This is a genomic window from Microbacterium sp. MPKO10 (assembly GCF_026107415.2).
Classification (GTDB): domain Bacteria; phylum Actinomycetota; class Actinomycetes; order Actinomycetales; family Microbacteriaceae; genus Paramicrobacterium.
The window spans coordinates 402,528-458,322 of sequence record NZ_JAPCHX010000001.1; the positions used below are offsets into that span (position 1 = coordinate 402,528).

Consider the following 55,795-nt stretch of genomic DNA (forward strand, 5'->3'; position numbering starts at 1 on the left):
CGAGCGAACTCGATCGGTGAGCGAAAGTCGACGACGAGCTCGTTCTCGCCGTCGATGAGCAGCGACGCGATGTCGAAGCGGTAGCTGCGGTGCTGGTTCTGCGTGCGCGCGACCTCCGTGCCGTTGAGGGTGATGGTCGCGGCGGTGTCGAGCCCATCGGCGACGAGGTCATGGCGGGAGTCGCCGGTGTCGGTCCAGGTGAATCGCGCCCGGTATTGCCAGTCGCAATAGCCGATCCACTCCTGTACTTTTTCGTTGTCGCCGTCGTACGGGTCGCCGATCAGGCCTGCGTTCTGCAGGTCGAGCTGAACGGCGCCGGGGACGGACGCCGGCACGTCGCGGCCGGAGACGGCGGCGTCGATCGGGCCCGCTGTCGCTCGCAGGGTCCACTGAGCCGTGAGATTCTCACCGCCCGACACCGTCGCGGGTCGGGAGTCAAGGGTTCTGAATGTCATGCTGCGAATCTCCATTTTCGGTCGTGCTGGTTCACATCTCGACGGGGCGCCATTTTGTTCAGAGCTCACCGGAAGCGGCGTCTCACATAATGCTGATCTCCAGCACCCGCGCTGTCGACTCCGCTGTCGGAGCGGTCACATGAAGCATCCCGTCGCGTGCATCCCACTCCCAGCTCCATCCACCGGGCTTGGCAGGAAAGAACGCGCTGACGCGAAGCGATCTGCCCACAGCGTCCGGCAGAGGAATCGCCACCCGTCCGGGAGCTTCCCAGCGGCGCCAGAGGCTCAGGTATCGGTGGTTCGCTTTATGCAGGGCAAGCGCGACCCAGCCGGCGTCCCATCGCGGAAGCCCGAGCGGCCACGCCGGCTCACGCTCCGTGATGTCCTCAAGAACCCGCTTATGCGCCGTCACGGCCTCGCTCACCGCGGCGCGTTCGACGTCGCTCATGCGATTCAGATACCCGGAGAGGTACATGCGACCAAGGATGCCGTTGACCAGTGCAAACGTACGCGCCTCGTCGCTCATACCGGCCTGCGGGTACGCCCAGTTTCCCGCCTGCTCAGGGAGAACGGATGCCGGGGCGGCGGCTGAGATCGACGCGTACATCACCGGATCCTGCTGATCCGACGTCGACTGCAGGTGCAGCCGCGAGAGCATCGCGTAGTCCATTCTCATCGCGCCCGACGCGCAGTTCTCGATGAGCAGGTCAGGATGGCGTGCCTGCACGTCATCAAGCCAGTCGAGAAGCGCCCGAGAATGCTCGAGAAGACCCTGACCAGGAGACGTTCCGCCCTGATCGGTGCCGGGCCCGGTCATGGTGTTCTCGTCCATTTTGATGAACCCGATGCCGAAGTCGGTAACGAGCCGGTCGACAACAGAATCGACGTGTGCCCGCGCTGCGGGATGGCGAAGATCGAGCAGGTGGCGCCCGTGCTCAGCAATACGGACGCCCGCCCGTGAGAAGAATGCGTCGTCCGGCAGGGTGCGCGCGAGCGGAGATCTGATTCCGATCACCTCGGGTTCAAGCCAGAGTCCTGGCACCATTCCGCGCGATCTGATGTGCTCCGTGACCTCGGCGAGACCGCCAGGGAAGCGCGCGTGCGACGGTTCCCACTCGCCGACGCCATCCCACCAGCTGCCGTCCGCATACCAGCCCGCATCAATGCAGAAATAGTCGGCTCCAGCGTGTGCCGCGGCATCGACGAGGGGAGTGAGCGCCTCGGTGGAGGGATTACCCATGAGGGTGTTCATGTAGTCGTTGAAGATGACAGGGAGGGTCGCGTCGATGTCTCGTTGCCGTCGAAGGCATCGTCGCTGATCAGTCATCGCCCGCAGAGCGTCGTGGACAGTCCCCTCGGCAACGGCCACTGATGCCGGCACGGTGTGAAACGTCTCGCCGGGGAAGAGAGCTGTGCTCCACTGATGCTCTTGGTCGGTGGGCCCGGAGAGCAGCAGATAGGCGCCGAAGCGATTCTCGCCGAGTTCGGCGAGCCACGGACCGTTGTGTTCGACCTGCCAGGCAAGTGCGTGTCGTCCGGCGCTCGAGGCGAGGGCACCGGTCGGGGCCTTCTCGCCACTGGACCAGGACCCTCGGTTCGCGAACACCGCACGACTGCGCGGGGGCTGATGCTGCACATCGCGATCGATCCGGGCAAGTCCCGCGTCGCGCAGTGACTCGACGCACCATCGGCTTTCGGCAACCCAGTCGTTGTCGGCGTGCGCTACGACGAACGCGTCAACGTCTGCCGACACGACGTGGCCGTCGACGAGCTCACCGGCATCGGCAAGGAACGATCCCGTTGCGAAACTCGAAACGAAGTCGAGAACGATCGTCTGGGCCGTGCCCCGGTCTCGTGTGACTTCCGTCCAGGTGCGGAATGCGGCTGCCCCGTCGTGTGCCTCGAAGATGCTCGAGATGTGCAGACCGCGCTCTCGATCGACCTGTTGAATCCGGAGTCGATGCACACCAGCATCCATCGACTCGTCATGCGTTTTGTAGCGAAGACTCGTGCCGACGATCGTATCGACATGGCGAAAGCTGCCGGGGAACCGGCCATGGCCGAACGCTGTCAGCTCGACGAGCGGCTGTTCGCGGGCTGCCGCGTCGTCAATGGCGGCCGCGTGGTGTGCGAACGCCGAACTCGCCTCGGCGTGGCCTGCTCCCCGCGGAAGCGCACCGATCGATAACACAGAGACCGGGCCGTCCTGTGGCGCAGAGAAGGCGATCGCCATGGACGGCGTCGTCCAGGTGAAGTCAGTCATGAGTGCCAATCGGTGTCGATGAAATGCGCGTGGTGCGCGTGTTGTTCCTGCTGCCACGCAAGACTCAGGCGGGAACGCGGGCCTCGGATTCTTCCCATTCGCCCGTGAAGTGGTTGAAGCACACGGTGTTGTCCAGTGTCGAGCGGTCCGGCGCGGCCTCGGAGCTGACGACCTTCCCCAGCTTCTCGGGGTCAGGTGCAGCAAGCGCAAGCAGTCGCGTGTAATCGTGATGGGGATCGAGAATCACGTCATCGGATGGCCCGCGCTCGACGACACGTCCCTTGTAGAGCACGAGAATCTCATCTGAGAAGTGTCGTGCCGTTGCGAGATCGTGGGTGATGTAGAGCACGGCGAGGTTGTCTTCGCGCTGCAGGCGGCCCAAGAGGTTCAAGACGCCCAGCCGGATCGACACGTCGAGCATCGACACCGGTTCGTCAGCAATCACCACTCCGGCGCCGGGCGCGAGCGCTCGGGCGATGGCAACACGCTGCCGCTGCCCGCCCGAGAGTTCATGCGGGCGCCGCTGGGCGAACTCCTCGGGAGGTTCCAGATTCACGCGATCGAGCATCTCAAGGACCCGAGACGCCGTTGCAGCCGACCCTTTCGTGACACGGTGAATCGACAGCGGCCGCGCAATGTGATGCTCAATCGAGTGGAACGGGTTGAGTGAAGCGAACGGGTCCTGGAACACCATCTGCACGTGACGGCGATACAAGCGGTTGGGGACGGTCGCGCCGTCATCGAGTGTCGCGGCGATGGTTCCGCTCGTCGGCGAATCCAGCCGCGCAAGGATGCGTGCAATCGTTGACTTGCCCGAACCTGATTCTCCTACGAGAGCGATGGTGCGCCCGGGGAGCAGATCGAATGAGACGTTGTCAACAGCGCGGAACTTTCTGCGCACGATCCCCTTGCGCACGCTGAAGTCTTTCACCAGGTTTTCGACATGGATGCTGGTCATGATCAAAGCTCCTCTTCCGGGTCGTCGATCCCTGTTCTGATGAAGGCTCCACGTGAGCCGCTCAGGCTCGGGAACGAGCCGAGAAGCTTGCGCGTGTACGGATGCTGCGCGTGTCTGTAAAGCGTGTCTGCGCGTTCGAGTTCGACAATCTCTCCTTGCAGCATGACGGCGATCCGGTCGCTCACTTCAAGGAGAAGCGGCAGGTCGTGGGTGATGAAGATCACAGCGAAGCCGAGTTCGTCGCGAAGCCGGAGGATCTCGCGAAGGATGTCCCGCTGCACGACAACGTCGAGAGCGGTTGTCGGTTCGTCCATGATCATGACCTGCGGCTCGAGGATCATGGCCATGGCGATCATGACGCGCTGCCGCATTCCTCCTGAGAACTCATGCGGATAGGCGTTGAGCCGTTCAGGATCGACGCCAACGCGCGCGAGAGCGTCAGCCGCCCGTTGCCTACGCTCACCGCGAGAGAGGCCAGGGCGATGGGTGGTGAGGACGTCCTCCAACTGCGCCCGAATGGAGATGACCGGGTTGAGCGCGTTCATCGCGCCCTGGAACACCATCGACAGCTTCGACCAGCGGAACGAGCGCATGTCTTCATCGCCGAGCTCCAGAAGATCGATGTCTCCCGCGTCCCTATCGGCGAAGATGACGCTTCCCGTCGAGATTCGCGCAGGTGGCCGATGCAGACGGTTGATCGCGTAGGCGAGCGTTGTCTTGCCGCATCCTGATTCTCCGGCAAGGCCGAGGACTTCGCCCTCGCCGAGATCGAAGCTCGCGTGCTTGACCGCTTCGACGGGCTGGTCGACTTCGTAGACGACGGAGATATCGCGCACGGACAGCACGGTGCGGCGGTCGGTCTCCACGTGGATGTTCGCCAGGGTGTCGGTCATCGGTCGTCCTTCCCCGCACGAAGTCGGCGAGCTACGGCGCGTGCACGTTTTCTGTGGAGGCGCACATTTTTCAGCTTCGGATTGATGATCTCGTCAATGGAGAAGTTGACGAGTGAGAGTCCCATGCCGAAAAGCGCGATGATGAGGCCGGGCGGGACAAACCACCACCAGGCACCGAGAGGAAGCGCAAATCCATTTTGCGCATAGAACAGCATCGTTCCGAGTGTTGACGAGTTCGAGGCGCCGAGGCCGAGGAACGACAGCCCCGCTTCCCCGAGGATCGCCGCGATCACAGCGAATACGAACTGGGACGCGAGGACGGGCAGCAGATTCGGCAGAATCTCGACGGCGATCACACGCCAGGCTCGCTCGCCGGCGACTCGGGATGCTGCAACATAATCGCGACTTCTGATTGACAGCGTCTGGGCGCGCAGCACACGAGCCGCACCGGCCCAGCTGGTGATCGCAAGCACAACGGCGATCGTCCAGAGACCGCGCGCCGCGGGAGGCACAAAACCCGAAATGACGATCACGAGGGGAAGGCCAGGAATCACGAGGAACACGTTGGAGATGAGCGAGAACGTCTCGTCGGCGAATCCGCCGATGTAGGTTCCGAGAATTCCGAAGAGTGCCGAGAAGATGGTGGCGAGCACGCCGACGATCAGGCCGATCTCGAGCGATCCGCGCGTGGCATAGGCCAGTTGTGCGAAGACATCCTGGCCTGTTTGAGTCGTTCCGAGGATGTGCTCGCTCGAGGGCCCGCGCAAACCGATGTCGCGAATCGTCGTCGGGTCCATCACGAAAAGCGGTCCGAGTACGCCGAACAGCGTGATGCCGACGATCAGCACCAGCCCGACGACGAGCCACGGCGTCAGCGTCGGAAGCATCATGCGCAGCGCCGAGCGCCGCGGCGGTTTCGCACTGCCGATGGCAAGCGCCATCTGCTTGGTCGAATCTGCCTTCTCGCGGACGGTGGATTGTCTGAGATTCGTCATCGTGATCAGCTCCGAGCTCGAGTTCGAGGATCGATGACCCCATAGAACAGGTCGACGATCAGGTTCGCGCCGAGAACGGCAAGGGTGATATAGAGGAAGATCCCCTGCATGAGCGCGTAGTCGTTGTTCGTCACGGCGCTGAGAAGTTTGGACCCGATTCCGGGGTAGGAGAATACCTGCTCGGTGACAATGGACCCGGACACGACGAATCCGAGGGAGATCGCGAACCCGGCGACCGAGGGAAGCACCGCGTTCCGCGCGGCGTAGGTTCTGAGGATGCGCCCGCTGCGCAGCCCCTTCGCCTGCGCGGTGAGAATGTAATCCTCAGAGAGTGTCGACACCATCATGTTTCGCATGCCGAGCAGCCAACCGCCGAGTGAGGCGATGACGATCGTGAGAGCCGGCAAGAACCCGTACCTGATGGATGAGCCGATGAACTCAGCATTCCAGCCGGGAGTCAGCACCACATCGTATCCACCTTGGGACGGCAGAATATGCATCGTCGTCGCGAAGAAGTACACGAAGATCAGCGCGAGCCAGAAGTACGGCACGGCGGCGAGCAGCGTGGTGGCAGGAACGAGCGAATCGAGCCAGGTGCCCGGCTTCCATCCGGCGAACGCGCCGAGTCCGACACCGATCATCGTCGCAATGACTGTAGAGATCCCGACGAGCATAATGGTCCACGGGAGCGACTGCCCGATCACCTCCGTCACCGGAGCCGGAAAGTAGGTGACTGATGTTCCGAGGTCTCCTCGCAGCACGTTGCCCAAATACTGAATGTATTGCACGATCACGGGCTGCGAGGAGTCCCCGCCAAGGAGAAGCTCTAGCGCATGACGCGTTGACGCGTTGACTGTCCCACCACGCTGCTGCAATTTTGCGAGCAGGATATCGATCGGGTTTCCGGGCATGAGACGAGGAATGATGAAGTTCAGCGTCAGTGCCGCCCAGAGAGCGACCGCATAGAAGCCGAGCTTGCGCAGGTAATAGTTCATACTGCTGCCCTCCGCGCCATTCTGAGCTCCTCCTTGGCCGCCATCACTCAGCCGTCGGTTTCAGCGCTTTGAATACCTCGGCGTTGTCGGGCGACTGCCAGACGGCAGGGAAGGCATACAGGTTGTCGAGTGTCGGCCAGCCGGTGAACTTCTCGACATTGAATTCACTCGTAGTACCACCCGTCATAATCGGGATGTACGGCATGTCCTCGACGATCTTTTTCTGGATAATGTCGAACTGCTCCTGTCGCGCGTCAACATCGTCCGGGTTCGTGCTCTTGAGGATCGCGAGCGCGTCGTCCACAGCCTTGTCGCTATACCGGCTGATATTGACGGGAGCAGCCTTGCCGACTTCTGCGGTGTTGGTTGTCGAGAAGTAGTTGTTATAGAGGTAGTAGGGATCGTTTGCTGGCCCTTGGCCGAGCGAGTCGATGACCAGCTCGAATTTGCCCTTCGACTTTTTGTTTGTCCACTCGTTCCATGACGATTGTGACGCGATTAGCTCAATTCCGACGTCCTCCAGCTGCTGGGTCATCGTGTCAATGGCGGTGATGTAGTCCGTCCATCCGGTGACGACCTCGACGGTGAGGCTCAGCTTGACGCCGTCTTTCGCGTAGATTCCATCAGAACCCTTGGTGTAACCGGCATCCTCGAGAATCGTCGCCACTTTGTCGGTGTCAGGCGTGTCCGGAGCGATCTGCTCCTTGATCGAGTCAGAGATGAGGTCGCCCTGCGCCTCCGGCAAGGCGAAGGTCGGCGATACATCACTGGCGGTGCCTTGGAAGGCCAGCGAGTTGAGCTGGTCACGGTCGATCGCGTAGTAGATCGCCTTGCGGACGGCAGGGTCGGTCTGCGGACCGGTGCAGCCAAGGTCGGTGTTCGAGCAGGTCAACAGTGCCATCTGATTCATCGGGACGGTGATGGCGTCGTAGCCGGGGTAGGTCTTCGAGATGTTTTCGATGTCCGGGACGGGGCCTGTCTGCCAATCGATGGAGCCTGCGGCAAGTGCGTCGGCACCTGCGGTGTTGCCAGAGAGTGAGAGGTAGCGGACCGTCTTTACCTTTGGCTCGCCATCCCAGTAGTCCGGGTTCGCCGTCAGGGTGAATGCCTGTGGTTTGAAGTTCCCGAGGGTGTATGCACCGGTACCGACCGGGTCCCCCACCACGTCAGTCGTCGGATCGATGTCTTTCCAGATGTGCTCGGGGACGATCGGGGCCTTTCCCAGGATATTTGGCCCGTCGACGAACGCGGGGTGTTCGAATGTGAAGGTCACGTGCGTGTCATCGACTTTCTCAACGACTCCGTCAAATCCGATGCCGTTGATCGCCGGCACGTCCGTCAGCATCGTGAACGTGTAGACGACGTCATCAGCGCTGAATGCTTCACCGTCGGACCAGGTGACGCCATCACGCAGGGTGACGTCGAGTTCCGTTCCGTCATCGTTCCACGAGTACTCCGTCCCGAGGAGCGGCTTGTACGGGTCGGAGTTGACCTGAGTCACGAAGAAGAGCGACTCGAAGATTGTCCCGACCCCACCGATATTCGTCGGTGAATACGGGTTGAAGTTGATCTGGTAGTCGCCCGCCTGCCCGGTGTACGCGACCAGAGTTGCACCACTCGATCCGCCGTCGGCGGAGCTGGATGACGAGCACCCTGTGAGGGCAAGAAGAGCAACGGATAGGGAGGCAACGGCAACGCCGGCCTTCTTCCGCCACGGTGATTTCAGGGACATCATTGGACCTTTCATCGAGAGACCGTCACGGTGCAGTGACGGCGGGTTGTGGATTGCGACTCAACGAGGAATCGCAATCGTCATGTACTTTCTTAGAAGACTTTATTATGTCTGTCAAGTAACTTTTTGACCACGGTGGTGAACCTCGCTGCTGAGGTTGCACCGCCTTGTATGCTCGAGGAAACTCCCGCTCATTCGGCAGAATTGAACGGCAATCAGCCAGAACGAGCGGATGCGGTTGCGATGGGCGCCTCCATGTCGTCGCCGTGCAGCATGACGATCACGTCTGGTGAAGCACCTGTTCCTCCTCCAGCGTCCATTCGCGTGAAGATTCGCGAATCACGGCGACCGAGCCGGGTGGCAAGGAGAATGCGTCAGTCTCGGGCCCGATAGTCGTTCCTGAGATCAGCTCGTCGCCGGCCCCTGAAACAGTCACGGGGGCGGTGCCGTGATGGAGGAGGAACAGATAGTCTCCGCGAGCGCCACGTCTGCGCACGGCTTCAACGCCGAGCGCCGATGCACCCGGAAGCACCTCAGCGATACCCAGCTCGTCACAAAGAGCCGCGTAGAACGCGTCACGTGACTGCTGGGTGAGCCGCGTTGACAGATACGTCGCGGTTCCCGCGCCGACGGTGTTGCGGGTCACCGCGGGCATGCCGGCCAGGGTACCGGCGCTGTACTCGGCGACAGGTACCGCCCCCTCGGAGTGCACACGTTCCGACCACAGCTCACCCTGGAGCGCACCGCTGAGTTCCACAGTTTCACCGTCGTGGAGCGGGCGGATCTCTTCCACGCGCACCCCAAGGAGTTCGCGAAGCCTCCCCGGGTAGCCACCAGTGATGACACTCTGGTTCAGATCGGCAACCCCCGAGAAGAATTGCACGACGAGCTGACCGCCCGATGTGACGTACGCGGACGCCCAGGCGGCAGCATCCTCACTCATCGCGAACATGCTCGGGACGATCACCAGCCGGTAACGACTCACATCATCTCCAGCCCGCACGAAGTCGACGGAGACCCCGCTCCTCCAGAACGCCCGGTGGGTTGCTCGTACTTCTTCCGAGTACGACAGGGCATCATTGGGCAAGTGCGGGGTCTCGGTCGACCACCATCCCTCGGCGTCCCACACGATCGCAACGTCAGACTCGATAAGCCGCCCGTCGACGGGCGGCTCGGCCACCTCGCTGATCGCCTCAAGGATGCCGCCGAGCTCAATGACGGCGTCGAACGCACGCGAGGAACCTCCGGCGTGCGGGACGAGAGCGCCGTGCCAGAACTCGGACCCTCCGGCCGAGGCGCGCCACTGAAAGAACAGCGAGCTCTGCGAGCCGCGAGCGATGTATCCCAGGGAATTGCGGATCATGCGGTCCGGCTCCTTGAGGATTGTCCGATCACCCATACGAATCCCCGTCGCGTTCTGCTCCATGAGAAGCCATGGTCCGTGCGCCCACGATCGCGTGAGATCGGCTCCATACGCGACATGCGTCTCGCCGTCCGGTCCATCGGTGTCGAGATAGTGGTCAATCGACACGGCGTCCTGCGCCGCGCTCCATGACCACTGCTCGAGATGATTCCAGGTCGGCAGCATGAAGTTCGTCGTCACGGGGGCGTGGGAACCGGATGCTTCGATCTCGGCCTTCTGCTCGCTGAACGCGGCGAGCATTTCGTCGGAATTGAACCGTTTGAAATCGACAGCCTGCGCGGGGTTGTGGAGGTATTGAGTTGCTCGAGGGGGAAGGACGTCCTCCCAGTCACTGTATCTTTGCGACCAGAATGCCGTGGTCCAGGCCGTATTGAGATCGTCGAGAGTGCCGTACTTGGCTCGAAGCCAGCGGCGGAAGGCAACGGCAGCGTGTGGGCCGTAGTCGATCGTTCCGTACTCATTGTGCACGTGCCAGCCCCGAAGGCCGGGATGATGCCCGTAGCGCTCGGCGAGGAAGCGCGCGATGGAACGAGACGCTGCGCGGTACGCCGGTGCGCTGATAGCATAGGTGTCTCGCGAACCGTGACTGAGCTGCGTGCCATCGGAGCGGACGGGCAGAGCATCCGGGTGCACCCGGGTGAACCACGGCGGAGGGGACGCTGTCGGAGTCGCGAGAAAGAACCCGATGCCCGCGTCGTGCAGCTGATCGATGATCTCGTCGAGCCAACCGGCTTCGTACTCGCCTTCGCGAGGCTCAAGCATCGCCCACGAGAAGATGCCGATGCTCACTGTGTTGATGCGGGCGCTGCGCATCAGTTCAATGTCTTCTGCCCAGACCTCGCGAGGCCACTGTTCGGGATTGTAATCGCCGCCATAGAGGAGACGGCCCGGATTGTATTGCTGGTCTGCCATGGTCTGCTTTCTGCTCGTGGTGGTGCGCGTCTGCGTTGCTCGCTGCCCGTTATCGCTCATCCGCCCCCAGTTGATGGGCGCGAGGGGGCAGCGCTCGCTCGAGTTCGGGCCAGACATCGTCGTCCACGCTCAGCGATGCCCACTCGATGAGCCGCGCAATGTGCGACGCCGTTGACGCACCGACGATGGTCGCGGAGATTCGGGGATCCCGAAGGCTGAGTCCAAGAGCGAGTGCGCCGACGGGGGCACCGTGCGCACGTGCGATATCGCGGATGCGGAGGACGGCACTGCGCTGCACCTCATTGACCTCGCGGTAGTGGTAGCTGCCAACCGGGCCTTCGTCGGCAGTCAGAGCGCCTCCGCCGAAGGGCGCGGCGTTGAAGACGCCGATGTGGCGCTCTGCGCACGCGTCAAGGAGTGCCTCCGCCGATCGATCGAGAAGCGTGTACCTGTTGTGGGTGACGACCAACTCGAATTCGCCCGTCTCGATGAAACGCTGAAGCAGCCCGACGGGACCCCCGGCGACGCCGATGTGCTTGATCACGCCTGCATCCCGAAGGGCCACGAGAGCGCGAACGGGCCCCGAACGCCCCATCGCGTCATCGAAGGTGATGCGCTCGGGATCGTGGAGGTGAACGACCGGCAGAACATCGAGCCCGAGCCTCTCGCGTGATTCGTCAACAGATGCGCGCACGCGATCACCGGTAAAATCGGTGCTCGCTGCGAGGGGGTCCGCCTTCGTGAAGACCTGGATGCCCTGGTTCCTTCGCTCAGCGAGGACCGTGCCCACGTAGCGTTCAGCGAGCCCGTAGCCGTTGCTCGTGTCCCAGTCTCGCAGTCCGGCATCAGCCGCAGCGCGCAGAGCAGTTCTCGCCATGTGCGCATCGCCGCCCTGGCCAATCCCCGACGTTCCGAAAACCAGCGGACCACAGTCAAGCCCCGTCGCTCCGAGCGTCCGCCGTTCTGCGATGTCTGTCATCCCTTCAGCCCGCCGCTCACGAGATCGAGTCGCCAGTATCGCTGAAGCACGAGCATCATGATGATCAGCGGAATGATCGAGACGGCCGCACCGATGATCGCGAGGCTGTACAGCGACGGAGTGCCCGATCCTTTGGACAGCAACGTGTACAGCCCCACGGTCAGCGGGTATTTCGATTCGTCGGAGAGCATGATGAACGGGAGCAGGAAGTTGTTCCAGATTCCGACGAACTGCAAAAGGAAGATCGTAACCATTCCCGGAACCATCATGGGAAGAGCAACCGACGTGAAGATGCGCACGTCTCCCGCCCCGTCAATGCGTGCGGCCTCCATCGTCTCGGATGGAATTGCTGACGAGGCGTAGACGCGGGCGAGGAAGATTCCGAACGGTGAGATCAGGCACGGCAGCAGCACAGACCAGTATGATCCCGCGAGACCGATCTTGGACATCAGCAGGTATTGAGGGATTGCGAGAGTGATGCCGGGCAGAAGAACTCCGGCCAGGATCGCGTAGAACCAGACCTGGCGACCAGGAAACTGGAACTTTGCGAGTGCGTAGCCGGCCATTGTCGAGATCAGCGTCGACAGCACAGCTCCAAATCCGGCGAAGATGAGGCTGTTCCACGCCCATAGACCGAAGAGCCCGCCTCCGTACGAGAACAGGTCGGAGATGTTCTGCAGCAGCCCCGTTCCCGGCAGGAAGGTGAGTGTGGTGAACAGCTCCGAGTTCGACTTTGTCGAGGCGACGAGAACCCAGAGCACAGGCACGAGGCAGTAGACAGCACCGAGGAGCAAAACGGCCGACCCGACGAGCGGGCGCCGTGCCGCGCGTCTGCGCTGTTCGTGCCGCCCAGAATCGCGCACAATGCGCACTGATGACGACGTCTCGGTGGCCGCGGTCATTGTCCTTCTCCAAACGCTTGCTTCTGGGTGATGCGGAGCAGCACGATCGAGACGACGAGCGTTCCCAGTGCGAGAACCACGGACGAGGCCGCGGCGAGCGAGAGGTCGTCGCGTGCGAAGGCATCCCGGTAGATCTTCATGAGCGGAACCCACGTCTGCGAGATCTCGTTGGTCATCGGCCGAAGGGTCATCGGCTCTCCATATACCTGCAGGGTGCCGATCAGCGAGAACAGTCCGGTCAGGACCAGCGCGGGAGCGACGAGTGGGATCTTGATGCGCAAGGCGATGTCCCACTCACTCGCGCCGTCGATGCGGGCAGCCTCGTGCATTTCATTCGGGATGCCGCGGAGCGACGTGTAGATGATGATCATGTTGAACCCGACACCGCCCCAGATCGCGATGTTCGCCACAGCGGGGAAGAGCGCTCCTCCCGTCAGGACCTCGACGTCGGGGATGCCCAGATTGTTCAGCACCCAGTTCAAAGGACTCGTCGACGGGAGATAGAGGAACCCCCAGAGCAGAGAAGCGATGACTCCGGGAACCGCGTAGGGAATGAAGATCGCAACCCGCGAGAATCGCGCGGCTCGCACTCTCGGGAGATCGAGCAGCAACGCGAACAACAGAGCGAGACCGAGTGTCACCGGGACCGCGATCACTCCGTAGATCGCGAGACGCCCGAACCCCGCGAGAAACTCGGAATCGGTGAATGTCGCGATGTAGTTCTCGAAACCGGCCCAGGTTTCCTCCCGCACCCCGAACGGTCCCCCACCGGTGACTTTCATCGCGCGGAAGCTCAAATACAGCGCATAGAGGATCGGGATCGCAAGGAACACGACAAAGAGAACTCCGGCCGGTGTCAGGAATGCGTAAGGAACGGCCCATCGGCGGGCGGGTTTCGATCGCCTCAAGCGAGGCGTTTGCGTACGGACGTCAACGGTCATTGCTTTTCTCCACGCAGACGGTGATCAATGCAGACAGGGCTCGGATGCTGGTGCGCACACCAACGGCCAGGCCACTACTCGGCTGTGACCGTGAAGCCTTCGGACTCCATGTCATCGACGACGACCTTCTCTGTCTTCGTCAAAGCATCCCGGAGCGGCGTGCCATCGGTGACCGCCGCTGACATCGCGTCCTGGAATGCCGTGGACGCAACGTTCACGTTCGGACCCCAGCTGATCTCGGGGATCGTGTTTGCTGCGATCTCGGCCGCGATCTTCCAGTAGTCGTCCTGCTGCGGCATAAACGTCGGCGGGTCGCTCTCGAGGGTGAGTTCCTGACCCTGAAGCGATGCCGGGTACTGTCCCTCTCGAATCTGAATTTTCAGAGCTTCGTCGGCCGTTGCCATCCACGAGGCGAACTCAGCTGCCGCCTCGACGTGCTTTGATGACGACGTCACCACGGCCGCCGAACCGCCCTGGAACGCGACAGCGGATTCACCCTCGGTCCACTGCGGGAGCGGGGCCATAGCCCAATCGCCGGCCATGTCACCGGCGACGCCGTTGAGCACGCCTGCAGCCCAAAGCCCGGCCGGCCACGAAAGGACCTTGCCGTCATTGAGCTCGGCGTTCCATTCCGGTGTGAGAAGCGGCTCGGCGAGAACGAGGTCTCGATCGATGAGATCTTGCCAGTAGTCAGCGACGGCCACCGACTTCTCGTCGTCGAAGTTGACGGTCCACTCGTCTCCGTCGACGGACCACCACTCTGCTCCAGCCTGCTGAGCGAACCCGGCAAAGCCGCCGAACTCAGCCGGAGCGAACGTTGTGATGTAGGTGTCGGGGTCAGCGTCGTGGACCTTCTGCGCAGCATCAGCGAACTCGGCCCACGTCGTCGGCACGTCGATCCCGAGCTCATCGAACCGAGCCTTGTTGTAGGTGAGTGCCTGGGGCCCGGCATCCTGCGGCACACCGTAGCTTGTGCCGTCAAACGTGGCCTGACTCCATACGCCCGGGGCGAAGTCGTCGGAGAGGTCGGAGATCTGATCGCTGATGTCAATTGCGACGCCCGCAACGATCATTGCGGGCAACGTGTTGTACTCGACGAGCGCAACGTCGGGAGCGTTTCCTGCGCGCGTCGCCGTGACCAATTTGGCCGAGGAGTCCGAGCCGCCCCCGGCATCCGTGTGCTTGACCTGGATATCAGGATGGGACGCGTTCCAGGCGTCGACGAGGGGCTTCTGCGATGTTCCCCAGGCCCAGTATTCAATGGTGACTGGGCCATCTGAGGCACCGTCACCTGATGCCGCGGAACACCCGGAGAGGGCGAGCGCGGCAGCGGCGAGTACGGCGGGGGCCATGAACTGAGAGGTGCGCATGGAGCATCTCCTTCGATGCGTTGTCTTTGGAAGGCGACCGGATGCAGTTGAAGCCGCCCGTCGCGTTTCTACGTATGTGCAGTCCGAGTGAGCTCTCCATCCCGCTTGTGACGGAACGTTGAACACCCTCTCTTGGGAGAGAAGACCTCGGTGCCGACAATAGTTACACAGTGAAACTATCTCCGTCAAGGGTTCTGCGTCGAAACGTTTGCACAAATCGCCGAAACCGTGACCCACGCCGCCCAGCGACGCCCTGCGAAATTGTGCGATTGACGCGACTTGGCGAGGGTGCGGGTGCTTCGCTGATCATGACAGCGTTAGTATCAGGCTGAAACAGTGCTGTGGCAGCAGTGGTGCTGCCCACCACATGACGACAGGAGATGTGATGCCCCCACGTCGACCACTCCTCGCTCGGGCTGAGCGCACAGTGCTCCGCGAGGTGCTCGTTCATGGCTCTCTGCCACGCGCCGAACTTGCTCGGCGTCTTGGGCTGTCGAGGGCGACACTGACACGCGCGACGCGCGCACTGGTCAACGGCCATCTACTGACGGAGGCAGCGCCTGAACGGCGCTCGACGACCGGCCGACCGTCGGAGATGCTTCAGTTAGAAACCGACACCTACCGATTTCTCGGGTTCAAACTCACCGGCGATCGACTGTACGCAGTGGTCACAGACCTCAGCGCCCGCGTGCTCTTCTCTGCAGACGAGCCACTCGCCACCGCGGAGGTCTCAGACGTCGTCGCACAGATCGCCGCGATGACGCGCCGCGTTGAGAATCGGCATCCGGGCATCACCGCGATCGGTGTCTGCCTCGCGGGCGACATCGTCTTTGACGGCGACGATCCCGTCGTCATGCAGTCGGCCTTCCTCGGTTGGGATGGGGTGCGTCTCGGATCCCTCGTGCACGAGGCCACGGGGTACACATGCGCGGTGCAGAACGACGTTCTCGCGCTCACGACAGCGGAGCACTGGTTCGGCGCCGGCGCCGGCCTGTCATCGATGGCGCTCATCACCGTCGGAACAGGAATCGGCTGCGGTCTCGTCATACACAATGCCACCGTCACCGGCGCTCATGGCCGCGCCGGACGACTGAGCCACGTTATCGTCGACTCCGGAGGCCCCATTTGCGGCAAGGGCCACCGCGGGTGTGCGTCGAGCTACCTCGTCAACGAGGCAATCGTCGGTGCCGTCGGCGGGCACTCGCTCGACTACGAGCAGGTCGTCGCCATGGCCCGCTCCGATGACCGCGCAGCACGTCGCGCTTTCGACGACGCCGGAAAGGCACTGGGCGCGCTGATCGCTTTTGTCGTAAATGCGATCGACCCCGAGAAAGTCATCCTGTCGGGAGATGGACTCGCCGTCTACGAGTTCGCCGCACGAGAGGTACATGACGCTCTGAACCGGAACCTCGAGGCCGAGCAGGAGGTTGACCTCGACGTGCAGCCGTTCGACTTCTCGGAATGGGCACGCGCTGGAGCAGTACTCGCCATCACCGAGCTCTTCTCACCTGCGGGCGCCGCGCACGCGCGACGTGCTGCAGCGCCCGCAGATACCCCGACCGCTACAGCCCCGTGATGTGAGCGAGAGCGGCGTGCTCAACATGCAGAGGCGGAACCTGGATTCCGACCAGACCGAGCGCTCGCCCCGTGAGCTCGAGGCCCCCGTCTCGCTGCCAGGCGGGTGTCGACGCGGTAATCGTGCGCGGAGCATCGGGGCCGACCGCGGCCACGCGATACCGGCGCTCCGGATCCAGGCCGGGGATGCGGATAACACTCGGCGGCCACGCTGCAGGTCGGGCGCACATGGCGATCTCGATCAACGCCTCTGAGGCGTCCTCCGCCCTGATTCCGGATACGACAACGGCGTCATCCGGCGCGTCCGGGCGCACAACCGTCCCTGTGTGAATGAGAGACCGGAACCGCTTGTGCAGTGCAATCCACTCTCGCAGTTCCGCACGCTCGGCATCCGTCGCCTGTGCGATGTTCCATTCGACACCGAGATGCCCGATGAGCGCGGTGGTGGCGCGAAACGACAGATCGTGCGTGCGAGACGTTGTATGTGAGCGCGGCCCGGCAATGTGGTTGCCCACGAGCTCGGGAGGCAGCAGTTGGGCAGTCCAGCGCAGAATCTGCTGGCGCTCAAGAGGATCGATGCAGTCGCTTGCCCAGACCCGGTCCGTGAACTCAAGGACCCCCAGGTCGACCCGCGCGCCGCCTGACGAACACGATTCGATCTCGAGACCCGGATGCCGTCTCTTCAGTTCCTCGAGAAGCCGGTAGACCGCTGCCGTCTGCTCGTGTGTGCCAGCGGCTCCTGCTCGTGCGGTCGATCCTGGCTCGATCAGATCGCGATTGTGGTCCCATTTGATGTAGTCGATCTTGTATTCGGAGACGAGGCTGGAGATCCGTGCGAGGAGGTACTCATACGCCTCGGGAATTGCGACGTTGAGAACCTGCTGGCTGCGCGCTTCGAGCGGCATCCGCCCCCCTGTCTGCATGATCCATTCCGGATGCTGTCGGGCGAGGTCGGAGTCAGGGTTGACCATCTCCGGCTCGAACCAGAGGCCGAATTCCATGCCACGCTCGCGAACGCGCTCCACCAGCGGACTGAGGCCGTCGGGCCAGACACCCTCATCGACGTACCAGTCGCCGAGGCCGGCGTCATCGCTGCGACGGTGGCGGAACCAGCCGTCATCGAGCACGTAACGTTCAACACCCACTTCTGCGGCACGGTCTGCGAGCTCGAGCAACGTGTCGAGGCGATGATTGAAATACACGGCCTCCCAGACGTTCAGCGTCACGGGTCTGTCAGCTGTCGGATGCTGCGGACGCGAGCGCAGGTACGCATGAAAGCGAGCCGCCTGCTCATCCAGACCGACGCCGTACGACCCGTAGACCCACGGCGTCGAATAGCTCTCTGCCGCTGACAACGCGACCTCGCCTGGCAGCAGAAGCTCGCCTCCACCGAGCAGAGTGTGCCCGTTGTTGTGGCGCTCGACATAGGAAAGATGATTACCGCTCCACCCCACGTGGAGACCCCATACCTCGCCCGACTGGAATCCGAACGAACGCTCACCGGCCACAAGCACTGTCGCGGCATCAGCGCCCGTCCGTCCTCGACGCGACTCTCTCAGATGCGTTCCCGCGACAATGTCTCGACGCTGCGGAACCCGCTCCTTCGCCCACCGTCCTGTCTGATCGAGAATCTCGTGGGCGACAGGGGGAACAGGCAACGTGACGGCAAGCCGGTCAACCGTGTACCCCGAATCTGCCGTGTTGCTGACTTCGGCACGGGCACGCAGCAGCCCCGATTCCGTGAGCTCGACGATCACGGTGAGCTCAAGACCCGCTGTCGCGTCGGATCCGCGGCTCGTTAGCGTCTTCTCGTGCACTTCGTGCCTCACATCGACAAATTTGGGCGACCAGGCCGAGCCGTCGACACGGTGCCCCTGAAGGCCCGGTGCACCCAACCAGCCCGTACTTGCCTCGGGAACGATTCCGACTCGCCGGGGGCTGTCGACCGAGTTGTCGAGCCGGGGCTCCGTCGCCGCGAGCACCTCGTGCAGCGCGTCGTCGTCGAGTTCTCCGAGGTCGGCTCCCCAGTACACGATCGACGGCATTGCGCCGCTGTCGGCTGTGATGATGACACTCACGCCTCCCGCTCGCAGGTGCCGCGCGACATCGGCGTCGTGACGGGGACCTCCATCGACGGCGGAGAGTGTGTGAGATGACAGCTCTGTCATGTGGTGCCTTTCGCGCGGGTTTCGATGATCCGACTATGTTACACACTGAAACTAACTTTTTGACCAGACCCACGCTCAGCCCACCGCGTCACCAGTCGCGAGGTAGACTCAACTCCAAGGGCATCGTCGAAAGGCTCTCGACACTTACTTCAGTAGCTTTATAAAGCGCGGTAAGTTACCATGGATGCTGTGCCAGCACCCTCTCGCCGCCGCGGGTCGTCCCGCGGGAAAATCCTCGACCTCATCAGGTCAACCGGCCCCGTCAGCCGCGTCGAACTTGCGGAGATGACCGGGCTGACGCAGGCGACGGTTTCGACGTGCGTTCGCGATCTTCTGCACGATGGTCTGGTCTCTGAGACCGGCCGTGGCGCTTCCACCGGTGGCAAGCCACGCACCTCCCTCGAGATCAACCCAGCATCGCGTCTCGGCATCGGTCTGCACATCGGTCGGGATTACACGACGTACATCGTCGCCGACCTCGCCGGGACAGTGATCGGGCGCCTCCGCGTGCCCGGAGTTGGCGACTCCGAGCCTGAGCCCGCGATTGAGCGCATGGCCGCTGATATCGAGCAGTTGCTCAGCGGCCTGGACGTCGACCGAGATGCCGTCGTGGGCATCGGCGTTGCGACGCCCGGACCCATTGACCGTAACGCGGGAGCCATCATGGGCGCGCCCGCGCTCGCGGCGTGGACCGGGTTCCCCACAGCAGAAACGCTCTCCGAGGCAACGGGATTCACCTGCACGTTCGACAACGATGCGACCGCTGCCGCGATCGGCGAGTTCTGGCTTGGCGCCACCGGCGACTACAACACATACGCTTCCGTCTATATGGGGGCGGGCATCGGTGTGGGCATCGTGATCGACGGCACGATTTACCACGGACAGCAGGCGAACGTCGGCGAGCTCGGTCACGTCACGGTCGATGCGATGGGGCCGACATGCACGTGCGGAAATGTCGGTTGCGTCGAGCTCTACGCCGGGCCCCAGGCGGTGGTCGATGCCGCGCTGGATGCTGTCAGCCGGGGAGACCTCGAGATGGCGTTCACCGGTCAAGTCACGACGGACTTCGCGCGTCTCGCTGACCTCGCTGCTCGCGGTGACGCGACAGCATCCGCGATCTTTGCCCGTTCCGCCGAGTACCTCGCCGCCGCCGTCGTGTCGATGGTGAATCTCATCGACGTGCAACTCATTGTCCTCGCCGGAAGCGCCTTCCAGACCCTCGGCAGCCTCTATGCGCGCACGATTGCCGAGCGACTCGACGAGCGCGCCTTCGCTCGCGCGGTACAGCGCGTTGACGTGCGCATGTCCGTCAACGGCACCGATGCGGCCGCTCTCGGCGCCGCGACGCTCGTGCTGCAGGATCGTCTCTCACCTCGTTCCCTTGCATCCATCACTCTTGCCTGACACGAAAGCACACATGACTCACATCACTCGACTCAGTCTCGACGGCGGCCAATCAGGTGTCCGTTTGCGCGGGATCACCGATGGGGGGCGCGAGCTGACAGCATCCGCGCCCGGCGTACTCACCGACAGACCGGTGCTCGACCAGATGGCAGACGAGGTGCGCGCGTTCGCCGACACGCACGACGCCACGTGCGCCGAGGTTGCTGTCGGCGTCTCAGGGCTGACGCCCGCAGCGACGACGCCCGAGAAGTTTCTCAGCGCTCTCCGGCATTTGGGCGTGCGTCGCGTCGCCGTCGCGCACGACTCGGTCAGCGGCTACCTCGCCGCCAATGACACCGAGCCCGGCGTCATGCTCGCGGTCGGAACGGGCGTCGTCGTGCTCGCGGTCACGGAGGTCGGCGTCGCGAAGGTCGACGGCTGGGGCAACCTCATCGGCGACGCCGGCAGCGGGTACTGGGTGGGGCGCGCCGGGCTCGCCGCCGTGATGCGCGCATTCGACGGGAGGGGCGCAGCAACGGCGCTGGCCGAACAGGCGGAGCGGGCGTTCGGGCCACTCGACGAGCTCTACATGGTGCTGCAATCCGACCCGCGCCGCGTCTCGCGCATCGCGTCCTTCTGCCGGACCACCGTCGACGCCGCACGCGCCGGCGATGGGGTCGCGACACACATTGTGCGCGAGGCTGCAGCCGAACTGGCACACTCCGCACGGTCGGCACTCGTTCGCGCGGGCTGGTCAGAAGGCGGGAAGACGCGCGTCAGCGCCGTGGGATCACTGCCGACCAAATCAGAATTCTTCCGCACGCACCTTGAAGAGGCTCTGCGAGAAAAGGGGCTCGGCGGTGCCGTGCAGCCGCCACTGCACACGGAGCCGATCGACGGCGTCGCCGCACTGCTCGACGTCGCTGACCAGCATCCGCTCGAATCGCATATCGCACGGGCATCGATCTGAGGGCACGGCGCCGGTAAGCTCATTTCAGCAACCCAAGGAGCATTGTGAGCGCATCAGGAGGCAACAAGGCGATCATCGCCGCGTTCTCGGCAAACCTCGGGATCGCGATCACCAAGTTCGTCGCGTGGGGCCTGTCGGGTTCCGCGTCCATGCTTGCCGAAGGGGTCCACTCGGTCGCGGACTCGGGAAATCAGCTGCTTCTGCTCGTCGGCGGGCGCCGTGCGCGTAAGGACGCTGACCGTGAGCATCCGTTTGGGTATGGCCGCGAGCGCTACGTCTACGCGTTCGTCGTTGCGATCATCCTGTTCAGCGTCGGCGGCGTGTTCTCGATCTATGAGGGCATCAATAAGCTGCAGCATCCGCACGAGCTCACGATGTGGTGGCTGCCGATCGCCGTGCTGGCCGTGGCGATCGTGCTCGAAAGCTTCTCGCTGCGCACGGCCATTGCCGAGTCGAACCCGCTGCGCGGCGACCGCTCATGGGCGCAGTTCGTGCGCCGCGCCAAGGCTCCCGAGCTGCCCGTCGTGCTGCTCGAAGACGTCGCCGCGCTGCTCGGTCTGGTGTTTGCGCTGCTCGGCGTTGGGCTCACGGTGATCACCGGCAACCCGGTCTTCGACGCGATCGGCACTCTGTTCATCGGAACGCTTCTGGTCGTCGTCGCCGTGATTCTCGGCATCGAAACGAAGAGTCTGCTTGTCGGTGAGGGCGCAACGGCCGAGGATCGCGAGCGCATCGTCGCGGCGATCACCTCGGGCACCGAGATCGAGGAGCTCATCCACATCAAGACGCTGTATCTCGGCCCCGAAGAGCTGCTCGTCGCCGCGAAGCTCGGCTTTCCGCGCGAGGCGACGCTCGACGACGTCGCGTCGGGCATCGACGCCATCGAACGCCGCGTCCGTGATGCGGTGCCGGTGGCACGCGTGCTGTATTTCGAGCCCGACATTTACCGGCCGGATGCTGTGAGGCGCCCTGCCGGCTGAATCCGGCTGAGCCCGTTGATCCTCGCTGAGCCCGGCTGCGCCCGTTGATCCTCGCTGAGCCCGGCTGAGCCCCGCTGAGCTCCGCGACCCCGGGAACCCTCATTTCGTGCCACGTGTGCGTTTGCACTCTTGATCCTTCGGATGCGCACACAAGAACGCGGCACGAATTCGGGACAGCGACGGGGCGCGGAAGGCGCAGGGTCAGATACAACGTCCGCGACAGGAATAAGCCCTACGCGAGACCGCTCTCTCGCGCCACAATCGCCGCCTGCATGCGCGAAGTGCAGTCGAGCTTGCGCAGCACGCGCGAGACGTGGGTCTTCGTGGTGGCTTCAGAGATGGAGAGTTCCCCGGCGATCTGCTGGTTCGACAGTCCGCGACCGAGAGCGCCGAGGACGTCGCGCTCGCGTGTGGTGAGCTCGTCAACACCGCGCCCCGCGTCTTCGCGCGCGGGTGCTCCCTGCGGATGACGCACAGCCTGACCAGGTTCCCTCACGTTCGCCGTTTCTCGCCCTGTGCCGCGGCCGGGCTCCCCGGCAAACGCCGCGAGAAGGCGCCGCGTCACCTGGGGCGCGATGACTCCGTCACCCGCAGCCACGTGCCGGATCGCCGCGACGAGGTCGTCAGGCTCGACGGTCTTCAGCAGAAATCCCGCCGCACCGGCGCGCATGGCTTCGAAGACGAACTCGTCGAGGTCGAACGTGGTCAGCACGAGCACATCGGCGAGCGCTTCGCGCGTGATCTGTCGCGTCGCACTGATGCCGTCTCGGCCGGGCATCCGAATATCCATGAGCACAACATCGGGCGCGAGCTCTGCGGCGAGCGTCACGGCCTCGTCACCTTGAGCCGCTTCACCGACAACGACGATGCCCGCGTTCTCGAGCATGGTGCGCAGCCCCAGGCGGATCGCAGCGTGGTCGTCGGCGAGCACGACCCGGATGCCGCTCACGCTGTCGCCCCCGCGGAGACCGGCTGCACAGGAATGCTCACGTCGACGCGCCAGCATCCGCTCTCGTCGACGAACGAGTCCAGCGCACCTCCGAATGCCTCGGCTCGTTCGCGCATCACGCGTATGCCGATTCCGGCGCTGGGCACCGCAGCATCCTGGCCTGCTTGCGGCATCGTGTTGCGGGCGTCGACGCGCACAACATCGTCGACGGCGACGACCAGGTCAAGCGTGCCGCCGGGTGCGTGTTTCACCGCGTTGGTGATGATCTCTCCGCAGATGCGCGTGATGGCCTGACGCACAGGCTCGCCGAGGACGTCATACGCGCCCGCGGACGGCAACGACACCGAGACGCTGATCCCGGATGCTGACTCGGCGTCTCGCACCAGTCGTTCCAGCCCCGCGAGAGATGCATCTGCCGGGGCAGCAGCGAGCGGCTCATCTCCCGCCCGCAGCACTGTGATGAGGGAGCGCATATCGTCGAGCGCACCGATGCTCGACTCGCGGACAGTCTCGAGCACGACGCGCTGACGTTCGGCGATGCGCTGCCATGCGGCATCGGTATCGCCATCGCCATCGCCGTTCATCGGCATCGTGAGACCCGCCGCCGAGTTGAGCGCAATGGCAGACAGTCGCGACGCGACGACGTCGTGCAGTTCGCTCGCCATGCGCGAGCGCTCGTCACGCACGGCCTCGTCGCGCTGCAGTTCGGCGATGCGACGCAGGTCGTCGCTGCGCTCACGCTCGAGAGCGAGGCGCTCGTCGCCAAGTTCGGCGATCTCATTGCGCTGCCGCACATTCGCGCCCCACCAGATCGGCGTTCCGAAGATCGCGATGCCCTGCAGCGCGCCGAGCACCACGGCGTTCACCCCCAACGCCATCGGGCCGGCGGTGACGACCGCGACTCCCGCAATAGCGACGCCATAGGTTGCTCGGCGAACACCGCGGCGACCGTAGCAGGACGCCGAGTAGAGCCCGTCCATGACGTACAGGATCACGGCGTTCGACCCGCCCAGCGCCAGGTCGATGCCCACGGCGGCGAGGCTCAGCACGAGGGCGACGCCGGGCGCTCGTCGCCTCAGCGCGTTGCCGAGCACCGCCACGACGATGGGCACGGCGAACGCCACGCGGCTCAGCTCACGGTCGACGACGAAGCCCACGTTGCCCGCCACGACGAGCACGGCGCATGCTGCCGCGAACAGCACGGTGCCGCCCCAGTGCATGACGCGCGGTCGCTCACCGACCCAGGTGACAGCCCGGCTCGCGGTGCGGGTGAGTGTGCCCATGTCGCCTATTTCAGCACACTGCAGACGACCGCACGTCCCTCGAAGGATGTACGCAACCACAAGGCGCTCGGGCCAAGATCACTCCTTTGCCCGACGACGCACCTCGCCCGCTCTGGCGACGATAGGACGCATGGACATGGACTTCCTCACCGGCGCTGCGCTGCACGGCCCCGCACTTTTCGGAGTGCTCGCGATTCTCGCGCTCATCGATTCCACGAGCTTCGGCACACTTCTCATCCCGGTCTGGCTTCTTCTTGCCCCGGGGCGCCTTCGGCCGGGGCGACTACTGATCTACCTGGCGACGATCACCGCGTTCTACGCCGCGGTGGGCATCATGATCGCACTCGGCGCTACCTATTTCACCGACGCGATCTCGGCAGCACTCGCTTCTCCGTTCGTGCGCTGGCTTGAGCTTCTGCTGGGTGCCGGAATGCTCGTCTTCAGTTTCACCATGGACACCGGAAAGAAGAAAAACGGTGCCTCTTCTGACGAACCCGCCGAACCGGGTCGGCTGGCCCGTTGGCGTGCGCGGGCGATGGGAGTGACGGATGCTGCGTCAGCAGACAGATCGTCGGCAGCACCGGGGTCACCAACCACCACAGTCACGACAGTACGCACCCGCGCGATCGCGCCGCTCATGATGCTCGCACTCACCGCCGCTCTCATCGAGGTGGCGTCGATGCTCCCCTACCTTGCCGGAATCGGTCTGATCTCAGCATCCGGTGCGGGGTGGCCGGCCTCGGCGGGTCTCATTCTGGGCTATTGCCTGGTGATGGTGCTCCCCGCGCTCGTTCTCCTGGGCGCGCGCATCGTCGCGCGCCGTGCAATCGAACCTGTGCTCCAGCGCGTCAACGCCTGGATCACCAAGAACGCTGCAAGCTCAACGGCGTGGATCGTGGGGATCGTCGGGTTCTTGCTCGCTCGAGATGCGGCACAGGTGTTGGGCCTGTTCGACGCGCTCCACTGACCGCATCAGGGCGGCGGATGCTGAGGCATCCGGTTCTGCTTCGTTTGCCTTTTGGCTCAGCGCAGGTCACGGCGCATGAGCACCCGGGGGAGGCCGGCAAGAACCGATGTTGTATCCGCGGCTTTTGTGAATCCCGCTTTCTCGAACGTTGCTCGGGTGCCGACGTACGCCATCGTCAAGTCGACCTTCTCACCGCGGTTGTCCACCGGGTATCCCTCCACCGCCGGCGCACCGTACTCACGAGCAAACTCGACGGCGCCCGCCAGCAGCGGATGCACGAGACCCTGCTTGCGATGCCCTGGGCGCACTCGCATGCACCAGATGCTCCACACGTCGAGATCGTCGATGTGCGGAATCTTGCGATTGCGGGCGAAGCTCGTGTCGGCCCGCGGGTGCACGCCCGCCCACGCGACAGGCTCGTCACCCTCGTAGGCGATCACGCCGGGTGGCGGGTCTTCGGCGCACAATTGTCTGACGCGTTCGGCCCGGGCAGACCCGTGCAGCTGGGTATGCTCCTTCGCGGGGAGACGGTAGCTCAGGCAGAAACACACGTTGGCGTCGGGTCGTTTCGGCCCGACCAACGTGGCGACGTCGCCAAAGTTCGTGGCTGGCAGAACGGTGAGAGCCATATCGGCATGATCGCACACGGCACCAACGTTTGGCCTGCGCCGCCCTCCGAGAAAGGGGCGTGCTCGGGTCAGGCGGCGCTGTAGCCCCGCGGCATCCTGAATGCATAGACGGATGCCGCAAGCAGCAGCGCCGCAGCCACGCCGAATGCCGCACCATACGAGAGAACGTCGGCGAGCACCCCGGCGACGAGCGGCCCGATGATCGCCCCGAGGTCTGAGAACATCGAGAACACGGCGACCGGTGTGCCGCCGCGCGCCCCGGCGGCGTCGCCAACGGATGCTGCGGGAGCAGTTCCGGTGAACGCCGACGCCACGCCGTAGAGCGCGAGAAGAACGACGAGCATCCACAATTCGCCGACGATCGGCATCACGACAAGGGATGCCGCAGCGAGCGCGTACGCTCCGATGATCGCGGGGCGCCGCCCGACCTTGTCGACGAACGTGCCGGCCGGGGCCAGCATTGCCGTCTGCACAACCGCGGCGATCGCGAACGCAATGCCCGTCCACGCGGGATCGTGGTGCAGCACTTCGACGACGAGCACGGGAACCAGCGCGCTGCGCACGCCGAGCCCCGCCCAACCCTGCGTGAAGTTCGCCAGGCACGCTGCCTGATAGCGCACGTCGCGCACGACTTCACGGAAGGGCTTCACCACGGCATTCGCCCCGGTCTCGCTCGTCTCGGTGCGATGCAGCATGAACAACCCGACGAGCCCGGCGATCGCGAGTGTCCCGGCATAGAAGAAGAACGGGGCGCGCAGCGAGATGAGAGCGAGCACGCCGCCGAGCGCCGGGCCGGCCATGCCCCCGATGAGGAACCCGCCCTGGTAGAAGCCGACGGCACGACCGCGCAGCGACAACGGCGTTGACCCGAGCAGCAGCGTCATCGCCGAGACCGAGAACATGGCAGAGCCGATGCCGCCGGCGCCGCGCAGCACGAGAACCTCGATGTAGGTCTGGGCGAGGCCGACGAGCGCGCTTGAGACGGCGACGATCCCGATGCCGATCGCGAGGATCGTGCGTTCCCCTCCGCGCTTGATCAGCCAGCCGCAGAACGGGCTCGCGATGAGGCGCATGAACGCGAACGCCGACACCACAGCGCCCACCTCGAGGTAGCCGACGTCGAAGCTGCGCACGAAGACGGGAAGCACGGGAACGACGACGCCGAAACCCACCATGACGAAGAACGCGACAACGCCCAGCACATAGACGTCGCGACCGAGGCGCGGCTTACGCGGAGCGGCCGATTCAGAACTCACGTTTCAACAATTCCAGACCTCGACGCAGATCGGTGTTCATGCGTCCCAAACGATCACTCTACGTCGCCGCGGCGAGCATATGGGCCGCACGAGCGCCAGAATGTGAAGTGCGCACGGAGCACGATCGCGCTGCACACCGCAGACCGAGTGCTCCGCTCGAGAAAGGAGCACGATGTCAGACGCCACGGCAGGAAACACGCGGGGAGCCCTGGTCATCCGTCTGGGCCCGGAAGAGATCGTCATTCGCAAACGCTACGAGACGCTCAGCATCCTCAATGACATTCTCATCGGTCTCTGGTTCATCGTGGGCAGTTTTCTCTTCTTCTCTGAAGCCACCTCGTACGCCGCAACATGGCTCTTCGTCATCGGCAGCGTCGAGATGCTGATCCGGCCGCTCATCCGCTTTGCACGCCACGTGCACTTGCGCCGTTTCCACCCGGGCGACGCCGAGGCCGTCGCAGCGAACGACTACTGACGCACGCGGCGCGAGCGTGCAAGACTGAACGCAGACGTCACCCACCCGCGTAAGGAGCACCATGGCAGAGGCACAGGATCCCCGCGTCGCCGTCTACCTCGACTTCGATAACATCGTGATCTCCTGGTACGACCGAGTGCACGGGCGAGGCGCCTATGGGAAGGATCGCCAGCGGATCGCCGACCACCCCGATGACCCTGCCATTGCCGAACGCCTGCGGCAGGCCACGATTGAGGTTGGGGCGATCATCGACTTTGCAGCATCCTTCGGCACTCTCGTTCTGACGCGCGCCTACGCCGACTGGTCGTCGCACGTCAATGCTGAGTATCGCACGCAGCTCGTTGCCCGCGCCGTCGACCTGGTGCAGCTCTTCCCGGCCGCCGCATATGCGAAGAACGGCGCCGACATCCGCCTCGCCGTGGATGCTGTCGAGGACATGTTCCGCCTGCCCGACCTCACGCACGTCGTCATCGTGGGCGGCGACTCCGACTACGTTCCGCTCGCGCAGCGTTGCAAGCGGCTCGGGCGCTACGTCGTGGGTGTCGGTGTCGCCGGGTCGACGGCGAAATCTCTCGCTGCCGCGTGTGACGAGTTCGAATCGTACGAGTCGCTGTCGGGTGTGACGCGGGTAGAGCCGACACCCACAAAGAGTAAGGCGACCCGCAAGGCGAAGGCGGCGCAACCCGATGAGCCCGTCACCGACGGCCCCGAAGAGGTGAATGACCCAGACGATCAGGATGCCGCGACAGCGCTTCTCGAGCGGGCGCTGCGGCTCGGGCATGACAAGAACGGTTCGGACGAATGGCTGCACACGTCTGCTGTGAAGACGCATATGCGTCGCATGGACCCCTCATTCAGTGAGAAGGCACTCGGCTATCGCTCGTTCAACGACTTTCTGAAGTCGCGCGACGCCATTACCGAGCTGGAATCCAGCGGGCACGAACGCCTTGTGCGCCTGCGCGAGAACTGACAGCTTCTACGATCTGTCGATATCGCCGAGCCCGGAACGGTGAGCGATGACCGCGAGCTCCGTTCGGCTCTGCACCCCCATTTTCGTGAGAATCCGACTGACATATGTGCGTGCCGTAGCCGGACTGATGTAGAGAGACCTCGCGATCTCGGCGTTGCTCTCGCCATATGCGAGACGGCTCAGCACTGCATACTCCCGTTCGGTGAGCTCATCGAGCCGAGGATCCTTCGCCTGAAGCTTCGGAGTTGCGGCAACATACTCCATGACGTGACCGAGAATGGCTGGCGACAAGAGGTTTCCGCCGTCTGCGACGGTGTGCACTGCGGCCCGCAGATCTGCGGCAGGCGTGTCTTTGAGCAGGTACCCGGCAGCGCCGTTGCGAATGGCCTCGATGATGTCGTCGTCTTCGTCGAACGTTGTGAGGACCAGCACTCGCACGTCGCTCAATGCAGGGTCTCGGCGGATGACACGAGTTGCTTCGATTCCATCCATCTCGGGCATTCGAAGATCCATGAGCACGACATCCGGTGCGTACTCGCGTGCCTTCGCGACGGCCTCCCTGCCGTTGCGCGCTTCAGCCACAACGGTGAGCTCCGGATCATTCTCGAGAAGCGTCCTGAGGCCCGCGCGCACCAGATCTTGGTCATCGACGAGAAGAACCCGTGTCATCTGCCGCTCCCCACCGGGAGCCGGGCGACGACATCGCAGCCGTTCCGCGACGAATGGATTGTGAGAGCTCCGCCAACTGACGATGCTCGCTCGTGCATGCCCGTGACGCCGTGCGATTCGGTGATGCCATCGGCAGCTGTCGCCCCGTTGTCACTGACGGCGACGATGAGCTGGCTGCCTTCGGTTGTCACTTCGATGCGGGCGCGAGACGCGTTGGAGTGCTTCATCACGTTGGTCACCGCTTCCTGCACGATACGGAAGGCGACACCGTCTACGCTACGCGGCAGGTCGCCCGTCATACGAATGTCAGTCGTGAACTCGATGTGCGAATGCTTCGGAATGACACTCTCGATGCGCGCCAGCCCGTCTGCGACGTTCGCGCGAGAGTCTCGCAGAACGGCAACGGTCTCGCGCAGATCGGCCATTGTCGATCGTGCTGCCGACGAGACCTGCCGCAGTGCTCGCGCCGCCTGTGACGTTTCGTCCGTCGTCAGAGCCTCCTGCGCGATGTCGGTGTGCAGCGAGATCACTGTGATGCCGTGCCCGATCGAATCATGCAGGTCACGCGCGACGGTGAGCCTCTCGGCATGCGCCCGCTCCTCGGCATCGCGCTTCGCGCGTTCCGACGACAGGGCGACAAGCTCACGGCGAGAACGGATGCTGTCGCCAAGCGCGAGCGCACCAGCCATCAAGAACGCGTGACCAGCCAGTTCGTACCCGACGACGAGGGAGGCCGATTGCCCGTCGATGAGGCGAAAGACGACACTCACGAGAAGCGCGACGATCGCCGCCACAATTCCCCACAGCATCCTGCCGAATTCTGCCGCGGAATACAGCGCGGCGACAATCGGAACGGCAACGCCGATCGCCGGGTAGCCCGCCGTGTAGTACGCGAACAGCCCGAGCACCGAGATGGCAACCACGAGCCCCGGGTATCGACGCCGCACGAGCATGAGCGCACCGAGGCCGATCGCCCAGAGATAGGCGAGGCCGTCTGGGTCCTGCCGACCGCCATAACCCGCACTCATGACGGCGATGACGATGACGGCGACGGCCATGCCGAGCAGCGCGTCTGTCACCCACATCGGCCACCGACTGCGCTGACCGCCGATCTGCTGTCTGCCGCTCACGCTACCCACCGTAGGGCGAACGTCGCGATCGCGACAGTGCAGTTCAGCAGGTGTCGCTCTTGTGCGTATTCACACGTCGCCGATTGACGGACGCGCCCTCTGCCCTCGGTTTCGTAGCGTCGAGAGCATGACTCAACCTCCGCTTCCTCCCGATGACCGCCAGCGCCCTGCGCCCACACGGCGTCGCCTCGGCCTGCCGTTCGTGGCTCTCGTCGGGCTCGCGCTTCTCGCCGTGCCCCGCGTCGTGCTTCACGATCTCGATCTCATCGCGGAGGGCACTCCGCTGAATGCACTTTTCGTCTTCGGCCCCGTCATCATCTGGATCGGCGTGGCGTGGGCGGCGCGCGTCCCGAATCCGTTTCTCACGCTTCTGATCGTCGGCGCGCTCTACGGCGTGTTTCTCGCGCTCGGGCACCAGCTCCTGTGGAACGTCAACACTGGCGGCGCGCAGCCGCAGCTCGGGGGTAACCTCTCAGACATCGATCCGGTTCTCGAAACTGTGATCTTTCGTGTGTTCGCCACGATCTCAAGTCTGTTCACCGGTGTGATCGTTGGCGCGATTTCGGGCCTCATCGCGTGGGGTCTCAGCGCGATCACTCGTCGGGCTCGATAGCTCGAACAGCTCGTGGTCAGTGCCAGCGGTGATCTTGCCGCGTGATGCGCGGGCCACGCCGGGGTTTCCGGATGCCGCTGAGCGCGATGAGCCGCAACAGACGCTGACGTTGCCCCGCCCACGGCTCGAGCAGTTCGAGCATCGCGTCGTCGTCGACGGGCTCACCGACGAGGGCGCAGCCGACGGACGCCGCAAGGTGGAAGTCGCCGACGCTGACAGCATCCGGGTCGCCATGTGCACGTGACGTGACCTCGGCCGCCGTCCACGCGGCGATGCCCGGAAGACTCTGCAGGCGGGCGGATGCCGTCGCCGCAGATTCGCCGATTGTGCGTTCGAGTGCGTCGGCGACGCGGCTTGTGCGCACAACCGTCTGCGCACGCTGCGGCCCCACGCCGACCGCGTGCCACTCCCAGCTGGGAATGCGGCGCCAGCTCGCGGCATCCGGCGCCACCCACATTCCCTCGGGAGCCGGTCCGGGCGCCGGCGTGCCGTGTCTGCGCACGAGCAATCGCCACGATCGCCAGGCTTCGGTGCACGTCACCTTCTGTTCGATGATCGAGGGAACGAGCATCTCGAAAACTCGTCGATTGCGGCTGAGGCGCACGCCCGGATTGCGCCGCCACACCTCGGCCAGCGGCGGATGCGCCGAGACGTCGAGGTCGCTCCAATCATCAGTATCTCCGAGCAGTTCGGGAACACCGTCGATCGCCCACGCAGCGCCGGGCCCCCACGCTGTGGCCTGAACGTCGGCCGTGCGCTGGGCGAGGTGCAGAGTCGCTGCGCCCTCCGGGGTCAGGAACGTCACCCAGGCGCCGTCGATCGTGCGCCGAAAACCGGGGCCGTCTCCGCCGCGCGCAAGAGGCGAGAGTGTCTCTCGCAGATCAAGCGGATGCCGCGGCCGGTACACGGTCGAGATGCAATGCTCACCCGCGCGGTCGTCCTCTGTGACGTCGCCAAGCGCTTCGGCCACGGTGCGCAGTGCGACCCGAGGGATCTCACGCGTCTCGACGCCTCTCTCGGGGCGGCCGGGCTGTACGAACGACATGCAAAAACCCTATGTGGTGCGTCTGACAGTCGGGCATCGCCAGGCCGCGAGTGAGTGACTGTCGCGACCAGGAATTAGGGTGGGACGACGAACCGATCCCAAACCGATTCCGAGGAGCCACAGTGATCGATTCCCCCGAGATCGTCGCCCGAGTGCTGGGCGGGTTTGCGTCCGAGCCGCATGAGCAGCCAACGACGCGAACCACGCCGGATGGTGAACGGCGAATCGGGATGCTGCACGTCCCCGATTGCCCAGACACGGGGCTGTCGTCGTGGGCAAGCCTTGAGGCGAGCGCGTTTTCGACACCGTTTCGCACTCCAGACAAGCGACCCGTCCGCGTCGAGTTCGTGGCGGCGATAGACGATCGTCTCGATCGGTTCGGCGATGCCGTCGCTGCCTGCGCCTTCGCCATTGGCCCAGAGAGCGGCGTCAGGCCGGGCACTGTGTACCACGATGTGGTTTCGCGTCTCTACCCGTCGGCTTCAACCCCGCACCTGATGTCGGTGACGCCGTTCGTCTGGGAGGGCGCGTTCATTCCGTACGACGATGACGATGCGCACGTGACTTGGTTGCAGCTCGTACCGATTACCGACCGAGAGGCGCGTTTCGTCGCAGAATATGGCATCACGGCACTCGAGGATGCCTTCGAGCACGATCAGCCCGACCTCTACAGCGTCGAACGTGCCGACGTGCGTCTCGGGTGAGGGGCACGTATGCAGGCCATCTTCACCGACATTGTTGCGGGTGACGAGCGGAAGGTTCTCGAGCGGGTCGAGAAGGAGCCAACAGTCATCTCTGCGGTAGCCACGGGAAAGCCGAGGAAGTACGCAGGGCAGTCGCCGTTGCAGGTCGCGATCCGGTCCGGGTCGTTCCGCATCGCCCAGATGCTCCTGTCGCACGGTGCGGACCCGAACTTCGTTGATGCGGAGTCGGCAACGGGCTGGTCCGCTCCCGTACTTCATGATGCGATCGCGGCGGCAGTCAAGCGGTCTCGCTGGCTCCGCCCCGCCGCCCCGGGTGCGCCCGATCCCGAGTGGCGGCTCGCCAACAGTGCTGAGCAGGCCGACTCGGCGTTCGCCGTCCTCTCAGCGTTGCTGAACGCTGGCGCGCGTATCGACATGCTCGATTCGTACGAATGCGCTGCCTTGGGGCGCGCTGCAGTGGCCGCACGCGAGATCCTCCCGAAGCACTGGTACAACGACCCGGATCGCGTCGACGAGAAACCGTTGAACCCAGAGCTCGTTGACGATCTCGCGCGCATTTTCGGTTCCCTGTACGTGCACGGCGCCGACCCGAGCGAGGTCGACCGGCAACTCGGGCGCCCGCTTGACGAGTTCTACGCCGCTGAACCTGTCGGGGCCTTTCTCACGGTGCCGGGCGCCGACTCGAACGATTGATCAGAACACAATCTCAGGCGCGGGCACATCTCACCGTGCCGGTGTCAGCTGCCTCCGGCAAAGAGGCGCCTGGTCTGTGCTGTCTGTCGAAGCTTCACCAGCATGTAGTTCAGCGCTTGTTCTTCGGTGGTGAAGGTGCGGAACGTCGTGTCGACGATCATGCCCCGGTCGATCGTGAGATAGACGGTCCAATCCGACTCGCGGCGTTCGAGCACAACCGAGTCTTCTCGAATGGGCTGCTCATCGAGGAATACAGCGTCGATGAAACCCTCCTCGACAATGATGGTCTTGAGCTGAGTACGATTCATCGACGTTCACACTAGTCGCCGCGGCTCTGTCCCCACACAGATGTGTCGTGTACCAACGGCCTCAAAGTGTGAGATTATCCACAGTTTTACTCGTAGTTGTGTTCGATTTTGAGTTATCCACAGTGGAGCTATTCTTCGAATAAATGTCGGTGGTTTCTTCTAGAATCGGTGCATGGATGATTACAAGAAGCCTCCTCGGGGCCCGGATGATTGGGGTCCTCGGGGTGGGCATGAGGAAGTACATCATGACCCTCCGTCACAGCCGGAATCTGGTGCTGACAAGTCGCACGTAGACGCCGAGGCTGGCGAGGATGCCGGAGCCACAGTCGAGACAAACGCTGGCACTGGCGACGGTCACGCAGATGTCGCAGAGGCTCACGCTGATACCGAGCCCGTTGCTGGTGCTGCAGGCGCAGACGTTGTCGCCAGTGCCGCAGCCGATGCAGGCGTTGACGCTGGCGCCGGTCACGTAGATGCCGCCGAAGCGGGTGCTCACGCTGGTGCCGACAGTGACGCTTACGCGGACACCGACACTGACACCGACACCGTCGCCGAGGCTGACGCTGATCCTGCTGCTGATGCGAATGCAGCCGCAGACGCTGATCCTGCTGTTGATGCCGAGGTAGCCACAGCCACGGGTGCTGAGGCTGGCGTAGACGCTGTGGTGTTGGGTCTTCGTTCGCGGCTGGATGCCGTTGTTGATAGCTCCCGTCAGATCGCTGCGGCTGAGGCTGCGCGTTCGCGTGGCGTGTATGCGATGTTGCAGGATGCTCTGGATCACCCGAGCGTCTTCGTCCCGAGTACGACAGAGCTCACGCGTGTTGATCTGAATGGTGAGGCCGAAGGGTGGGTGCGTTCGGCGTTGGCGCAAGAGATCGGTGCCGCATTGCGAATCACGACCGGTCAAGCTCACGCCCTGATGACGGATGCTGAACTGCTCTGCGAACACCTCACGGGAACTCTCACTGCTCTGGCTGACGGTGAGATCTCCAGGCAGCACGTGAGCACGATGATCCGCCAAGCGATCACGCTCCCCGACGATGACGCGGTGGCGTAGTTCGAAACTATGGCGTTACCGAAAGCACGCCAGCAGTCGCCGACGCAGTTCTCCCGTGCCGCGGTCAAGATCCGTGAGGGCTTGTTCCCTGACACGATTGAGGAGCGTCGTGCGGATGCGGTGAAGAAGCGTCGTGTGGACTGCTACGGCCTGGACGATGGCATGGGCAGACTCAGTATCGATGCACCCATCGAAGTCGTGATGAGCCTGCACAACGCCGCAACCCAGACAGCACGCGCGTTGAAAGCAGCAGGAGATGACCGCACACAGGCACAAATCGAAGCCGACGCCCTCATTGACGCGATCATGATCGGCTTCACCACCAACACCCGAACTGGCGCTGGCACCGGGACCGGCGCCGGCACCGGGGCCGAGGCCGTGGCCGGTGCTGGCATCGGGGCCGAGGCCGTGGCCGGTGCTGGCATCGGGGCCGAGGCCGTGGCCGGTGCTGGCATCGGGGCCGAGGCCGTGGCCGGTGCTGGCACCGGGGCCGTGGCCGGCGTCAGCGCCCCTGGCGTCGGTGCCTCCGGCATTGGTGCAGACCGCCTCGGCGGAGTTCGCCCGAACGTGCACGTCACCGTCCCCGTCATGACGCTCCTCGGCAAATCGAACGAGCCAGGACAGCTCGATGGGTATGGGCCGATCGCACCTTCCGTGGCGAGAGAACTCGCGGCACGGGCACCGAGCTTCATCCGGTTACTCACACACCCGGAGACCGGTGCCGTGCTCTCCGTCGGCAGAGACAGCTACACCGTCCCCGCCGACCTGAAACGCGTCATCCGATTACGAGACGAAACCTGCACCGGCATCGGCTGCAACAAACCAGCCACCATTTGCGACATCGATCACGTTCTGGAATGGCAAAACGGAGGAGAAACGAAGTTGAGTAACAACACCCCGGAATGCAAGCAGCATCACATGATCCGACACCACACCACCTGGCAAATCCGACTCACTGATAATCAGGTCGAATGGGTATCGCCACTCGGATACACCTACCGAGTACCGAGAGCATCCAACGTCCAATTCGCCGAAACCGCACCGGTGGTCGACGAGGCGGCGGGCGACGGGAACGACATCGGCGACGACGGTGACGAGAGCGCGAACGTAACAACGGAGTACGCTGACACCCCACCGTTTTAAGCCGCGGAACAGGTGGCCCGGCAGCAGCGAAGTCAGCGATGGCCGTGGTGATGCCGACCAATCAGCGTTCAGCATCCGGCCACACCGATGTCGGTGCCCTCCCCTATCCTCTCAAACATGACATCTTCTCGAATTACTTCTGATGCTGCCGAACTGTCCAACCTCATCTCCGGCCCCGTTCTCGTCAGAGGCGACCCCCACTTCTCCGATGAAGTAACTGGCCAGAACCTCTGGCTTGAACACAATCCCGACATCGTTGTCGGCGTCGAGTCTGAGAACGACATCGTCGAAGCCGTGCGCTTCGCCCTGGCCCATAACCTTACGATCCACGTTCAGGCCACAGGTCACGGCACACGCGAGAGCATCAACAGCGGGATGCTGATCAGCACCCGCCGTTTCGCTACGGTGAGTATCGACCCCGCATCACGAACCGCGACAATCGGGGCCGGCGCACGCTGGCGGGCCGTCGCGAACGACGCTGCTCCACACGGACTCGCTCCCATCACAGGATCCGCCCCAGGCGTCGGCGTCGTCGGTTTTCTACTCGGCGGAGGCCTCGGACCCCTGGCACGAAGCCACGGATTCGGCTCAGACTGGGTGCGCAGCATACGCATCGTCACAGGGACGGGTGAGCTCGTGACAGCATCCGATAACGAGAATCCCGAACTGTTCTGGGCGCTTCGCGGCGGAAAATCCGGATTCGGCATCGTCACCGAGGTCACTATCGAACTCGCCGAGATTCCGTCACTGTATGCCGGCAGCATGATGTATTCCGCCGACCACGTGAACGACATGCTGCGTGCATGGTCACAGTGGACCCGTGACGTTCCAGAGAACGTCACAAGCTCTGCCGCGATCATGCGATTTCCCGACGTCGAGCAGGTTCCCGCGGCAATGCGCGGGGCAACCGTATTGAGCATTCGCGTCGCAGCTCCCGTCACCGAGAGCGAAGGGGAGGCCATCGTCGCACCCCTGAGAGAAGCGGCACCAACAATGGTTGACGAGATCGGCATGATGGCGCTCACCGATACGGGCAAGATCCACAACGACCCGGAAGACCCGACGCCCATGCACGGATGGACGCAGGGGTACTCACTCTCGTCGGTTGACGATGCATTCGTGGAAACGTTCATCTCGGCATTCGGCACGCAGACCGCGACGCCCCTCACGAGCGCGGAACTGCGCCACATCGGAAGCAGCCGCAACACACCGAACACTGCAGCCGGAGGCCGCGACGGGGAGTTCCTCTTCAGCGTTCTCGGTATTTCTCCCGTGGCCCAAGACGAAGTCTTCGCCTCTGCCGCAGCTCAGTTTCTCACTGACATCGAGCCGTGGCGCGCTGCGCAGTCTCCCGTGAACTTTCTGGGAGAGACACCGCTCGACGAGCTTCCCGCCCGTGCATGGGCACCCGAGGTGGCCGACCGGCTGAGCGCGTTGCGCCGCACGATGAATCCGCGCGGGCTCATTCACGGGCTGCAGTGACCGCGCCAGCTATGCCCAGAGGCTCGGCGCCGACTCACGCGTCGACGGCAGCGCGGCATCCTGCCCCCACTGCACAAGCCACTCCGGCACCGTGAGATCGCGGTCGTGATCGTGGCCGATCGCGTCGAGCAGCTCAGCGACCGAGACCGTGCCTCCCGTCTTCTTGAGGAAGCGTGCGCGAATGAACGCACGCGTGTACACCTCGCCCTTCACAACGGCACGGTGCTCAAGATAGAAGGCCTTGTCATCGAAGCCGAGAATGCGCGTCTCGACGGTGAAACGCTGCCACAGCGTCAGTGATTTGCGGAACGTGATCGTCTCGCTGGCCACGACGGGATACCAGCCACGTTCGGTGAATGTCGTCCACATTCCGCTGCGCATCAGAAGATCGAACCGCCCGAGGTCGAAGAGCGAGAAGTAGACGCCGTTGTTGACGTGCTTCAGAATGTCGAGGTCCGTGGGCAGCACCCTCAGGTTCAGGCGACTGACCGAGTAGGGATCAGCCGGCCCGCGGCGCTGAAGCGCACGTCGTGCGCGAGAAAGAACGAGCATCGTACGCAGAATCATGTGCATGACGTGAGAGTAGACGGATGCCGTGCGGCACCGCCGCTTGGCTGTCGGCGACCGACAAGTCGCCGTGCCGCCATCACGCAGCGATGTAGTTCTGCCCACAACGCACGCCTCGCGCCAGAAGCTTCTGCACCGAAACCTCCGTTTGTGTCGCGCGCGTCATCTATCCTGGGCGGATGACATTGGAATGGGAACAGGTCATCGTCGACTCCCAAGACCCGCAGACACTCGGCCGCTGGTGGGCCGAAGCCCTCGGCTGGGTGATCGTCGATGATGAAGATGGCGTTGAGATCCGACCCAGCGCAGACAGGCTTCCGGGCATCCTGTTCGGAAATGACGACAGCCCCAAGAAGGCCAAGAATCGGCTGCACTTCGACTTCCGCCCTGATGACAGGGACGCCGAAGTCGAGCGCCTGCTCGCACACGGTGCCCGCCGCGCCGACGTCGGCCAGACAGGCGATGAGCCCTGGGTGGTACTGCTCGACCCGGAGGACAACGAGTTCTGCGTACTGTCTCAGCGCGCATCGTGACGCAGCATCCGGAGCGTCAGCGGTAATCGCTACGCTCTCGGCATGGATCAGAACGTACACTTCATGACCATCGCGTCGCACGACCTCGACGCGACACGGCAGTTCTACGAGACCGGCGCGATGTGGGCGTCGCTTCTTGACGTGCCCGGCGAGATCATTTTCTACCAGGTCGCCCCCGGCACGGTGCTGAGCTTCTTCGACGCCGACAAGTTCGCTCAGGATGCCGGCCTGCCCGCCGCCCCGGCTGTGAGTGGTGTGACACTTGCGCACAACACCTCGTCACGTGACGACGTCAAGATCATCGTGTCGCAGCTCGAGGTCGCAGGCGGCACGGTGTCCAAGCCTGCGCAGGACGGCGCGTTCGGCGGCGTGTTCCATGCCCACGTCACCGACCCGAACGGCGTCATCTGGGAGATTGCGCACAACCCGTTCTGGGACGTCGCCGACGATGGCACCGTACTTCTCTCTGAGCCGAGTTGATGTGGACCGGACGCCAGGATTGCTAACGTGACAGTATGGCGCGGATTCGTCGACGGAGAACATCACCCGTGTGGTCGTTGGTCGCCTGGCTCTACACAAGGTGGCGAATCGCGCTCCCGATCGCCGCTGTCATTGTCGCGGCGATCGGCACACTCGACAGCTTCACCGATGCCGGAGGGACCCGAATTCTCGGCGCCCTCCCCTTCATCGTCCCCGGGCTGCTGTCTCTTCTGCATTGCCTTCTGATCCTGCGTGATGACGCGCCGAACGGGCGCCGCATCGCCGTGCATTTTCTGACGTCGGCGTTCGTGGTCGCACTCCCTGTCGTCGTCGTAAACGCGCTCGTTCTCATTGGCGCCTGGCTCGTCCCCAGCAATCAGGCCTTGGTCGGTCCCGACGTTCAGAACGCCTGGTGGCCGGGGACCCTGCTCGCGCAGGTCACGATCACGCTTTTCGGAGGCGTCGCCGGCCAGATTGGCGGCGCCCTTGTCGCGTTCATCCTCGTGGTGCTGCCCGTGATCGCCGTGCGTCACCCTCGGGTCATTGCGCAGGGTGGTGTGCTCGCAAAAATCGCGGACTCTCGGATCGGGAAGGCTGCGATCCTGTCACTCGTCTACGGCATCGCCGCGGCGTTCATCGGCGGCCTCATGGTGACGTTCACCCTCAAGCTCAATCTCAGTGACGTCGGATACCACCTGACCCTGCTCGTGTCGACGTTCGCGCATCTCGGCACGGTGCCGGCGACGCAGATCGTCTGGGCGTTCGGCTTTCTGCTCGTCATACTCGGCCTGGCCGCTCTCGTCTTCACGATCGTCGTCGCGTCACGGGCCAGCAAAAAGTCAGGAGATTGACGCCCGGGGCCCGGCACCGAACTGCGCGGTCAGCGACCGAACAGTTTCGCCCAGAAGCCGCGATGTCGCGTCCAACCATGCGCTTCGACAACGTCTTTGATCGCGTTCCCCACCTCGGTTGAGCGGAACGTGTCTGAACTGCTTCCGCCGGAACCGAAGGAGAAGCTCTTGTTCACGCTTGTCGAGGAACCCGAGAACTTCTCGGTGGTGTCGGACGCAAAGTAGTTTGCTGTGCCCATTTCGCGCCCCCTCGCCTTGACATTCTCGATCTGCTGAAGTGAATACTCACCGGTACCAGGATCAAGCGTCACCTCAATGGTGAAGCGATGTTTCTCTTCACCCACGGCACCGACAAGCACGCCCTTGTAGTGACGGTGCACCTGCACTGTCGTGTCGTCCACGACCTCCACCTCATACGTGCCTTCAGCGGCCAGGTGCTGAAGCGCGTCACGTGTCTCTGCGATGTTCGGCATGATCCACTCCTCAATGATGTGTCACCTCGAGGATGCCACACGTGAGCAGATCAGCGAGCCCGACGCATGCCCCTCGTTCCGATGACCAAGCCGACGATCGTGATCACAGACGCCGCGACGAGACCACCAAGCACCGCAGGTGAGGCAAGATCCCCCGCAAAGAGCGCGCGCTCAGCCTCAAGGACATAGCCGATCGGGTTGATCGCTGCGGCGACCTTCATCCACCCCGGACCGTCATCGATCGGCAGCAGCATGCCCGACAGGATGAGCAGCGGAAACAGCACTGTCTGGTGCACAAGCCAGAACATCCATTCGCGGCCCTCGACCGCGAGCGCGAGGCTGTAGCTCAGCGCTCCGAATCCGATGCCGAAGAGCGCCAGAATAATCAGGCCCACGATCAAGCCAGGGATGCTGATAGTGAAACCGAACGGCACGGCAACGAGTACGACGATGAGTCCCTGCGCCATCAACGGAACTACTTCCTTGAGCGCGCGCCCGATGAGCAGCGCGCTGCGCGAGAGCGGAGCAACGAGTGTGCGCTCGTGAGATCCCACCATGATGTCGTCGAGCAGGTTTGACCCCGTGGATCCGGTGCCGAACAGGGCAACCATGACAAGGATTCCGGGTACGAACCACTGCAGGGTGGCTTCGACCGGGGCATCTGTCGTCGCGACGAGCAGCGGGCCGAAGAGGCCGAGAAAGAAAAGCGGCTGCACAAGGCTGAAGATGAGGCTGAAAGGGTCGCGCAGCGTCGGGCGGAGTTCCCGCGCCACAACACTCGCAACGTCTGTGACGAAGCTCGTCGGCTTCGGTGCGATGAACTTCTCTGATGGGGAAATGGTGTCGGTCATGATGTCTCCTCTGTGCGGCAAAACGTTGTGGTGGGTCATGCTGTCGGCACGGCGGGGCGCTCGGCAGCATCCGGAATCGTCCCGTGGGCCGCCCCCTCTTCGCGCAGGCTCCGGCCGGTGAGCGAGAGAAAGACGTCGTCGAGAGTGGGGCGGCGGTATTCGGCGCTCTCAGCGCGCAGACCGGCTGAATCCAGCTGTCTCAGAAGTTGCGGCACCGCATGTTCTCCCGCGTCGCTGGCGAACGTGACGGCCTGGCCAGAAGCCTCGCCGCCGATTTGGACGGCGGCCGCGCGAGCATCCTCCCCAGTTTCAAATCCGAGGGTCACCGTGTCACCAGCGAGTCCGCGCTTGAGCGCCGTCGCCGTTCCATCGGCGATGATCTCGCCGTGGTCCATCACCATGACGCGCTCAGCGAGTTGATCTGCCTCGTCGAGGTAGTGAGTGGTCAGAAAGATGGTGGTTCCGGTGCGGTCGCGCAGCTCGAGGATGTGCTGCCACAGGTTCGCCCTGCTGTGCGGATCAAGACCGGTAGACGGCTCGTCAAGGAAGAGCAGGGCAGGTGCGTGGATGAGCCCGAGGGCGATGTCGAGCCGTCGACGTTGACCGCCAGAGAGCGACTGCACCTGTCGCGTCGCAACAGCCACGAGCTCAAGAGATTCAAGAAGCTCGTCGATGCGATCCCGGGTCTCACGACGGCCGAGCCCGTAGAAGGCACCTTGACTGCGCAACTCATCGCGCACGCGTTGGCTGTTCGAGGCCGAGGAGCGCTGACCGATGTAGCCGATTCGGCGACGCACCTCCCCCGGCTCTCGTGCGATGGAATGGCCGGCAACCTCGGCCTCACCCGCGCTGGGTGGAAGCAGCGTCGTCAGCATGCGAAGCGTCGTGGACTTGCCTGCACCGTTGGGGCCGAGAAATGCGACGAGTTCACCTGCCTCGACGTCAAGATCGACGCCGCGAACGGCTTCGACGGGGCCGCCTTTCGCGGGGAATGTCTTTCGAAGGCCACGTGCAGTGATCATGGTTTCTGTGCTCATGAGCCCCACTTTGCTCTCGATATAGGACACTTTCTGTCCTTATAGGAACGAGAATGGAGACATGGCCGAAACAACGTCACGCACGCTCGATCTGCTCTCGCTGTTGCAGAGTCACCGCCACTGGTCGGCGCGCGAACTTGCTGAACGACTCGAGGTGAGCCGGCGCACACTCCGTCGCGATATCGAGCGCCTTCGAGAGCTCGGGTACAGCATTGACGCGACGCGCGGGGCCGTCGGCGGTTACCGCCTCGAGGCCGGAACCGGGCTGCCGCCTCTGCTGCTGAGCGACGACGAGGGCGTGGCGATTGCGATCGGCCTTCGGTCGCAGGCAACTGCGGGACTTCAAGGCGCCGAGCACACAACGGTGAGCGCACTCGCAAAGATCGAGCAGGTGCTTCCCGCCACGCTGCGCCGACGGGTCGAGGCGCTGCAGTCGCACGCCACAGCCTCTCCAGAGCAGGGTCCCCCGGTCGCCGCCGAGCTTCTCGGCCTGCTTGCCCTGTGCTGCCGCGACAGTGAGCGCATTCGATTCGACTACACGGATGCCGCCGGCCGCGCATCCGCCCGGTCAGCTGAACCTCACCGCCTCGTTCCTCTGGCCAGGCGGTGGTATCTGCTCGCCTGGGATCGCGATCGCGATGCCTGGCGCACCTTCCGCGTCGATCGTATCGGCAACCTGTTTCAGACGCGTGTGCGATTCGATCCGCGGCCGCTCGACGAGCGCGAGTCAGAGCAGCTCGTGCGCGACTCTGTTCGCTTCAGATCGACGTCGCTCTCGACAACGCTGCGCATTTCCGCACCTCTTGCCGTTGTCGCCCATGAGCTGGGGTGGTGGGCGCGCGATGCAGTCGCCTCCGGTGAGAACACGACGATTCTGCCCGTCGAAGCCGAAAGCATCGACGCCCTCGTCTCAGGACTCACCTGGATACCGTCTCACCTGCCGTACACCGTCGACGGGCCACCCGAACTGCTCCAACGCCTGCGCCAACAGGCCGAGCAGTTTGCCGCTGCCGCTCTTAACGTGCGTTCGTGACGCGGCACCACTCGCTAGACTCGATCGAATGCGAGGAACACGTTGGATCTAGCGCATTACTCCGGCGAACTGCTCGTCAAGCAGGGCGGTGCGAACCTGCAGCGCGGCGTCGAAGCCGTCGGCGGCAAGCTTATTCTCACCGATCGCCGACTCGTGTTCCGGTCTCACGGCATGAACATTCAGAACGCCGGCGTCGACATTCCTCTCACTGATGTGACCGGGCTCGCCAAGGCGTGGACCAAAGTGTTCGGTGCGATTCCCCTCGTCCCCAACAGCATTGTCGTGCACACGGCGGCCGGCATTGATTTCTCGTTCGTCGTGATGGGCGGCCGCGGCACCTGGATCAGCGCGATTGAGGCCTGTCTGCCGACAGCATCCGCTTAGGCACTCGGCTCGTTCAGCTCAGTAGATCGCGATGCGGGGTCCAGCCGACGGGGAGCGTGCCCCGCACGTCGGCCCGGCGGCGATCTACCTCGGCCGACCACCCCTGCGCGGCGCCAGATCCAGAAGAGCCGACAGCACCGCGGGCAACACGGAAGCCGACGTCGTCGATGACAGCATCCGGAGCGCTCCCCCGCCGCACAGACGCGCGCACGCTCCACGCCGGGTCGGCGAACCCTCCGCCCCGAAGGCTGCGATAGTCCGCGTACCTCGCTGTGTCGGCGAAGTTCCAGCACCATTCCCACACGTTGCCGAGCATGTCGTGCAGCCCGAAGTCATTTGCCGCTTTTCGGGCGACAGGCTGAGGCGAATCCCGCTCATCAAGAATCGTCCACGCAATCTGCGCGAGTTCGCCGTAGTGTGGCCCCGAAATGCCGGCGCGGCAGGCGAATTCCCACTCGGCCTCGGTCGGCAGTCGATACCCCTCAGACGCGACATCCCACCTCACGTGACGACCATCGATCTCATATGCGGGGCGCAGGCCCGCAGAATCCGATGCCCTGTTGCACCAGGCAACGGCATCAAACCAGGTGACCGGATGCTGCGGAACGTGCGCACTCGCGTCGTCGACGTCTCCCTGTCGTGCCGTTTCGTCGAGCGCCACATACTGCCACATCGTTACGGGAGTCGCGGCCAGTGCGAATGGGCGCAGCGTGGCGATGCGAGACGCGCCGCTTCGCGCGTCTCGCATCGCCAGCTCGCCGCCAGGGATCGACCGCATTGTGGGCGGGTTCATGCCGCAAGCCTATGCGCGACGCACGTCCCGGCATCGAGTGTGACGCACGTCGGTCAGCGCGCGAGCCTGAAGAAATCGCGGATGTCCCCCTCTCGGGACTCACCTGGATACCAGCTCACCTGTCCTATTCCGTCGATGGGCCGCCCAAATTGCTCGAACACCTGCGCCAACAGGCCGAGCAGTTTTCTGCAGCCGCTCTCGGCGCTGAAGCGTAAGCGGGTATATGCTTCCATCCATGCAGCTGTTTCAGATTCAGGTCACGACGACGCCGGTATGCTCCGGCGCCGCTGGCCTCTGACATCTGCAGAGTCATATTCGCCCCGGAGTTCACCTCCGGGGCTTTTTGTTGCACCCCCGGATGTTCTCTCTCATCACTGGAGGTAAAACAGATGGACGTCGATCACCGCGATCTCAATCGCACGATGAAGCTTTACTCAACGAGCCCTCTTGCGGGCGCGGGACTTCCCCTCTGGCTGCCCGCAGGCGCCGCCATTCGCTCCGAACTGCAAAAGCTGGCCGAAGATCTTGCGCGCGACGATGGCTGCGTTGGCGTCTACTCGCCGGTCTTGGGGAAGCGCGAGCTCTTCGAGCGTTCAGGGCATCTCGCCAAGTTCGCAGACGACATGTTCCCGCCGATGAGGCTGGGAGGCGATGACGTCATGCTGCGTCCGGCGAACTGCCCCCATCATGCGCTCATCTACGCCGCCGAACGCCATTCGTACCGAGAGCTTCCCCTTCGACTCAATGAGCTCGCATCAATGTTCCGTGCCGAACGCTCCGGCGTGGTCTCGGGCCTCACCCGGGTGCGTGAGATCCATTTGGACGACACCCATGTGTTCTGCCGCCCGGATCAGGTGGCGGACGAGGTGGCACGCGCACTTCGAGCCGCGCTTGAGGCGCAGGCGATTCTCGGGCTTCCCGTGGATGACATTCGCCTCTCGCTCCGAGACGATTCGGATGCCTGGCTCGGCACCGCCGAGCAGTGGAACGATGCCCAGAATGCTCTTCGTGAGGGCGCCAGCCGGGTGCTCGCCTCACGCGGCGCTGTTCTCGTCGAGGCACCGGGCGAGGCGGCGTTCTACGGGCCGAAACTCGATCTGCAGATCCGGAACGATGCGGGTCACGAAGAAACCATCGCCACCGTGCAGCTGGACTTCAACCAGCCCGAACGGTTCGACCTCACCTTCGTCGATGACCATGGCGAAGACAGCCGCGTCGTGATGATCCATCGAGGGACCGTCGGATCCATGGAACGTGTCACCGCCGCGCTCCTCGAACATCACAAGGGGCGCCTGCCATTCTGGCTTGCGCCCATGCATCTCACCGTGATTCCGATCTCTGCTCGCCACGATCCCGCAGCCCGAGCACTCGCTGATTCGGCCGTGGCAGCGGGCCTGCGCGCTCGCGTCGCATACGACGGGTCTCTCGGCGCACGCATCCGCGATGCACGCGACCGCCGCGATTCTGTGTTCGCGGTCATCGGGGACGACGAGATCGCTGATGGCGCCGTCGCCGTCACCGACGTCGCTGCCGGCTATCGCGGTTGCGTGCCGCTCAACGACCTCGTCGAACGCGCACGGCTCGCGCATCAACGTCGAGACACGCAGGTGCACTGGCCACGCTGAAGCGAACTCAAGCGACGGGATGACCTACGTGCCCGCGGCCACACCTCGTCAGGGGTTCGGCGCGCCCAACAATCGTGAGATTTCGTTCGCCGCAGCAACGGCCTGGGGAGCGAACTGCTCGATCGTGGTTCCCGGATGCTCGAGGGCGATCGACGACACCGACAACCCATGAGTGACGGCACCGGTGTGGTCGCGGATCGGCGCGGACACACACACAGTTCCGGGCTCGTTCTCGCTGAAGTCGAATCCGTAGCCGCGCGCACGGATATTCGCGAGCTCCGTTTTCAGCTCATCGGGATCGGTGATGGTGTTCTCGGTGCGCACCGGCAGCCCGACGGTGTCGATCAGATCGGCAAGCTTCTCATCTGACCAGTACGCCAAGACCACCTTGCCCATGCCCGTCGAATGCATCGGGATGCCGAGGCCGACACGTGAGCGCATGCGATACGGCTTCGACGCGTCCTTGCGGATCACATAGACCATCTCATGGTCACTCGCGACGCCGACATGGATGGTGCAGTCGACCTCGGCGACGAGCCGATCGATGACGGGGCCCGCGATCTGCGAGATATCAACGCTTGAGAACGCGCGCCCCGCCAACGAGAGCAGATTCGGCCCGGCGCGGTAGCCGTCCTCGGCATCCCCCGCGATGTATTCCTGCTCAACCAGAATCTGCAGAAGACGGTGCACCGTCGCTTTCGCGAGTCCAGCCGTCTCGACGATGTCAGTGAACCGGGGTTCCCGCAGCGCCGCATCCAGCACTCGAAGCGTCTTCTCGCTCGCCCCGGCGCCGGGGGCGGGGGAGCGATCAACTTTTGACGATGTGTTCATCACATGTTCAATTCTGCCTGGTTCTCACGCATTTCGGAGATCGGAACAGCATCCATGTCGTCAAATGATGGGTTCTCACCGGCCATCGCCCACACAGATGTGTAGTTTGACGAGCCTACGCCCGGGCGCAGCGACTGGGTCGATGAGGACTGTTCCCGCAATTGCGCCGAGCTTTCTCTTGCGCATTGTTCCTCCTCGTTGAGTTGGGCGGCACTTGCACGAGTGCCGTTCTTCATGAGTACTATATGTGAATGGAACCTAGTTCCACCACCCAGAAGTCCAAATTGAACTTAGTTTTATTTTCGCAAGGAGGCGAGAGCGACAATGAGAACCGCCCTGTACCAGGGTGACGGGCAGATCACCGTCGCCGATCGGCCAGCTGCTGCACCGGGACCTGACGATGTTCGCATCGCTGTTGCCTACACGGGCATCTGCGGCACAGACCTGCACGTGCTTCACGGCACCATGGATTCACGGGTGACGGTTCCGCAGGCCATCGGCCACGAGATGAGCGGGACCGTCGAGTCCGTGGGGGCACACGTTTCGCACCTTGCCGCCGGCCAGCGGGTGACGGTGATGCCGCTGCTGTGGTGCGGCGAGTGCGCCGCGTGCACGAGCGGCAACACCCACATCTGCCAGAACCTCGACTTCGTCGGCATCGAGACGCCGGGGGCGCTGCAAGAGCTGTGGACCGTGCCAGCATCCATCGTCATTCCCATTCCCGACGAGGTGCCGCTTCGCGATGCCGCGCTGATCGAGCCGCTCGCGGTGGCGTGCCACGATGTCGCCCGGTCACGACTCGCCGCCGGAGAGACGGCGGTCGTGATCGGAGGCGGGCCGATCGGCCAGCTGATCTCGCTTGTCGCCCAGAGCACAGGTGCGCGTGTGATCGTCATCGAGCCAGCGGGCGAGCGCCGGAGCTTCGCGGCGGCTCATGGCGCGCAGGTCATCGACCCGGCCACCGAGGATGCCGCGGCCCTCGTCGAGCAGGCGACAGGCGGCGCGGGAGCTGACGTCGTGTTCGAAGTGGCGGGTGCCGGGGTCACCGCGCTGACGAGCGTCGACTATGCCCGCGTGCGTGGCCGCGTCGTCATCGTCGCGATTCACGCGCAACCCACCCCCATGAATCTTCATCGTGTCTTCTGGCGCGAGCTCGAGATCATCGGAACCCGTGTCTATGAACGCAACGATTTCGACAGAGCCATCGGTCTGCTGGCTGCGGGGAGCATCGCGGCAGCCGACATCATCACCGACGTTCTCCCCCTCGACCACACTCTCGACGCGTTCCACCGACTTGAGGGCGGCGATGCGATGAAACTGCTGATTGACGTTCGAAAGGATGCTGCCTCATGACCCCCTTTGACCTCACGGGACGAACCGCCGTGGTCACCGGAGCACGCCGGGGCATCGGATTCGGCATGGCTCAGGCGCTCGCCGCCGCCGGTGCCGACATCATCGGAGCCTCGTCGCAGCAAGAGAGCGGCGGGGGCGAGATCGGCAAGCGGGTGCGCGAACTCGGTCGCTCGTTCACGGGGCACGCCGTCGATTTCACGGATCGCACCGCCGTGCAGCAGTTCGGAGCCGAGGTCCGCGACGCGGACATCCTGGTGAACAATGCGGGGACCATTCGCCGCGCCCCCGCCGCAGAGCACCCGCTCGAATGGTGGGACGATGTCATTCAGATCAACCTCTCGAGCCAGTTCGTGCTCAGCCAGATCGTCGGCGGGCACATGGCCGAACGCGGTTCGGGCAGGCTGATCTTCACGGCAAGCCTGCTGAGCTTTCAGGGCGGAGTGTTCGTTCCCGGCTACGCCGCGGCGAAGTCAGGGGTGGCCGGTCTCGTGAGGGCCCTGAGCAATGAGTGGGCGTCGAAGGGCGTCACGGTGAACGGAATCGCGCCAGGCTATATCGCGACGGACAACACAGAAAAGCTTCGTGACGACGCCGAGCGTTCGTCAGAGATCCTCGGGCGCATTCCCATGGGACGCTGGGGCACAGCGGATGACCTCGGCGGAGCTGCGGTCTTCCTGGCCAGTGATGCCGCGGCGTATGTGACAGGTACAGTGCTACCGGTCGATGGAGGGTGGATGGCGCGCTGAGGCCGGGGCGCTGTGCTTCGCGGCACGGCACCCTCGCAGCATCCGGAATCGGCCGCTACCCGACGTGCCGCTCGTCCGGACCGTTGTACGCAGAGAGCGGGCGGATGAGCGAATTGTTCTCCAGCTGCTCGGCGATATGCGCCGTCCAGCCCACGATGCGCGCCGCGACGAACAGCGGGGTGAAGGTCTGCGTGTCGAAGCCCATCAGGTGGTACGCCGGGCCCGACGGGTAGTCGAGGTTCGGCTTGATGTTCTTGCGGTCGCCCATCGCCGCCTCAAGCGCCTCATACAGGTCGAGCATGTCCTGACGGTCGTAGTGCTCCGCGAGTGCATCAAGCGCCTTCTTCATGCTCGGCACGCGTGAATCGCCGTTCTTGTACACCCGGTGTCCGAAGCCCATGATCTTACGCTTCTCGGCCAGCGCGTCGTCGAGCCATTTCTCGGCAGCATCCGCCGTCTTGATCTCCTCGAGCGTGTGCATCACTGCCTCGTTCGCGCCACCGTGCAGCGCTCCCTTGAGCGCCCCGACCGCACCGGTCACCGCGGAGTACAGGTCGGCGAGCGTCGAGGTGATGACGCGCGCCGTGAACGTTGATGCGTTGAATGAATGCTCGGCATAGAGGATCATCGAGACCGTGAAAGCGTGCTCGACGGTGGGCTCCGGCTCGCTGCCGAACGTCATCCACAGGAAGTTCGCGGAATAGCCGAGGTCGTCACGCGGCTCGACAATCTCGTCCCCACGGCGACGGCGCTGATCGTACGCGACGATCGCGGGAAGCTTGGCATAGAGCCGCAGCGCCTTCTTCGTGTTCGCGTCAGCCGAGTTGTCTTCGGCCGACTCGTCGTTGGCTCCGATGACACTGACGGCTGTGCGGATGACGTCCATCGGGTGACACGTCGTCGGCAGCAGGGCGATGGCCTGCTTCACGTTGTCGTCGAGCGCCCGCTGCCCACGCTCGGTGCGCACGAAGTCGTCGAGCTCGGCGTCGGTGGGAAGCTCACCGTTCCACAAGAGGTACGCCACCTGTTCAAAACTGCACGACTCGGCGAGCTCTTGCACGGGGTATCCGCGGTAGAGCAGCGAATTCGTCTCGGGATTGACCTTCGAGATCGCGGTGTAGTCCGCGACAACTCCGGTCAGACCCTTCTTGATGTCGGTGTCGGTCATCATGCTCCTTTGCGTCAGGTGTGACGTGTGCACTCTACGTCGAGAGGGTGTTATTTTTCGACTGTGAAGTTGAATACCGAGGTATCGAATCGGTTATACGACTCGTAGTCGATGAGGTCGTAGAGGTCGGCACGGTGCTGCATGGCGTTGAGCTGGCTGGTGAGAGAGCCCTCGTCGTTCAGCGTGTCTAAGGCTCGGGATGCTGCGCCCATAGCCATACGCAAGAGGGAAACGGGCCAGATCACAATGTTGACGCCGACGCTCGCCAGCTGCTCGGTTGTGAACAGCTCGCTCTTGCCGAACTCGGTCATGTTCGCCAGTACCGGAACGTCGACGGCGCTGCGCACGGCCTCGAACTCTTCGAGCGAACGCATCGCTTCCGGGAAAATCGCGTCTGCCCCGGCATCCACCAGCTTCTTCGCCCGGTCTTTCGCGGCGTCGAGCCCGTCGACGGCGCGAATGTCGGTGCGCGCCATGATTAGGAAGTTGTCGTCACGGCGAGCATCAACGGCAGCACGGATGCGCTTCAGCGCCGTCTGCTCGTCGACGACCTGCTTGCCGTCGAGATGGCCGCAGCGCTTGGGGTTGACCTGATCCTCGATATGGGTGCCGGCCAGCCCGGCGTTTTCCAGTTCCTGGATGGTGCGCGCCACGTTCATGGGTTCGCCGAAGCCGGTGTCGGCGTCGACGATGGCGGGCAGCTCGGTCGTGCGTGCGATCTGACCGGCGCGGCCGGCCACCTCGGTGAGGGTGGTGAGGCCGATGTCCGGCAGACCGAGGTCTGCACTCAGCACGGCACCCGAGATGTAGACGCCGTCGAAGCCCTTCCGCTCGATCAGCCGCGCACTCAGTGGGTTGAACGCCCCCGGGAAGCGCAGAAGCTCCCCCGTCGCGAGACGCTCGCGATACGCGGCGCGCTTGGCGGCAGCATCCGTCTGTGAATAGAGCATCAGAACAGTCCCTTCGTCGCCGGAACCGAAGCGAGAACGCCCGGCTCCACGGTGAATGTGAGCCCGGCGAGTTCGTGCGGTTCGAGTTCGGGCAGCCGCTGAGCCACCTCGAGGAACCGCTCGATCTCGCTCTGCTCCACGACCGGCTCGGCGAGGGTGCGGAACTTCTCAATGTAGTTCGCTCGCGCGAACGGTCGAGCACCGAGCGGGTGCGCATCGGCCACTGCGATCTCATCGGTGATGGTTCGGCCATCGGTGAGCGTGATCTCGACGCGTCCGCCGAACGCCTTCTCGGTCGGGTCGAGCGAGTGGTAGCGACGCGTCCACTCCGGGTCTTCCTCCGTCGTCACGCGCTTCCACAACTCGACGGTGTCGGGGCGACCCGCGCGCTCGGGTGTGTATGAGCGGACGTGATGCCACTCACCGTCTTGCAGGGCAACGGTGAAGATGTACGGAATCGAATGGTCGAGGGTCTCGCGCGAGGCCGTCGGGTCGTACTTCTGCGGATCGTTCGCGCCCGAGCCGATCACGAAGTGCGTGTGGTGCGAGGTGTGGATCACGACGCGCGCGATCGCACCGTCGGCCAGCAGTTCCGGATGCTCGGTGTGCAGCTTGCGGGCCAGGTCGATCCACGCCTGTGCCTGGTACTCGGCCGAGTGCTCCTTCGTGTAGCTGTCGAGGATCGCGCGTTTGGCCTCACCGCGCTCGGGCAGCGGCACCTCGTATGCAGCATCCGGGCCATCGAGCAGCCACGCGATCACGCCGTCTTCGCCTTCCCAAATGGGCTCGGGCGATGTCTGCCCGCGCATGGCCCTGTCGACGGCTTCGATCGCCATCTTCCCCGCAAACGCGGGGGCGTGCGCCTTCCAGGTCGAGATCTGCCCCTTGCGCGACTGCCGCGTTGCGGTCGTCGTGTGCAGGGCCTGGCCGATCGCCTGGAAGATCACGTCACGATCGAGGTGCAGCATCGTGCCCAGACCTGCGGCGGCCGACGGGCCCAGGTGGGCGACGTGGTCAATCTTGTGCTTGTGCAGGCTGATCGCCTTCACCAGGTCGATCTGCACCTCGTACCCCGTGGCAATGCCGCGCACGAGATCACGCCCCGTGCTGCCGACGTGCTGGCCCACGGCGACGAGAGCCGGAATATTGTCACCGGGGTGCGAGTACTCGGCCGAGAGGAACGTGTCGTGATAGTCGAGCTCACGCACGGCGACGCCGTTCGCCCACGCCGCCCACTCGGGGCTGACGCGGCGGGTCTGCTCACGGCCGAACACCGTGGAGCCGTCGCCGCCCACCGAGACGGGATGCGTCAGCGCCTGACCGCGGGCCGCGGCAACAGGGGCCCGAGTGACGGATGCTGCCGCAACAGCCGCGTTGTCGATCACGCGGTTGATCACCATCTCGGTCACGTCGTCTGTGACCTCGACCTCGTCGGCGGCCACCTCAGCGATTGCCCACGCGAGCTGGTCTTCACGAGCGAGGTTCTCGTCGCTGGTATGGGTACGCAGATTGTGAGTTTTCATCGGTGGGTCCCTTTCATCAGGATGCGTCTCTGTCGGCGACCGTCGCAAGCGCATTAGCGCGGCTGAGCCTCAGGTGCACGTGTGTGGCGTGTCCGGCGAGCGCGGCATCGCCGTCGCGGATCGCCTGGCAGATCAAAAGGTGTTCGGATGCTGCGGCACGCAGCCGCTCCGGGTTGCGTCGCGCACTTCGGCGCACGCGCGCGGAGTGCAGTCTGACGCTGCGCAGCGCCTGCTCAAGGTAGCTGTTGTCCACCGCGTTGTCGATGGCAGCATCCAGCTCGGTGACGAGGTCGTAGTAGCGCTGCAGACCGCCCTCGCCACCGTCGACGAGTTCGGCCGCGTGGGCGAAACGCTCGTGCAGGTCGGCGAATACCGCGGGGTCCCGGCGCGTGGCTGCCAAGCGGGCCGCCGTGACTTCGAGTGCTTCGCGCAGTTCATAGAGTGCCGTGACGTCAGCGTCGGCCACTTCGGTGACGACGAGGGCTCGGGCGGACACCGCGGCGACAAGTCCGTCGGCGGTCAACCGGCTGAGAGCCTCTCTCACGGGAGTGCGGGAGTAGCCAAGGCGCGTGGACTGCTCGACTTCGGTCAGTGGGGTGCCGGGCGGGAGTGTCCCCTCGAGGATCTCTTCGCGCAGCGTCTCGTACGCCCTGTCGCTTGCGCGCATCTCACCTCCAGCATCCGTCAATGTATACATTGACTCTAGCAAAGGGGAGGTTTATCCGGAAGATCCCGGAATTTGCAGAGTTATTGTATGCATTGGTCGCCAGTCGTTCCCCCCGGTGCGCTAGCGCGACGACGCCGCTCGCTGCCGCTGGGCGTGGCTTCGCGCCTTCATGCGGTTTCCGCAGGTGGCCATCGAGCACCAGCGGGCGGTGCCGGGGCGGCTGTGGTCGATGAGGAACAGGTTGCACTCCGTATTGGCGCAGGCGCGCAGGCGGCCGGGAAGTTCGCGCGTCACGTCCGACCAGGCCATCACGACACGGGCCGCGAGCCTCTCGTCGGCGGGGGTCTGCAGTTCCCAGGTGATTCCCTCGGGGGTGACGTCGGGCTTCAGCGTCGCCCCGCTCATCACGGCACCGAGTTCGCGGTGCACCTCGGCGCCATCGCGGATCTGCGCCTGAAGCAGATCGCGAACTCGCCGCAGGGTGGCCAGTTCCTCCCTCGTGCCACTCCCTCCGAACGGCGCCACAAGGTCACGCCCGGCTGTACCCCGCAGGCCCTCCGTTCGAACGCCGTCGTCAATCGGGGCGCTGTTCAGCACGGCAAGCAGCAGCTCTTCGTCACGAACCATGAGACCCCTTTCCCGGTCGATACAACCATGCTACATTGTCGCTAACCAGTTAATCTAGTTTTAGGAGTTAGTCATGGCAATCGTCCACCACCGCACCGTCCGCATCGACGACCACGAGATCTTCTATCGCGAGGCCGGCCCGGCCGACGCCCCCGTCTTCCTTCTGCTGCACGGGTATCCGAGCAGTTCGCACATGTTCCGTCACCTCATCCCCGCGCTCGCGGACCGCTACCGGGTGATCGCGCCGGATCACATCGGGTTCGGACGCTCATCGGCACCGTCCGTTGAGGACTTCACGTACACGTTCGACGCGCTGACCGCTGTCACCCGCCGGTTCCTCGACGCCGTGGGCGTGTCTCGGTTCACGATGTACGTGCACGACTATGGCGCTCCGATCGGCTGGCGTCTCGCCCTCGCCGACCCCGACAGTGTCGAAGGGGTCGTCACGCAGAACGGCAACGCGTACGAGGAAGGCTTCGTGCCCGAGTTCTGGGCGCCGATCTGGAATTACGCAGCAGACCCCTCGGAGTCGAACGCAGCAGCCCTGCTGCCCGCGACCGAGCGCGCCGCCGTGGAGTGGCAGTACACGCACGGTGTGCCCGACGCGACGACCGTCGATCCAGACGCGTGGGAGCACGACATCGCACTTCTGGCGCGCCCCGGCAACAATCGCGCCCAGTTGGCGCTGTTCGGCGACTATGTGACGAACCGGCAGATGTACCCCGAGGTGCACGACTGGCTGCGCACATCGCAGGTGCCCGTGCTCGCCGTGTGGGGCAAGAACGACGAGATTTTCGGACCGGCCGGCGCCGAGACCTTCTCGCAGGACTCTGCCAACACCCGGGTCGAGCTCCTCGACGGAGGTCATTTTCTGCTCGAGTCTCACTTCGACGATGTCGTGCGCCTCATCCGCGACTGGCGCGGCGGGTTCTGAACGCGGTCGCTTCCGTGCTCCACGGGCGGCCGTTCTGGCCATGCCCCCGCACAGCACCGTAGGCTGAGAGAGGATGCTGGCGAGCCCCGCCGCCCAACCTGCAAAGGAGCCTCATGACAGCGAACGCCACAACCGTCACCGTCACCGGAGCCGCAGGGCAGATCGGCTACGCACTGCTGTTTCGCATCGCGAGCGGGCAGATGCTGGGCGACGATGTGCCGGTGAATCTGCGTCTGCTCGAGATCCCACAGGCCGTGCGCGCTGCGGAGGGAACGGCCATGGAACTCGATGACTGCGCGTTCCCACTGCTGCGCAGCATCGAGGTCACCGACGATGTTCATCACGCGTTCGACGGCGCGAACATCGCGATGCTCGTCGGTGCGCGGCCCCGCGGAGCAGGCATGGAGCGCGCCGACCTTCTCGAGGCGAACGGCGGCATCTTCGGCCCTCAGGGGGCGGCGATCGGCGAGCGCGCAGCATCCGATATTCGCACGGTCGTCGTGGGCAACCCCGCAAACACGAACGCGCTCATTGCTGCAGCGCATGCCGATGGCGTGCCGGCGGAGCGCTTCACCGCCATGACGCGTCTCGATCACAATCGTGCTGTTGCGCAGCTGGCGCGCAAGACGGATGCTGCTGTCGACGACGTTGCCGGCATCACGATCTGGGGCAACCACTCGGCGACGCAGTACCCGGATCTCAGCAATGCGACGGTGGGCGGTCAGCCCGTGAGCGAGCTCGTCGACGACGCGTGGGTTCGCGACGAGTTCATTCCGCGGGTCGCGAAGCGCGGTGCCGAGATCATCGATGTGCGCGGTGCGTCGTCTGCAGCATCCGCCGCCAATGCGGCGATCGACCACATGCGCGACTGGGTGTTGGGCATGGTTCCCGGGGCGTGGACGTCGGCGGGTGTAGTCTCCGACGGATCGTACGGGGTTCCGGAAGGCCTCGTGTCGTCGTTCCCCGTGATTTCGCGCGGCGGCGAGTGGGAGATCGTTCCGAACATCGACGTCGATGCGTTCTCGCGTGAGCGCATCGACGCCTCGGTCGCTGAACTACTCGCGGAGCGCGACGCGGTGCGCTCCCTTGGCCTCCTCCGCGA

At 64.1% G+C, this 55,795-nt stretch carries 54 protein-coding genes and 1 pseudogene (2 of these 55 only partly in view); 22 read left to right on the top strand and 33 right to left on the bottom strand.

Annotated features, from left to right (window positions below):
* The 12 genes from OK352_RS01885 to OK352_RS01940 all read right to left on the bottom strand — a co-directional run.
* Positions 1 to 455, bottom strand: the 5' portion of a protein-coding gene (locus OK352_RS01885; RefSeq protein WP_265139696.1) for a glycoside hydrolase family 2 protein. The gene continues 2,047 nt to the left of window position 1, outside the view; only the first 455 of its 2,502 coding nucleotides appear in the window; the start codon lies at positions 453 to 455; its stop codon lies beyond the left edge, outside the window.
* Positions 456 to 537: 82 nt separating this feature from the next.
* Complete coding sequence (locus OK352_RS01890) at positions 538 to 2,718, bottom strand: glycoside hydrolase family 36 protein (RefSeq protein WP_265139697.1); 2,181 nt, start codon at positions 2,716 to 2,718, stop codon at positions 538 to 540.
* A gap of 64 nt (positions 2,719 to 2,782) precedes the next feature.
* On the bottom strand, positions 2,783 to 3,676 hold the full coding sequence (locus OK352_RS01895) for an ABC transporter ATP-binding protein (RefSeq protein WP_265139698.1): 894 nt from the start codon (positions 3,674 to 3,676) through the stop codon (positions 2,783 to 2,785).
* A 2-nt stretch (positions 3,677 to 3,678) separates the two neighbouring features.
* The gene (locus OK352_RS01900) at positions 3,679 to 4,569 is read right to left on the bottom strand and encodes an ABC transporter ATP-binding protein (protein ID WP_265139699.1); all 891 of its coding nucleotides are present in this window, start codon (positions 4,567 to 4,569) and stop codon (positions 3,679 to 3,681) included.
* Entirely contained in the window at positions 4,566 to 5,564 is a 999-nt protein-coding gene (locus OK352_RS01905) for an ABC transporter permease (RefSeq protein ID WP_265139700.1), read from the bottom strand. Before OK352_RS01905 ends, OK352_RS01900 begins: the two co-directional genes overlap by 4 nt.
* A gap of 5 nt (positions 5,565 to 5,569) precedes the next feature.
* The gene (locus OK352_RS01910) at positions 5,570 to 6,559 is read right to left on the bottom strand and encodes an ABC transporter permease (RefSeq protein ID WP_265139701.1); all 990 of its coding nucleotides are present in this window, start codon (positions 6,557 to 6,559) and stop codon (positions 5,570 to 5,572) included.
* 43 nt (positions 6,560 to 6,602) lie between these two features.
* The gene (locus tag OK352_RS01915; RefSeq protein ID WP_265139702.1) at positions 6,603 to 8,291 is read right to left on the bottom strand and encodes an ABC transporter substrate-binding protein; all 1,689 of its coding nucleotides are present in this window, start codon (positions 8,289 to 8,291) and stop codon (positions 6,603 to 6,605) included.
* Between the two features lie 280 nt (positions 8,292 to 8,571).
* On the bottom strand, positions 8,572 to 10,626 hold the full coding sequence (locus OK352_RS01920; RefSeq protein WP_265139703.1) for a beta-galactosidase: 2,055 nt from the start codon (positions 10,624 to 10,626) through the stop codon (positions 8,572 to 8,574).
* A 49-nt stretch (positions 10,627 to 10,675) separates the two neighbouring features.
* Entirely contained in the window at positions 10,676 to 11,605 is a 930-nt protein-coding gene (locus OK352_RS01925) for an aldo/keto reductase (protein WP_265139704.1), read from the bottom strand.
* Positions 11,602 to 12,507: a carbohydrate ABC transporter permease gene (locus OK352_RS01930; RefSeq protein WP_265139705.1), complete on the bottom strand. Its 906-nt coding sequence runs from the start codon at positions 12,505 to 12,507 to the stop codon at positions 11,602 to 11,604. The genes OK352_RS01925 and OK352_RS01930 overlap by 4 nt, the downstream gene beginning before the upstream one ends.
* Positions 12,504 to 13,448, bottom strand: a complete 945-nt coding sequence (locus tag OK352_RS01935) for a carbohydrate ABC transporter permease (RefSeq protein ID WP_265139706.1) — start codon at positions 13,446 to 13,448, stop codon at positions 12,504 to 12,506. The genes OK352_RS01930 and OK352_RS01935 overlap by 4 nt, the downstream gene beginning before the upstream one ends.
* 74 nt (positions 13,449 to 13,522) lie before the next feature.
* A complete protein-coding gene (locus OK352_RS01940; protein WP_265139707.1) occupies positions 13,523 to 14,818 on the bottom strand; it encodes an ABC transporter substrate-binding protein in 1,296 nt (431 codons plus the stop codon).
* Between the two features lie 385 nt (positions 14,819 to 15,203).
* On the opposite strand from OK352_RS01940, the gene OK352_RS01945 reads away from it, so the two are divergent.
* A complete protein-coding gene (locus OK352_RS01945) occupies positions 15,204 to 16,394 on the top strand; it encodes an ROK family transcriptional regulator (protein ID WP_265139708.1) in 1,191 nt (396 codons plus the stop codon).
* Here the strand turns inward: OK352_RS01945 and OK352_RS01950 are convergent.
* Positions 16,381 to 18,561: an alpha-galactosidase gene (locus OK352_RS01950; protein ID WP_265139709.1), complete on the bottom strand. Its 2,181-nt coding sequence runs from the start codon at positions 18,559 to 18,561 to the stop codon at positions 16,381 to 16,383. The genes OK352_RS01945 and OK352_RS01950 overlap by 14 nt on opposite strands.
* A gap of 189 nt (positions 18,562 to 18,750) precedes the next feature.
* On the opposite strand from OK352_RS01950, the gene OK352_RS01955 reads away from it, so the two are divergent.
* Genes OK352_RS01955 through OK352_RS01965 form a run of 3 tightly spaced genes read left to right on the top strand, consistent with a single transcriptional unit; the run spans position 18,751 to position 21,894 of the window.
* Entirely contained in the window at positions 18,751 to 19,965 is a 1,215-nt protein-coding gene (locus OK352_RS01955) for an ROK family transcriptional regulator (protein ID WP_265139710.1), read from the top strand.
* 13 nt (positions 19,966 to 19,978) lie between these two features.
* The gene (locus OK352_RS01960; RefSeq protein WP_265139711.1) at positions 19,979 to 20,914 is read left to right on the top strand and encodes an N-acetylglucosamine kinase; all 936 of its coding nucleotides are present in this window, start codon (positions 19,979 to 19,981) and stop codon (positions 20,912 to 20,914) included.
* Between the two features lie 44 nt (positions 20,915 to 20,958).
* Positions 20,959 to 21,894: a cation diffusion facilitator family transporter gene (locus tag OK352_RS01965; protein ID WP_265139712.1), complete on the top strand. Its 936-nt coding sequence runs from the start codon at positions 20,959 to 20,961 to the stop codon at positions 21,892 to 21,894.
* 232 nt (positions 21,895 to 22,126) lie between these two features.
* Here OK352_RS01965 and OK352_RS01970 read toward each other — a convergent pair whose 3' ends face one another.
* Positions 22,127 to 22,780 carry a response regulator gene (locus tag OK352_RS01970; protein ID WP_372338073.1) on the bottom strand — a complete coding sequence of 218 codons (654 nt, stop codon included), beginning with the start codon at positions 22,778 to 22,780 and terminating at the stop codon, positions 22,127 to 22,129.
* Between the two features lie 59 nt (positions 22,781 to 22,839).
* Positions 22,840 to 24,126, bottom strand: coding sequence for an ATP-binding protein (locus tag OK352_RS01975; RefSeq protein WP_265139714.1), 1,287 nt, complete (start codon positions 24,124 to 24,126; stop codon positions 22,840 to 22,842).
* A gap of 130 nt (positions 24,127 to 24,256) precedes the next feature.
* On the opposite strand from OK352_RS01975, the gene OK352_RS01980 reads away from it, so the two are divergent.
* Entirely contained in the window at positions 24,257 to 25,093 is an 837-nt protein-coding gene (locus tag OK352_RS01980; RefSeq protein WP_265139715.1) for a GAP family protein, read from the top strand.
* A 56-nt stretch (positions 25,094 to 25,149) separates the two neighbouring features.
* Here OK352_RS01980 and OK352_RS01985 read toward each other — a convergent pair whose 3' ends face one another.
* Positions 25,150 to 25,722 carry a GNAT family N-acetyltransferase gene (locus OK352_RS01985; RefSeq protein WP_265139716.1) on the bottom strand — a complete coding sequence of 191 codons (573 nt, stop codon included), beginning with the start codon at positions 25,720 to 25,722 and terminating at the stop codon, positions 25,150 to 25,152.
* A gap of 68 nt (positions 25,723 to 25,790) precedes the next feature.
* Positions 25,791 to 26,978: an MFS transporter gene (locus tag OK352_RS01990; RefSeq protein ID WP_265139717.1), complete on the bottom strand. Its 1,188-nt coding sequence runs from the start codon at positions 26,976 to 26,978 to the stop codon at positions 25,791 to 25,793.
* Between the two features lie 172 nt (positions 26,979 to 27,150).
* On the opposite strand from OK352_RS01990, the gene OK352_RS01995 reads away from it, so the two are divergent.
* On the top strand, positions 27,151 to 27,453 hold the full coding sequence (locus OK352_RS01995; protein ID WP_265139718.1) for a YrhK family protein: 303 nt from the start codon (positions 27,151 to 27,153) through the stop codon (positions 27,451 to 27,453).
* Between the two features lie 61 nt (positions 27,454 to 27,514).
* Entirely contained in the window at positions 27,515 to 28,423 is a 909-nt protein-coding gene (locus tag OK352_RS02000) for an NYN domain-containing protein (RefSeq protein ID WP_265139719.1), read from the top strand.
* A gap of 6 nt (positions 28,424 to 28,429) precedes the next feature.
* On the opposite strand, the gene OK352_RS02005 is transcribed toward OK352_RS02000, so the two are convergent.
* Positions 28,430 to 29,092, bottom strand: coding sequence for a response regulator (locus tag OK352_RS02005; protein WP_265139720.1), 663 nt, complete (start codon positions 29,090 to 29,092; stop codon positions 28,430 to 28,432).
* Complete coding sequence (locus OK352_RS02010) at positions 29,089 to 30,222, bottom strand: sensor histidine kinase (RefSeq protein ID WP_265139721.1); 1,134 nt, start codon at positions 30,220 to 30,222, stop codon at positions 29,089 to 29,091. The genes OK352_RS02005 and OK352_RS02010 overlap by 4 nt, the downstream gene beginning before the upstream one ends.
* A gap of 127 nt (positions 30,223 to 30,349) precedes the next feature.
* Between OK352_RS02010 and OK352_RS02015 the strand changes: the two genes are divergently transcribed.
* A complete protein-coding gene (locus tag OK352_RS02015; RefSeq protein ID WP_265139722.1) occupies positions 30,350 to 30,835 on the top strand; it encodes a hypothetical protein in 486 nt (161 codons plus the stop codon).
* 16 nt (positions 30,836 to 30,851) lie between these two features.
* Here the strand turns inward: OK352_RS02015 and OK352_RS02020 are convergent, their stop codons facing one another.
* On the bottom strand, positions 30,852 to 31,880 hold the full coding sequence (locus OK352_RS02020) for a DNA-3-methyladenine glycosylase family protein (protein WP_265139723.1): 1,029 nt from the start codon (positions 31,878 to 31,880) through the stop codon (positions 30,852 to 30,854).
* Between the two features lie 122 nt (positions 31,881 to 32,002).
* Between OK352_RS02020 and OK352_RS02025 the strand changes: the two genes are divergently transcribed.
* Both OK352_RS02025 and OK352_RS02030 read left to right on the top strand, forming a co-directional pair.
* Positions 32,003 to 32,584, top strand: coding sequence for a suppressor of fused domain protein (locus tag OK352_RS02025; protein WP_265139724.1), 582 nt, complete (start codon positions 32,003 to 32,005; stop codon positions 32,582 to 32,584).
* Between the two features lie 9 nt (positions 32,585 to 32,593).
* Positions 32,594 to 33,277: an ankyrin repeat domain-containing protein gene (locus OK352_RS02030; protein WP_265139725.1), complete on the top strand. Its 684-nt coding sequence runs from the start codon at positions 32,594 to 32,596 to the stop codon at positions 33,275 to 33,277.
* 44 nt (positions 33,278 to 33,321) lie between these two features.
* Here OK352_RS02030 and OK352_RS02035 read toward each other — a convergent pair whose 3' ends face one another.
* Positions 33,322 to 33,585 (bottom strand): hypothetical protein, encoded by a 264-nt coding sequence (locus OK352_RS02035; RefSeq protein WP_265139726.1) that lies wholly within the window; start codon positions 33,583 to 33,585, stop codon positions 33,322 to 33,324.
* Positions 33,586 to 33,757: 172 nt separating this feature from the next.
* Here OK352_RS02035 and OK352_RS17675 point away from each other — a divergent pair.
* Together OK352_RS17675 and OK352_RS02050 are read left to right on the top strand one after the other, a co-directional pair.
* A pseudogene (locus tag OK352_RS17675) lies at positions 33,758 to 35,785 on the top strand (DUF222 domain-containing protein).
* 117 nt (positions 35,786 to 35,902) lie between these two features.
* On the top strand, positions 35,903 to 37,267 hold the full coding sequence (locus tag OK352_RS02050; RefSeq protein WP_265139727.1) for an FAD-binding oxidoreductase: 1,365 nt from the start codon (positions 35,903 to 35,905) through the stop codon (positions 37,265 to 37,267).
* 9 nt (positions 37,268 to 37,276) lie between these two features.
* On the opposite strand, the gene OK352_RS02055 is transcribed toward OK352_RS02050, so the two are convergent.
* A complete protein-coding gene (locus OK352_RS02055) occupies positions 37,277 to 37,840 on the bottom strand; it encodes an acyl-CoA thioesterase (protein ID WP_265139728.1) in 564 nt (187 codons plus the stop codon).
* A gap of 173 nt (positions 37,841 to 38,013) precedes the next feature.
* Here OK352_RS02055 and OK352_RS02060 point away from each other — a divergent pair, with 173 nt between their 5' ends.
* From OK352_RS02060 to OK352_RS02070, 3 genes are read left to right on the top strand one after another with little or no spacing between them, the layout of a single operon-like run.
* Complete coding sequence (locus OK352_RS02060) at positions 38,014 to 38,367, top strand: VOC family protein (protein ID WP_265139729.1); 354 nt, start codon at positions 38,014 to 38,016, stop codon at positions 38,365 to 38,367.
* 42 nt (positions 38,368 to 38,409) lie between these two features.
* Entirely contained in the window at positions 38,410 to 38,847 is a 438-nt protein-coding gene (locus tag OK352_RS02065) for a VOC family protein (RefSeq protein WP_265139730.1), read from the top strand.
* Between the two features lie 35 nt (positions 38,848 to 38,882).
* A complete protein-coding gene (locus OK352_RS02070) occupies positions 38,883 to 39,698 on the top strand; it encodes a hypothetical protein (RefSeq protein WP_265139731.1) in 816 nt (271 codons plus the stop codon).
* A gap of 29 nt (positions 39,699 to 39,727) precedes the next feature.
* Here OK352_RS02070 and OK352_RS02075 read toward each other — a convergent pair whose 3' ends face one another.
* Genes OK352_RS02075 through OK352_RS02085 form a run of 3 tightly spaced genes read right to left on the bottom strand, consistent with a single transcriptional unit; the run spans position 39,728 to position 42,059 of the window.
* Complete coding sequence (locus OK352_RS02075) at positions 39,728 to 40,171, bottom strand: hypothetical protein (protein ID WP_265139732.1); 444 nt, start codon at positions 40,169 to 40,171, stop codon at positions 39,728 to 39,730.
* 50 nt (positions 40,172 to 40,221) lie between these two features.
* Positions 40,222 to 41,022 (bottom strand): ABC transporter permease, encoded by an 801-nt coding sequence (locus OK352_RS02080; protein ID WP_265139733.1) that lies wholly within the window; start codon positions 41,020 to 41,022, stop codon positions 40,222 to 40,224.
* Between the two features lie 35 nt (positions 41,023 to 41,057).
* Positions 41,058 to 42,059, bottom strand: coding sequence for an ATP-binding cassette domain-containing protein (locus OK352_RS02085; RefSeq protein WP_265139734.1), 1,002 nt, complete (start codon positions 42,057 to 42,059; stop codon positions 41,058 to 41,060).
* Positions 42,060 to 42,120: 61 nt separating this feature from the next.
* Between OK352_RS02085 and OK352_RS02090 the strand changes: the two genes are divergently transcribed.
* Positions 42,121 to 43,092, top strand: coding sequence for a helix-turn-helix transcriptional regulator (locus tag OK352_RS02090; RefSeq protein ID WP_265139735.1), 972 nt, complete (start codon positions 42,121 to 42,123; stop codon positions 43,090 to 43,092).
* 42 nt (positions 43,093 to 43,134) lie between these two features.
* Positions 43,135 to 43,476, top strand: coding sequence for a PH domain-containing protein (locus tag OK352_RS02095; protein ID WP_265139736.1), 342 nt, complete (start codon positions 43,135 to 43,137; stop codon positions 43,474 to 43,476).
* A gap of 13 nt (positions 43,477 to 43,489) precedes the next feature.
* Here the strand turns inward: OK352_RS02095 and OK352_RS02100 are convergent, their stop codons facing one another.
* A complete protein-coding gene (locus OK352_RS02100; RefSeq protein ID WP_265139738.1) occupies positions 43,490 to 44,269 on the bottom strand; it encodes a formylglycine-generating enzyme family protein in 780 nt (259 codons plus the stop codon).
* Positions 44,270 to 44,658: 389 nt separating this feature from the next.
* Between OK352_RS02100 and thrS the strand changes: the two genes are divergently transcribed.
* A complete protein-coding gene (thrS, locus tag OK352_RS02105) occupies positions 44,659 to 45,894 on the top strand; it encodes a threonine--tRNA ligase (protein WP_265139739.1) in 1,236 nt (411 codons plus the stop codon).
* 48 nt (positions 45,895 to 45,942) lie between these two features.
* Here thrS and OK352_RS02110 read toward each other — a convergent pair whose 3' ends face one another.
* On the bottom strand, positions 45,943 to 46,725 hold the full coding sequence (locus tag OK352_RS02110) for an IclR family transcriptional regulator (RefSeq protein ID WP_265140254.1): 783 nt from the start codon (positions 46,723 to 46,725) through the stop codon (positions 45,943 to 45,945).
* Positions 46,725 to 46,961 carry a hypothetical protein gene (locus OK352_RS02115; RefSeq protein ID WP_265139740.1) on the bottom strand — a complete coding sequence of 79 codons (237 nt, stop codon included), beginning with the start codon at positions 46,959 to 46,961 and terminating at the stop codon, positions 46,725 to 46,727. The genes OK352_RS02110 and OK352_RS02115 overlap by 1 nt, the downstream gene beginning before the upstream one ends.
* An 88-nt stretch (positions 46,962 to 47,049) precedes the next feature.
* Between OK352_RS02115 and OK352_RS02120 the strand changes: the two genes are divergently transcribed.
* Positions 47,050 to 48,078, top strand: coding sequence for a zinc-dependent alcohol dehydrogenase (locus OK352_RS02120; RefSeq protein WP_265139741.1), 1,029 nt, complete (start codon positions 47,050 to 47,052; stop codon positions 48,076 to 48,078).
* A complete protein-coding gene (locus OK352_RS02125) occupies positions 48,075 to 48,824 on the top strand; it encodes an SDR family oxidoreductase (protein ID WP_265139742.1) in 750 nt (249 codons plus the stop codon). Before OK352_RS02120 ends, OK352_RS02125 begins: the two co-directional genes overlap by 4 nt.
* 55 nt (positions 48,825 to 48,879) lie before the next feature.
* On the opposite strand, the gene OK352_RS02130 is transcribed toward OK352_RS02125, so the two are convergent.
* The 5 genes from OK352_RS02130 to OK352_RS02150 all read right to left on the bottom strand — a co-directional run bounded on the left by OK352_RS02130 (position 48,880) and on the right by OK352_RS02150 (position 53,759).
* Positions 48,880 to 49,992 (bottom strand): bifunctional 2-methylcitrate synthase/citrate synthase, encoded by a 1,113-nt coding sequence (locus tag OK352_RS02130; RefSeq protein WP_265139743.1) that lies wholly within the window; start codon positions 49,990 to 49,992, stop codon positions 48,880 to 48,882.
* Positions 49,993 to 50,042: 50 nt separating this feature from the next.
* Entirely contained in the window at positions 50,043 to 50,942 is a 900-nt protein-coding gene (gene prpB / locus OK352_RS02135) for a methylisocitrate lyase (RefSeq protein WP_265139744.1), read from the bottom strand.
* A complete protein-coding gene (locus OK352_RS02140; protein WP_265139745.1) occupies positions 50,942 to 52,465 on the bottom strand; it encodes an MmgE/PrpD family protein in 1,524 nt (507 codons plus the stop codon). Before OK352_RS02140 ends, prpB begins: the two co-directional genes overlap by 1 nt.
* A 16-nt stretch (positions 52,466 to 52,481) precedes the next feature.
* Positions 52,482 to 53,162, bottom strand: a complete 681-nt coding sequence (locus OK352_RS02145; RefSeq protein ID WP_265139746.1) for a GntR family transcriptional regulator — start codon at positions 53,160 to 53,162, stop codon at positions 52,482 to 52,484.
* Between the two features lie 90 nt (positions 53,163 to 53,252).
* Entirely contained in the window at positions 53,253 to 53,759 is a 507-nt protein-coding gene (locus OK352_RS02150; protein ID WP_265139747.1) for a CGNR zinc finger domain-containing protein, read from the bottom strand.
* 73 nt (positions 53,760 to 53,832) lie between these two features.
* Here OK352_RS02150 and OK352_RS02155 point away from each other — a divergent pair, with 73 nt between their 5' ends.
* Together OK352_RS02155 and OK352_RS02160 are read left to right on the top strand one after the other, a co-directional pair.
* The gene (locus OK352_RS02155) at positions 53,833 to 54,693 is read left to right on the top strand and encodes an alpha/beta fold hydrolase (RefSeq protein ID WP_265139748.1); all 861 of its coding nucleotides are present in this window, start codon (positions 53,833 to 53,835) and stop codon (positions 54,691 to 54,693) included.
* A 113-nt stretch (positions 54,694 to 54,806) separates the two neighbouring features.
* Positions 54,807 to 55,795: the 5' portion of a malate dehydrogenase gene (locus OK352_RS02160; protein WP_265139749.1), read on the top strand. The gene runs 4 nt beyond the window's last position; 989 of the gene's 993 nt are visible here — the first part of the coding sequence; the start codon lies at positions 54,807 to 54,809; the stop codon falls past the right edge of the window.

What these genes read in the sequence shown, in the direction of transcription:
- OK352_RS01940 (WP_265139707.1), bottom strand. Translation starts at nt 14,818, where the DNA reads ATGCGCACCTCTCAGTTCATGGCCCCCGCCGTACTCGCCGCTGCCGCG.
- OK352_RS01930 (WP_265139705.1), bottom strand. Translation starts at nt 12,507, where the DNA reads ATGACCGCGGCCACCGAGACGTCGTCATCAGTGCGCATTGTGCGCGAT.
- OK352_RS02015 (WP_265139722.1), top strand. Translation starts at nt 30,350, where the DNA reads ATGACTCAACCTCCGCTTCCTCCCGATGACCGCCAGCGCCCTGCGCCC.
- OK352_RS02115 (WP_265139740.1), bottom strand. Translation starts at nt 46,961, where the DNA reads ATGAAGAACGGCACTCGTGCAAGTGCCGCCCAACTCAACGAGGAGGAA.
- OK352_RS02000 (WP_265139719.1), top strand. Translation starts at nt 27,515, where the DNA reads ATGGCAGAGGCACAGGATCCCCGCGTCGCCGTCTACCTCGACTTCGAT.
- OK352_RS02145 (WP_265139746.1), bottom strand. Translation starts at nt 53,162, where the DNA reads ATGTATACATTGACGGATGCTGGAGGTGAGATGCGCGCAAGCGACAGG.
- OK352_RS02155 (WP_265139748.1), top strand. Translation starts at nt 53,833, where the DNA reads ATGGCAATCGTCCACCACCGCACCGTCCGCATCGACGACCACGAGATC.
- OK352_RS01900 (WP_265139699.1), bottom strand. Translation starts at nt 4,569, where the DNA reads ATGACCGACACCCTGGCGAACATCCACGTGGAGACCGACCGCCGCACC.
- OK352_RS02020 (WP_265139723.1), bottom strand. Translation starts at nt 31,880, where the DNA reads ATGTCGTTCGTACAGCCCGGCCGCCCCGAGAGAGGCGTCGAGACGCGT.
- OK352_RS02100 (WP_265139738.1), bottom strand. Translation starts at nt 44,269, where the DNA reads ATGAACCCGCCCACAATGCGGTCGATCCCTGGCGGCGAGCTGGCGATG.
- OK352_RS02075 (WP_265139732.1), bottom strand. Translation starts at nt 40,171, where the DNA reads ATGCCGAACATCGCAGAGACACGTGACGCGCTTCAGCACCTGGCCGCT.
- OK352_RS02005 (WP_265139720.1), bottom strand. Translation starts at nt 29,092, where the DNA reads ATGACACGGGTTCTTCTCGTCGATGACCAAGATCTGGTGCGCGCGGGC.
- OK352_RS02050 (WP_265139727.1), top strand. Translation starts at nt 35,903, where the DNA reads ATGACATCTTCTCGAATTACTTCTGATGCTGCCGAACTGTCCAACCTC.
- OK352_RS01985 (WP_265139716.1), bottom strand. Translation starts at nt 25,722, where the DNA reads ATGGCTCTCACCGTTCTGCCAGCCACGAACTTTGGCGACGTCGCCACG.
- OK352_RS02090 (WP_265139735.1), top strand. Translation starts at nt 42,121, where the DNA reads ATGGCCGAAACAACGTCACGCACGCTCGATCTGCTCTCGCTGTTGCAG.
- OK352_RS01960 (WP_265139711.1), top strand. Translation starts at nt 19,979, where the DNA reads ATGACTCACATCACTCGACTCAGTCTCGACGGCGGCCAATCAGGTGTC.
- OK352_RS01980 (WP_265139715.1), top strand. Translation starts at nt 24,257, where the DNA reads ATGGACATGGACTTCCTCACCGGCGCTGCGCTGCACGGCCCCGCACTT.
- OK352_RS02140 (WP_265139745.1), bottom strand. Translation starts at nt 52,465, where the DNA reads ATGAAAACTCACAATCTGCGTACCCATACCAGCGACGAGAACCTCGCT.
- OK352_RS02120 (WP_265139741.1), top strand. Translation starts at nt 47,050, where the DNA reads ATGAGAACCGCCCTGTACCAGGGTGACGGGCAGATCACCGTCGCCGAT.
- OK352_RS02085 (WP_265139734.1), bottom strand. Translation starts at nt 42,059, where the DNA reads ATGAGCACAGAAACCATGATCACTGCACGTGGCCTTCGAAAGACATTC.
- OK352_RS01925 (WP_265139704.1), bottom strand. Translation starts at nt 11,605, where the DNA reads ATGACAGACATCGCAGAACGGCGGACGCTCGGAGCGACGGGGCTTGAC.
- OK352_RS01905 (WP_265139700.1), bottom strand. Translation starts at nt 5,564, where the DNA reads ATGACGAATCTCAGACAATCCACCGTCCGCGAGAAGGCAGATTCGACC.
- OK352_RS01920 (WP_265139703.1), bottom strand. Translation starts at nt 10,626, where the DNA reads ATGGCAGACCAGCAATACAATCCGGGCCGTCTCCTCTATGGCGGCGAT.
- OK352_RS02080 (WP_265139733.1), bottom strand. Translation starts at nt 41,022, where the DNA reads ATGACCGACACCATTTCCCCATCAGAGAAGTTCATCGCACCGAAGCCG.
- OK352_RS02070 (WP_265139731.1), top strand. Translation starts at nt 38,883, where the DNA reads ATGGCGCGGATTCGTCGACGGAGAACATCACCCGTGTGGTCGTTGGTC.
- OK352_RS02030 (WP_265139725.1), top strand. Translation starts at nt 32,594, where the DNA reads ATGCAGGCCATCTTCACCGACATTGTTGCGGGTGACGAGCGGAAGGTT.
- OK352_RS02035 (WP_265139726.1), bottom strand. Translation starts at nt 33,585, where the DNA reads ATGAATCGTACTCAGCTCAAGACCATCATTGTCGAGGAGGGTTTCATC.
- OK352_RS02130 (WP_265139743.1), bottom strand. Translation starts at nt 49,992, where the DNA reads ATGACCGACACCGACATCAAGAAGGGTCTGACCGGAGTTGTCGCGGAC.
- OK352_RS01970 (WP_372338073.1), bottom strand. Translation starts at nt 22,780, where the DNA reads ATGCTCGAGAACGCGGGCATCGTCGTTGTCGGTGAAGCGGCTCAAGGT.
- OK352_RS02060 (WP_265139729.1), top strand. Translation starts at nt 38,014, where the DNA reads ATGACATTGGAATGGGAACAGGTCATCGTCGACTCCCAAGACCCGCAG.
- OK352_RS01890 (WP_265139697.1), bottom strand. Translation starts at nt 2,718, where the DNA reads ATGACTGACTTCACCTGGACGACGCCGTCCATGGCGATCGCCTTCTCT.
- OK352_RS01895 (WP_265139698.1), bottom strand. Translation starts at nt 3,676, where the DNA reads ATGACCAGCATCCATGTCGAAAACCTGGTGAAAGACTTCAGCGTGCGC.
- OK352_RS01975 (WP_265139714.1), bottom strand. Translation starts at nt 24,126, where the DNA reads ATGGGCACACTCACCCGCACCGCGAGCCGGGCTGTCACCTGGGTCGGT.
- OK352_RS01910 (WP_265139701.1), bottom strand. Translation starts at nt 6,559, where the DNA reads ATGAACTATTACCTGCGCAAGCTCGGCTTCTATGCGGTCGCTCTCTGG.
- OK352_RS02150 (WP_265139747.1), bottom strand. Translation starts at nt 53,759, where the DNA reads ATGGTTCGTGACGAAGAGCTGCTGCTTGCCGTGCTGAACAGCGCCCCG.
- OK352_RS01915 (WP_265139702.1), bottom strand. Translation starts at nt 8,291, where the DNA reads ATGTCCCTGAAATCACCGTGGCGGAAGAAGGCCGGCGTTGCCGTTGCC.
- OK352_RS01950 (WP_265139709.1), bottom strand. Translation starts at nt 18,561, where the DNA reads ATGACAGAGCTGTCATCTCACACACTCTCCGCCGTCGATGGAGGTCCC.
- thrS (WP_265139739.1), top strand. Translation starts at nt 44,659, where the DNA reads ATGGACGTCGATCACCGCGATCTCAATCGCACGATGAAGCTTTACTCA.
- OK352_RS02065 (WP_265139730.1), top strand. Translation starts at nt 38,410, where the DNA reads ATGGATCAGAACGTACACTTCATGACCATCGCGTCGCACGACCTCGAC.
- OK352_RS02055 (WP_265139728.1), bottom strand. Translation starts at nt 37,840, where the DNA reads ATGCACATGATTCTGCGTACGATGCTCGTTCTTTCTCGCGCACGACGT.
- prpB (WP_265139744.1), bottom strand. Translation starts at nt 50,942, where the DNA reads ATGCTCTATTCACAGACGGATGCTGCCGCCAAGCGCGCCGCGTATCGC.
- OK352_RS01935 (WP_265139706.1), bottom strand. Translation starts at nt 13,448, where the DNA reads ATGACCGTTGACGTCCGTACGCAAACGCCTCGCTTGAGGCGATCGAAA.
- OK352_RS01995 (WP_265139718.1), top strand. Translation starts at nt 27,151, where the DNA reads ATGTCAGACGCCACGGCAGGAAACACGCGGGGAGCCCTGGTCATCCGT.
- OK352_RS01945 (WP_265139708.1), top strand. Translation starts at nt 15,204, where the DNA reads ATGCCCCCACGTCGACCACTCCTCGCTCGGGCTGAGCGCACAGTGCTC.
- OK352_RS02125 (WP_265139742.1), top strand. Translation starts at nt 48,075, where the DNA reads ATGACCCCCTTTGACCTCACGGGACGAACCGCCGTGGTCACCGGAGCA.
- OK352_RS02110 (WP_265140254.1), bottom strand. Translation starts at nt 46,725, where the DNA reads ATGAACACATCGTCAAAAGTTGATCGCTCCCCCGCCCCCGGCGCCGGG.